Annotated in this window: 50 protein-coding genes and 3 pseudogenes (1 of these 53 cut by a window edge); 36 read left to right on the top strand and 17 right to left on the bottom strand. The window is 62.4% G+C overall.

Annotation, left to right across the window (positions count from 1 at the left end):
- Nucleotides 1-42: 42 nt before the first annotated feature.
- Genes RWJ89_RS14505 through RWJ89_RS14495 form a run of 3 tightly spaced genes read left to right on the top strand, consistent with a single transcriptional unit; the run spans nt 43 to nt 2389 of the window.
- Nucleotides 43-1704 carry a urocanate hydratase gene (locus RWJ89_RS14505; protein ID WP_168283949.1) on the top strand — a complete coding sequence of 554 codons (1662 nt, stop codon included), beginning with the start codon at nt 43-45 and terminating at the stop codon, nt 1702-1704.
- A gap of 53 nt (nt 1705-1757) precedes the next feature.
- Nucleotides 1758-2000 carry an AbrB/MazE/SpoVT family DNA-binding domain-containing protein gene (locus tag RWJ89_RS14500; protein WP_020052605.1) on the top strand — a complete coding sequence of 81 codons (243 nt, stop codon included), beginning with the start codon at nt 1758-1760 and terminating at the stop codon, nt 1998-2000.
- Nucleotides 1997-2389 (top strand): type II toxin-antitoxin system VapC family toxin, encoded by a 393-nt coding sequence (locus tag RWJ89_RS14495; RefSeq protein ID WP_131662944.1) that lies wholly within the window; start codon nt 1997-1999, stop codon nt 2387-2389. Before RWJ89_RS14500 ends, RWJ89_RS14495 begins: the two co-directional genes overlap by 4 nt.
- 27 nt (nt 2390-2416) lie before the next feature.
- Here RWJ89_RS14495 and RWJ89_RS14490 read toward each other — a convergent pair whose 3' ends face one another.
- Together RWJ89_RS14490 and RWJ89_RS14485 are read right to left on the bottom strand one after the other, a co-directional pair.
- Nucleotides 2417-2803: a VOC family protein gene (locus tag RWJ89_RS14490; RefSeq protein WP_168283951.1), complete on the bottom strand. Its 387-nt coding sequence runs from the start codon at nt 2801-2803 to the stop codon at nt 2417-2419.
- Nucleotides 2800-4050, bottom strand: a complete 1251-nt coding sequence (locus RWJ89_RS14485) for an MFS transporter (protein WP_131662942.1) — start codon at nt 4048-4050, stop codon at nt 2800-2802. Before RWJ89_RS14485 ends, RWJ89_RS14490 begins: the two co-directional genes overlap by 4 nt.
- A gap of 91 nt (nt 4051-4141) precedes the next feature.
- Between RWJ89_RS14485 and RWJ89_RS14480 the strand changes: the two genes are divergently transcribed.
- Nucleotides 4142-5020, top strand: coding sequence for a LysR family transcriptional regulator (locus RWJ89_RS14480; protein WP_131662941.1), 879 nt, complete (start codon nt 4142-4144; stop codon nt 5018-5020).
- A gap of 1 nt (nt 5021) precedes the next feature.
- On the opposite strand, the gene RWJ89_RS14475 is transcribed toward RWJ89_RS14480, so the two are convergent.
- The gene (locus RWJ89_RS14475) at nt 5022-5927 is read right to left on the bottom strand and encodes a LysR family transcriptional regulator (RefSeq protein WP_131662940.1); all 906 of its coding nucleotides are present in this window, start codon (nt 5925-5927) and stop codon (nt 5022-5024) included.
- A gap of 128 nt (nt 5928-6055) precedes the next feature.
- On the opposite strand from RWJ89_RS14475, the gene RWJ89_RS14470 reads away from it, so the two are divergent.
- From RWJ89_RS14470 to coaBC, 3 genes are all read left to right on the top strand, one after another.
- Nucleotides 6056-6820 carry an SDR family oxidoreductase gene (locus RWJ89_RS14470; protein ID WP_222011026.1) on the top strand — a complete coding sequence of 255 codons (765 nt, stop codon included), beginning with the start codon at nt 6056-6058 and terminating at the stop codon, nt 6818-6820.
- Nucleotides 6821-6954: 134 nt separating this feature from the next.
- Nucleotides 6955-7704 (top strand): SDR family oxidoreductase, encoded by a 750-nt coding sequence (locus RWJ89_RS14465; protein ID WP_222060454.1) that lies wholly within the window; start codon nt 6955-6957, stop codon nt 7702-7704.
- Between the two features lie 129 nt (nt 7705-7833).
- Nucleotides 7834-9039: a bifunctional phosphopantothenoylcysteine decarboxylase/phosphopantothenate--cysteine ligase CoaBC gene (coaBC, locus tag RWJ89_RS14460; protein ID WP_222060455.1), complete on the top strand. Its 1206-nt coding sequence runs from the start codon at nt 7834-7836 to the stop codon at nt 9037-9039.
- Between the two features lie 30 nt (nt 9040-9069).
- Here coaBC and RWJ89_RS14455 read toward each other — a convergent pair whose 3' ends face one another.
- Nucleotides 9070-9882: a class II glutamine amidotransferase gene (locus RWJ89_RS14455; RefSeq protein ID WP_131662936.1), complete on the bottom strand. Its 813-nt coding sequence runs from the start codon at nt 9880-9882 to the stop codon at nt 9070-9072.
- 524 nt (nt 9883-10406) lie between these two features.
- Here RWJ89_RS14455 and RWJ89_RS14450 point away from each other — a divergent pair.
- The 4 genes from RWJ89_RS14450 to RWJ89_RS14435 all read left to right on the top strand — a co-directional run bounded on the left by RWJ89_RS14450 (nt 10407) and on the right by RWJ89_RS14435 (nt 14448).
- Nucleotides 10407-11084, top strand: coding sequence for a FadR/GntR family transcriptional regulator (locus RWJ89_RS14450; protein WP_020052595.1), 678 nt, complete (start codon nt 10407-10409; stop codon nt 11082-11084).
- The gene (locus RWJ89_RS14445; RefSeq protein ID WP_131662934.1) at nt 11081-12373 is read left to right on the top strand and encodes a CynX/NimT family MFS transporter; all 1293 of its coding nucleotides are present in this window, start codon (nt 11081-11083) and stop codon (nt 12371-12373) included. The genes RWJ89_RS14450 and RWJ89_RS14445 overlap by 4 nt, the downstream gene beginning before the upstream one ends.
- Nucleotides 12374-12474: 101 nt before the next feature.
- Nucleotides 12475-14007 (top strand): S10 family peptidase, encoded by a 1533-nt coding sequence (locus RWJ89_RS14440; RefSeq protein ID WP_131662933.1) that lies wholly within the window; start codon nt 12475-12477, stop codon nt 14005-14007.
- A gap of 39 nt (nt 14008-14046) precedes the next feature.
- Nucleotides 14047-14448 (top strand): GFA family protein, encoded by a 402-nt coding sequence (locus RWJ89_RS14435; RefSeq protein ID WP_168283960.1) that lies wholly within the window; start codon nt 14047-14049, stop codon nt 14446-14448.
- A 26-nt stretch (nt 14449-14474) separates the two neighbouring features.
- On the opposite strand, the pseudogene RWJ89_RS14430 reads toward RWJ89_RS14435, so the two are convergent.
- Nucleotides 14475-15055, bottom strand: a pseudogene (locus RWJ89_RS14430) (Lrp/AsnC family transcriptional regulator).
- A 27-nt stretch (nt 15056-15082) separates the two neighbouring features.
- Between RWJ89_RS14430 and RWJ89_RS14425 the strand changes: the two are divergent.
- On the top strand, nt 15083-15469 hold the full coding sequence (locus RWJ89_RS14425) for a RidA family protein (protein WP_131662930.1): 387 nt from the start codon (nt 15083-15085) through the stop codon (nt 15467-15469).
- Between the two features lie 47 nt (nt 15470-15516).
- Here the strand turns inward: RWJ89_RS14425 and RWJ89_RS14420 are convergent, their stop codons facing one another.
- Nucleotides 15517-16224: a glutathione S-transferase family protein gene (locus RWJ89_RS14420; RefSeq protein ID WP_131662929.1), complete on the bottom strand. Its 708-nt coding sequence runs from the start codon at nt 16222-16224 to the stop codon at nt 15517-15519.
- Nucleotides 16225-16338: 114 nt separating this feature from the next.
- Here RWJ89_RS14420 and RWJ89_RS14415 point away from each other — a divergent pair, with 114 nt between their 5' ends.
- The 4 genes from RWJ89_RS14415 to RWJ89_RS14400 all read left to right on the top strand — a co-directional run bounded on the left by RWJ89_RS14415 (nt 16339) and on the right by RWJ89_RS14400 (nt 24630).
- Nucleotides 16339-17229 (top strand): LysR family transcriptional regulator, encoded by an 891-nt coding sequence (locus RWJ89_RS14415; RefSeq protein WP_131662928.1) that lies wholly within the window; start codon nt 16339-16341, stop codon nt 17227-17229.
- Nucleotides 17230-17927: 698 nt separating this feature from the next.
- Nucleotides 17928-21470, top strand: coding sequence for a DUF5801 repeats-in-toxin domain-containing protein (locus RWJ89_RS14410; protein WP_316031062.1), 3543 nt, complete (start codon nt 17928-17930; stop codon nt 21468-21470).
- A gap of 80 nt (nt 21471-21550) precedes the next feature.
- A complete protein-coding gene (locus tag RWJ89_RS14405; protein WP_222060457.1) occupies nt 21551-23275 on the top strand; it encodes a type I secretion system permease/ATPase in 1725 nt (574 codons plus the stop codon).
- A 20-nt stretch (nt 23276-23295) separates the two neighbouring features.
- Entirely contained in the window at nt 23296-24630 is a 1335-nt protein-coding gene (locus tag RWJ89_RS14400; protein WP_017962959.1) for an HlyD family type I secretion periplasmic adaptor subunit, read from the top strand.
- A 114-nt stretch (nt 24631-24744) separates the two neighbouring features.
- Here RWJ89_RS14400 and RWJ89_RS14395 read toward each other — a convergent pair whose 3' ends face one another.
- Nucleotides 24745-26328: a peptide chain release factor 3 gene (locus RWJ89_RS14395; RefSeq protein ID WP_222020867.1), complete on the bottom strand. Its 1584-nt coding sequence runs from the start codon at nt 26326-26328 to the stop codon at nt 24745-24747.
- 91 nt (nt 26329-26419) lie between these two features.
- On the opposite strand from RWJ89_RS14395, the gene dut reads away from it, so the two are divergent.
- A complete protein-coding gene (dut, locus tag RWJ89_RS14390) occupies nt 26420-26890 on the top strand; it encodes a dUTP diphosphatase (RefSeq protein WP_222060458.1) in 471 nt (156 codons plus the stop codon).
- A complete protein-coding gene (locus RWJ89_RS14385) occupies nt 26890-27789 on the top strand; it encodes a GNAT family N-acetyltransferase (protein ID WP_222060459.1) in 900 nt (299 codons plus the stop codon). Before dut ends, RWJ89_RS14385 begins: the two co-directional genes overlap by 1 nt.
- A gap of 4 nt (nt 27790-27793) precedes the next feature.
- On the opposite strand, the gene RWJ89_RS14380 is transcribed toward RWJ89_RS14385, so the two are convergent.
- Complete coding sequence (locus RWJ89_RS14380) at nt 27794-28258, bottom strand: Lrp/AsnC family transcriptional regulator (protein ID WP_020052584.1); 465 nt, start codon at nt 28256-28258, stop codon at nt 27794-27796.
- Nucleotides 28259-28357: 99 nt separating this feature from the next.
- Here RWJ89_RS14380 and RWJ89_RS14375 point away from each other — a divergent pair, with 99 nt between their 5' ends.
- Complete coding sequence (locus RWJ89_RS14375) at nt 28358-29272, top strand: DMT family transporter (RefSeq protein WP_316031061.1); 915 nt, start codon at nt 28358-28360, stop codon at nt 29270-29272.
- A 90-nt stretch (nt 29273-29362) separates the two neighbouring features.
- Here the strand turns inward: RWJ89_RS14375 and RWJ89_RS14370 are convergent, their stop codons facing one another.
- Entirely contained in the window at nt 29363-29881 is a 519-nt protein-coding gene (locus RWJ89_RS14370; protein ID WP_222060461.1) for a Dps family protein, read from the bottom strand.
- A gap of 276 nt (nt 29882-30157) precedes the next feature.
- Between RWJ89_RS14370 and RWJ89_RS14365 the strand changes: the two are divergent.
- A pseudogene (locus RWJ89_RS14365) lies at nt 30158-30766 on the top strand (LysE family translocator); the annotation flags it as partial.
- A 152-nt stretch (nt 30767-30918) separates the two neighbouring features.
- Nucleotides 30919-31881 (top strand): cysteine synthase A, encoded by a 963-nt coding sequence (gene cysK, locus RWJ89_RS14360; RefSeq protein WP_020052580.1) that lies wholly within the window; start codon nt 30919-30921, stop codon nt 31879-31881.
- A 481-nt stretch (nt 31882-32362) separates the two neighbouring features.
- Here the strand turns inward: cysK and RWJ89_RS14355 are convergent, their stop codons facing one another.
- From RWJ89_RS14355 to rsmI, 7 genes and pseudogenes are all read right to left on the bottom strand, one after another.
- Nucleotides 32363-33337 (bottom strand): hypothetical protein, encoded by a 975-nt coding sequence (locus RWJ89_RS14355; RefSeq protein WP_312889090.1) that lies wholly within the window; start codon nt 33335-33337, stop codon nt 32363-32365.
- Between the two features lie 123 nt (nt 33338-33460).
- Nucleotides 33461-33757, bottom strand: a pseudogene (locus RWJ89_RS14350) (magnesium chelatase domain-containing protein); the annotation flags it as partial.
- 11 nt (nt 33758-33768) lie between these two features.
- Nucleotides 33769-35301, bottom strand: coding sequence for a YifB family Mg chelatase-like AAA ATPase (locus tag RWJ89_RS14345; RefSeq protein ID WP_221998517.1), 1533 nt, complete (start codon nt 35299-35301; stop codon nt 33769-33771).
- 216 nt (nt 35302-35517) lie between these two features.
- Nucleotides 35518-36480, bottom strand: coding sequence for a glutathione synthase (gene gshB, locus RWJ89_RS14340; RefSeq protein ID WP_221998507.1), 963 nt, complete (start codon nt 36478-36480; stop codon nt 35518-35520).
- An 85-nt stretch (nt 36481-36565) separates the two neighbouring features.
- On the bottom strand, nt 36566-37069 hold the full coding sequence (locus RWJ89_RS14335) for a cupin domain-containing protein (protein ID WP_132610889.1): 504 nt from the start codon (nt 37067-37069) through the stop codon (nt 36566-36568).
- 114 nt (nt 37070-37183) lie between these two features.
- The gene (locus RWJ89_RS14330; RefSeq protein ID WP_168283970.1) at nt 37184-37552 is read right to left on the bottom strand and encodes a YraN family protein; all 369 of its coding nucleotides are present in this window, start codon (nt 37550-37552) and stop codon (nt 37184-37186) included.
- A complete protein-coding gene (gene rsmI / locus RWJ89_RS14325) occupies nt 37542-38459 on the bottom strand; it encodes a 16S rRNA (cytidine(1402)-2'-O)-methyltransferase (protein ID WP_168283971.1) in 918 nt (305 codons plus the stop codon). Before rsmI ends, RWJ89_RS14330 begins: the two co-directional genes overlap by 11 nt.
- 259 nt (nt 38460-38718) lie before the next feature.
- Here rsmI and dnaN point away from each other — a divergent pair, with 259 nt between their 5' ends.
- The 8 genes from dnaN (at nt 38719) to RWJ89_RS14285 (ending at nt 44660) form a co-directional block, all read left to right on the top strand.
- On the top strand, nt 38719-39837 hold the full coding sequence (gene dnaN / locus RWJ89_RS14320) for a DNA polymerase III subunit beta (RefSeq protein ID WP_077977319.1): 1119 nt from the start codon (nt 38719-38721) through the stop codon (nt 39835-39837).
- 54 nt (nt 39838-39891) lie between these two features.
- Nucleotides 39892-40803: a DUF72 domain-containing protein gene (locus RWJ89_RS14315; protein ID WP_221998501.1), complete on the top strand. Its 912-nt coding sequence runs from the start codon at nt 39892-39894 to the stop codon at nt 40801-40803.
- A gap of 95 nt (nt 40804-40898) precedes the next feature.
- Nucleotides 40899-41498 carry a phospholipid N-methyltransferase PmtA gene (pmtA, locus tag RWJ89_RS14310; protein ID WP_131661987.1) on the top strand — a complete coding sequence of 200 codons (600 nt, stop codon included), beginning with the start codon at nt 40899-40901 and terminating at the stop codon, nt 41496-41498.
- A gap of 1 nt (nt 41499) precedes the next feature.
- Nucleotides 41500-42081, top strand: coding sequence for a histidine phosphatase family protein (locus RWJ89_RS14305; RefSeq protein WP_131661988.1), 582 nt, complete (start codon nt 41500-41502; stop codon nt 42079-42081).
- A gap of 6 nt (nt 42082-42087) precedes the next feature.
- The gene (pyrF, locus tag RWJ89_RS14300; RefSeq protein WP_221998499.1) at nt 42088-42795 is read left to right on the top strand and encodes an orotidine-5'-phosphate decarboxylase; all 708 of its coding nucleotides are present in this window, start codon (nt 42088-42090) and stop codon (nt 42793-42795) included.
- Nucleotides 42796-42824: 29 nt separating this feature from the next.
- Nucleotides 42825-43112, top strand: a complete 288-nt coding sequence (locus RWJ89_RS14295) for a DUF1330 domain-containing protein (RefSeq protein WP_316031060.1) — start codon at nt 42825-42827, stop codon at nt 43110-43112.
- 112 nt (nt 43113-43224) lie between these two features.
- The gene (locus tag RWJ89_RS14290; protein WP_168283976.1) at nt 43225-44205 is read left to right on the top strand and encodes a complex I NDUFA9 subunit family protein; all 981 of its coding nucleotides are present in this window, start codon (nt 43225-43227) and stop codon (nt 44203-44205) included.
- 302 nt (nt 44206-44507) lie between these two features.
- Nucleotides 44508-44660 carry a hypothetical protein gene (locus RWJ89_RS14285; protein ID WP_003544729.1) on the top strand — a complete coding sequence of 51 codons (153 nt, stop codon included), beginning with the start codon at nt 44508-44510 and terminating at the stop codon, nt 44658-44660.
- Nucleotides 44661-44902: 242 nt separating this feature from the next.
- On the opposite strand, the gene RWJ89_RS14280 is transcribed toward RWJ89_RS14285, so the two are convergent.
- Entirely contained in the window at nt 44903-45700 is a 798-nt protein-coding gene (locus RWJ89_RS14280) for an undecaprenyl-diphosphate phosphatase (protein ID WP_168283977.1), read from the bottom strand.
- Between the two features lie 230 nt (nt 45701-45930).
- On the opposite strand from RWJ89_RS14280, the gene RWJ89_RS14275 reads away from it, so the two are divergent.
- The 7 genes from RWJ89_RS14275 to RWJ89_RS14245 form a co-directional block, all read left to right on the top strand.
- Entirely contained in the window at nt 45931-46623 is a 693-nt protein-coding gene (locus RWJ89_RS14275; protein WP_003544722.1) for a glutathione S-transferase family protein, read from the top strand.
- Between the two features lie 12 nt (nt 46624-46635).
- On the top strand, nt 46636-47793 hold the full coding sequence (gene queG, locus RWJ89_RS14270; protein ID WP_168283978.1) for a tRNA epoxyqueuosine(34) reductase QueG: 1158 nt from the start codon (nt 46636-46638) through the stop codon (nt 47791-47793).
- The gene (locus RWJ89_RS14265; RefSeq protein WP_131662921.1) at nt 47793-48665 is read left to right on the top strand and encodes an SDR family oxidoreductase; all 873 of its coding nucleotides are present in this window, start codon (nt 47793-47795) and stop codon (nt 48663-48665) included. The genes queG and RWJ89_RS14265 overlap by 1 nt, the downstream gene beginning before the upstream one ends.
- A gap of 407 nt (nt 48666-49072) precedes the next feature.
- Nucleotides 49073-49435, top strand: a complete 363-nt coding sequence (locus RWJ89_RS14260; RefSeq protein WP_018069989.1) for a septal ring lytic transglycosylase RlpA family protein — start codon at nt 49073-49075, stop codon at nt 49433-49435.
- Nucleotides 49436-49579: 144 nt separating this feature from the next.
- Entirely contained in the window at nt 49580-50869 is a 1290-nt protein-coding gene (locus RWJ89_RS14255; protein WP_168283979.1) for an RsmB/NOP family class I SAM-dependent RNA methyltransferase, read from the top strand.
- A 239-nt stretch (nt 50870-51108) separates the two neighbouring features.
- Nucleotides 51109-52386, top strand: coding sequence for an imelysin family protein (locus RWJ89_RS14250; RefSeq protein WP_222060494.1), 1278 nt, complete (start codon nt 51109-51111; stop codon nt 52384-52386).
- A gap of 47 nt (nt 52387-52433) precedes the next feature.
- On the top strand, nt 52434-54013 hold the 5' portion of the coding sequence (locus RWJ89_RS14245) for a di-heme oxidoreductase family protein (RefSeq protein ID WP_206116858.1). Its footprint extends 178 nt past the window's final position; only the first 1580 of its 1758 coding nucleotides appear in the window; its start codon is at nt 52434-52436; the stop codon falls past the right edge of the window.

Raw genomic sequence — 54013 nt, 5'->3', positions numbered from 1 at the left:
AGGGGAGAAGGGAAAAACAGAGAACCAAACGAGGAACCCACGATGCCGAAGGCCAATCCACGTCATCCGAAATTTCCGATTCCCGGCGGGCCGGAACTGCGCGCCAAGGGCTGGCGGCAGGAGGCGCTGCTGCGGCTGCTCGAAAACGTGCTCTCCGTCGGCGAGGATCCCGACAACCTGATCGTCTATGCCGCGCTCGGCAAGGCCGCCCGCAACTGGGCGGCGCACAGAGGCATCGTCAAGGCGCTGACCGAGATGGAAGAGGACCAGACGCTGCTCATCCAGTCCGGCAAGCCGATCGGGCTCGTTCGAACGCATGCCAAGGCGCCGCTCGTCATCATGGCGAACTGCAATATCGTCGGGCAATGGGCAAAAGCCGAAGTGTTCTACGAGCTGCAGCGCAAGGGACTGATCTGCTGGGGCGGGCTGACGGCCGGCGCCTGGCAATATATCGGCAGCCAGGGCGTCATCCAGGGTACGTATGAGATCTTCATGCGCATCGCCGAGCGGCGCTTCGGCGGCGATCTCCTCGGCCGGTTCGTGCTGACGGCCGGCCTCGGCGGCATGGGTGGGGCGCAGCCGCTCGCCGGCCGCATGGCAGGCGCTGCGATCCTGTGCGTCGACATCGATCCGGAGCGAGCCCGCAAGCGCCAGCAGATCGGTTATCTCCAGGAAATCGCACCCGATCTCGATACCGCCCTTCAGATGATCGATGCGGCGGTGAAGGACAAGCGGCCGCTTTCCGTCGGCCTCGTCGGCAATGCGGCGGAGGTTTATCCGGAGATCGCCCGGCGCGGCATCGTGCCTGATATCGTCACCGACCAGACCTCGGCGCATGACCTCGTCTATGGCTATGTGCCGAAGGGCATGAACCTCGATCAGGTCAAGGGCCTGCGTGACGACGGCCAGGGCCAGTTGATGGCGGCAAGCCGGGCCTCGATCGTCGAGCATGTGACGGCGATGCTGGAGTTCCAGAAGCGCGGCTCGGAAGTCTTCGACAACGGCAACCTGATCCGCACCCAGGCCAAAGAGGGCGGCGTTGCCAATGCCTTCGACATTCCGATCTTCACCGAAGCCTATCTCAGGCCGCTGTTTGCCCGGGCGATCGGTCCGTTCCGCTGGATGGCTCTGTCAGGCGAGGAGAGCGATATTGCCCGCATCGACGACCTGCTGCTCGAGATGTTTCCCGACAACAAGATCATTACCAATTGGATCCGGCTGGCGCGTGAACATGTGCCCTTCGAAGGGCTGCCGGCCCGCATCGCCTGGCTCGGCCATGGCGAACGCACGGCACTCGCCCGCCGCGTCAATGCGCTAGTTGCGAGCGGCGAACTCAAAGGCCCGGTCGCCTTCTCCCGCGACCATCTCGATGCCGGCGCCATGGCGCATCCGAATATCATGACCGAGCGGATGAAGGACGGCTCCGACGCGATCGCCGACTGGCCGCTGATCGATGCGATGATGCTCTGCTCGTCGATGGCCGATCTCGTCGTCGTCCATTCCGGCGGCGGCGGCTATGCCGGCTACATGACGAGCTGCGGCGTCACCGTCGTCGCCGACGGCACGGACGCCGCTGACGAGCGGCTCGACCATGCGCTGACCAACGATACGGCGCTTGGCGTCATGCGTTACGCCGATGCCGGTTATGAGGAGGCGCTGGACGAAGTGGCGAAGAAGGACGTGCCGTATATCCGACTTGGTTGAAATGGATCGTGAGTTGATATATATCATTGTCATATCCCATTGAGGATCGTGACATGGAAACAGCAAAAATCTTCTGGTCAGGGCGTTCCCAAGCCGTCCGATTGCCAAAGGAATTCCGCTTCGATGGCGATAGCGTTGCCATTCGCCGCCAGGGCCGTGCAATCATTCTTGAGCCGATTTCCGGTGATTGGGAATGGCTTGCAGACGTGACCGGTCCGGTTGATCCCGACTTTGCGACCGCGGCGGAAGAGCAACCTGCTGGGCAGGAGCGACCCGAACTCGACTTCTTCAAATGAAGTATCTGCTCGATGCAAATGCCGCCATTGCCCTGATGAAGGGCAATGAGCGCTTCGTCGCCGAGCTGCGCAAACACAGACCGCAAGATTTCGGAGTCCCGGCAATCGTCGCGCATGAACTCTTCTACGGCGCTTACAAAAGCCTCCGCACCGATGAGAACCTGGCGCGGATCGACGCGTTGCAATTCAACATCCTGGAGTTCGACCGAGACGACGCGCGCAAGGCGGGGGAAATCCGCGCGGCGCTGCAGGCATCGGGAACGCCGATCGGACCTTATGACGTCCTGATTGCCGGGCAGGCCGCTGCCCGCGGCCTCATCCTGATCACCCGCAATCTGCGAGAGTTCGAACGCGCGGCGGATTTACAAACCGAGAATTGGGAAGGTTAGCTTCGATCCGGTCGTCGGGGCAGCGCGTCAGGCGATCAGATTGGAGACTTCGATGAGATTGCCGTCGGGGTCCCTGAAATAAACCGAGCGCAAACGCCCGGTCGCACCGGTGCGTTCGACCGGGCCTTCTTCGATTGTAACGCCCGCGGCCTCTAGATCAGCGATGACGTCGGCAAGCGGCGTCTCGGCGATGAAGCAGAGGTCGCCGGAGCCGGGCGTGGGATGTTTCGCCTTGGGATCGAATTCGTGGCCGGTCTGGTGCAGGTTGATCTTCTGGCGGCCGAATTTCAGCGCCTTGCGACCTTCCGCGAAGGTTTCGACCGACATGCCGAGGATGCGGGAATAGAAATCGCAGGTGATGGCGATATCGTCGACGGTCAGCACGAGATGGTCGAGGCGGTCTATGCGGATCATGCTTTTCTCCTCGCGAATTGCTGGGCAAAACAGGCGGAAGCGAAGGCCAGCGCCAGCATGGCAAGGGTGAAGATAACCACGGCCGCCCAGCCTTCAACCGCGAAGAACCAGCCGCCCGCCGAACCCATGAGGCTGGAGCCGACATAATAGGCGAGCATATAGAGCGACGAGGCGTGGCCCTTGGTGCCATGCGCCAGCTTGCCGACAAGGCCGCTGGCGATGGAATGGCTCATGAAGAAGCCGGTCGTCAGCACTGTTATACCGAGGATGATGGCCGGGAGAGAGGCTGCAAGCGTCAGCGCGCTGCCGGCCGCGGTGAGCGCCAGACCGAAGAGAAGCACGGAAAAGTGCCCGATCCGGTCTCCTAGCAGGCCGCCGATCGAAGAGGCGCCGATGCCGAAGAGATAGACGGTGAAGATCAGCCCGAGTTCGGTCTGGTTGAGGTCGTAAGGCGGCGCCACCAGGCGGAAACCGGCATAGTTATAGATCGTCACGAAGGAGCCCATCGCCAGGAAGGCGATAGCGAAGAGTAAGGGCAGCGCCGGATTTTTGAGATGGCCGAGCCAGGCCCTGAGATGAAAGCGCGGATCGAAGCCCGGCCGGCGGATGAAGTTGCGTGACGGCGGCAAGAGGGCGATGAAGCCGATCGCGGCGGCAAGGCCGATGGCGCCGATGAGAAAAAGCGCCGGACGCCAGGTGAGATATTCGGCGAAGATACCGGTCAGCACACGGCCGGACATGCCGCCGAAGGCCGTGCCGCCGACATAAAAGCCCATGGTGGCGCCAAGACCGCGCGGATCGATTTCCTCGGCGAGATAGGCCATGGCGACAGCAGGCACGCCGCCGAGGACGAGGCCTTGGAGAGCGCGGATGACGAGCAGCAGATGCCAGTTCGGGGCAAAGGCGGTGGCAATGGTCAGCAACGCCGCCCCAACCAGCGATATCGACATCAGGCTGCGGCGGCCAAGACCTTCCGAAACCGCGGCGGCACAGACGATCGCGACCGCCAGGAAGCCGGTGGAGAGTGAGAGCGACAGCGAGCTTTCGGCCGGACTGACGGAGAATTGCTGCGAGAAGATCGGCAGCAGCGGCTGCACGCAATAGAGCAGCGAGAAGGTGGAGAAGCCGGACAGGAAGAGCGCCAGGCTGGCGCGGCGATAGGCGCCGGTGCCACGGGTCAGGTAGTGTTTTTGCCCTGGGATCGCGCTTGTCTCGGCGGTCTTCACGGCATGCGCTGACGTCGGCATATCTTCATCCTTCCGACCTTCGATCTAGTCAACGCCACTCCATTTGTCCAATATATGACACTGACGATTCCGATAGGTTTTGGAGATGGCGATGGAGTTGCGGCATTTGAGATATTTTCTCGCGGTGGCGGAAGAAGGCAATTTCACCCGTGCCGCCGGCAAGCTCGGCATCGGGCAACCGCCGCTCAGCCAGCAGATCCGCGATCTGGAGAGTGAAGTGGGTGCGGCGCTGTTTCACCGCGTGCCGCACGGCGCCGAATTGACGGCAGCGGGTACGGCCTTCCTCGGCGAGGCAAAGGCTTCGCTGGCGGCCGCGGAAAAGGCGAAGCTTGCTGCGCAAAGCGCCAATCGCGGCGAGACCGGCCGTCTGTCGCTCGGTTTCACCGCTTCCTCCGCCTTCAATCCCGTCGTCAGCACGACGATCCGGCGCTTTCGCGCATACTGGCCGGAGGTGCAGCTGTCGCTGACGGAAATGAATACGCTGGCGCTGATGCAGAAGCTCGAACGCGGAGAGCTCGACGCCACCTTCATGCGCCCCAGCCTTGACGATCCCGCCGGTATTCGGCTGCGGCGGCTGCCGGATGAGCCGATGGTGATTGCCCTGCCCGCCAGCCATCCGCTGGCAAAACATCGCAGCCTGCCGCTTGCGGCGCTGGCGGACGAACCCTTCATCCTCTTTCCCCGGCTCGTCGGCTTGAGCCTCTACGACGATGTCGTGCTCGCCTGCCGCAAGGCGGGATTCGAGCTGACCGTGGCGCAGGAGGCGCCGCAGATTTCCTCCGTCGTCAATCTGGTGGCGGCCGATCTTGGCGTCTCGATCGTGCCGGCTTCGATTTCGCAGATCAAGCTCGAAGGCGTGGCCTACCGGCCGATCGAAGGGCCGCCGGCCGTGGCGCGCCTGGCGCTGGCAGTCCTGAAAACACACCGCTCGCCGGTCACCGAGAACCTGATCAGCCTCCTGAGTACATGAGTTAACCCGCTGGATCCCAATAGGGCGGATCGCCGAAGCTCTTCTTCAGATGATCGGCGATGGCGCGAAGCTTGGCGGAGGGATTTCGGCCTTCGGGATGGGCCATGTAGATGAATTCGGCCTCCGGCCTATGGCCGACGTCGATTTCGGCAAGCCGGCCCTCGCGGATGGCCGGGCCGGCGATGAAGGCAGGCAGCAGCGCGATACCGAGACCGGCAATCGCGGCGTCGCGGAGCATATCGCCATTGTTGATGCCGAGCGCCAGTTTCGCGCGGACGACGATCGCACCGTCGGGCGTCTGGAAGCGCCAGTCGGCAACGCCGCGATTGGTGTAGAAGATGCCGCGGTGGCTGTTGAGATCGGAAAGCGACGACGGCATTCCCTGGCAAGCGAGATAATCCGGCGAGGCGCAGAGAAGGCGGCGGCTATGCGCGAGCTTCCAGGCGACCAGCCGGCTATCGGCGATCGGACCATTGCGGATGATGGCATCATAACCGTCCGAGGCGGCATCGACGCGTCGGTCATCGATATCGAGGGTCAGTTCGATCTCGGGATGCTCGGCTAGAAAGGGATAGAGCGCCGGGCCGAGATGCATGCGGCCGAAGGTGACGGGAGCGGCGATGCGGATCGGGCCGGACAGCGTTCCGCGCCGCTCGGCCATATCGGCCGCGGCCTCCTCGATCTCGCGCACGATGCGCGCGGCGCGCTCCAGGAAGACCGTGCCATCCTCCGTCAAAGTGAGCCTGCGCGTCGTTCGGTGCAGCAGCATGCCGCCGAGCGACTTCTCCAGTTCCGCCAGCCTTTCGCTGACGACGGATTTCGACAGCCGCAGGCGCCGGGCCGCTTCACTGACCGAGCCCGCCTCGACCACGGCGACGAACGCCGCAATGCCTTCGATCCTGATCATCGTTCGGATTTTCCGAATTCGAGTTCCCCGATCTGGAGACTAATCCGAACGAAAGGAAAATGCCATCTTCCCTTCATCGAAAGGGGCGGCAGGGGCCGCCTCACCTCAAAACACCAGGAGATGGAACCTTGAACCGCTTGAATAACAAGGTCGCGATCGTCACCGGCGCAAGCTCCGGCATCGGCCGCGCCACGGCAAAGCTCTTTGCCGCCGAAGGCGCCAAGGTCGTCGTCGGCGCCCGCCGCCAGGGCGAACTCGACCGCCTCGTCGCGGAGATCAAGGCAGAGGGCGGCGAGGCCATCGCCATTGCCGGCGACGTGCGCTCGGAAGACTATCACAAGGCGCTGGTCGCCGCCGCCGTGACGAATTACGGCAAGCTCGACATCGCCTTCAACAATGCCGGCACGCTTGGCGAAGCCGGTGCGAGCACCGCTGTTTCGGAAGCAGGCTTCAGCGAGGCGCTGGCGATCAATCTGACGGCCTCCTTCCTCGCCGCCAAGCACCAGATCGGCGCAATGGTGAAAAATGGCGGCGGTTCGGTGATCTTCACCTCGACCTTCGTCGGCTACAGCTTCGCCTTTCCGGGTGTCGCCGCCTATGCCGCCAGCAAATCCGGCCTGATCGGCCTGACGCAGGCGCTTGCCGCCGAATTCGGCCAGCAGGGCGTGCGCGTCAATGCCATCCTGCCGGGTGCTGTTGACACCGACATGTATCGGGACATGAACGACACGCCTGAGAAGCAGGCCTTCGTCACCAATCTGCATGCGCTGAAGCGTGTCGCAACACCCGAAGAACTCGCCCGCTCGGTCCTCTACCTCGCCTCCGACGATGCGAGCTTCGTCACCGGCACGGCATCGCTGGTCGACGGCGGCGCCTCGATCACCCGCACCTGAGACGGCGCGGCGCGATTATCCGCTGCGGGTTGATGATCCTTCAACGCGCCGGCTTATCGCGCCGCTTTTTTCAGAGCATTCTCGCATTGAACAAGAACGGGCCACGCCCCAACATTCGGTCAAAGGAACTCATCATGTCACGCCTGCAGAACAAGACAGCTCTCATCACCGGCGGCACTAGCGGCATCGGTCTCGAAACCGCCCGCCAGTTCATCGCCGAGGGCGCCCGCGTCATCGTTACCGGCAGCAGCGCGGCAAGCGTCGAGGCGGCCCGCGCCGAACTTGGCGGCAAAGCCACCGTCATCCAGGCCGATGCCGGCAATGCGGCCGGCCAGAAGGCCGTCGCCGATAGTGTGAGAGAGGCTTTCGGAACGCTCGACATCCTCTTCGTCAACGCCGGGGTTGCCGAATTCGGGCCGCTGGAACAGTGGAGCGAAGCCGCCTTCGACAAGTCGGTTGATATCAACGTCAAGGGACCGTTTTTCCTGATTCAGTCGCTGCTGCCGATTTTTTCGAAGCAGGCCGCGATCGTGCTCAACACCTCGATCAACGCCCATATCGGCATGCCGAACTCCAGCGTCTACTCGCTGACGAAGGGCGCGCTGCTGACGCTTGCCAAGACACTGTCGGGCGAACTGATCGGCCGCGGCATCCGCGTCAACGCCGTCAGCCCCGGTCCGATCGCCACGCCGCTTTACAGCAAGCTCGGCGCTTCGGAAGCTCAATCCAAGGCGATGGCAGAGCAGGTCCAGGCCCAGATCCCCGTCGGTCGCTTCGGAAATCCGAGTGAAGTCGCCAAGACGATCGTCTTCCTCGCCTCCGATGAGGCTGCCTATATCGTCGGCAGCGAACTCATCATCGACGGCGGGATGAGCAACCTCTGACCCCACGAGCGCGGCGGAGACCAACTGCCGCGCTGCTTGCCGGCTTCGGCATGTCGTCGGCGCGATTGCATGTTCTCCGCCAAAGGCTTAGGGTCGAGAACGGTCAGAAAAGGCAACGGGAAGAAGGCCATGGCTCTCAGCGGCAAACGCATCCTCCTCATCATCTCGGGCGGCATCGCGGCCTATAAGAGCCTGGACCTGATCCGCCGGCTGCGCGAGCGCGGCGCGAACGTGCGCCCAGTCATGACCAAAGGCGCGCAGGAATTCGTCACGCCGCTTGCCGTCGGCGCGCTGTCGGCGGATCACGTCTTCCTCGATCTGTTTTCACGACAGGACGAACAGGATGTCGGTCATATCCGGCTGGCGCGCGACTGCGACCTTGTGCTGATCGCCCCTGCCACCGCCGATCTGATGGCGAAGATGGCGAACGGGCTTGCCGACGATCTCGCTTCGACCGTGCTCCTGGTGACGAACAGGCCGGTGCTGGCGGCACCGGCGATGAACCCCGCCATGTGGACGCATCCGGCGACGCGGCGGAATGCGGCAATGCTGAGAGCCGACGGCATCCGCTTCATCGGGCCGACGGCCGGCGAGATGGCGGAAAACCGGGAGGCCGGGCTTGGCCGGATGGCGGAACCGCTTGACATTGTCGCTGCGGCCGAAACCATGCTCGACGACGGAGAAAAGCCGCTCAAGGGACGCAAGGCGATCGTCACGTCAGGACCGACGCATGAGCCGATCGATCCGGTGCGCTATATCGCCAACCGCTCCTCCGGCCGGCAGGGGCATGCGATTGCCGCAGCCCTGGCAAAGCTCGGGGCGGAGGTGACGCTGGTATCGGGACCGGTGACGATCGCCGACCCCGTCGGCGTTAGCACCGTGCATGTCGAGCGGGCCGAGGAAATGCGTGATGCCGTGCTTGCGGCGCTGCCGGCCGACATCGCGGTGATGGTCGCGGCGGTGGCGGACTGGCGCGTCGCCTCGGCGGCTGACCAGAAGCTGAAGAAACATCCGGGCGAATCCATCCCGACGCTGGCGCTGACCGAGAATCCCGACATCCTAAAGACTGTCGGCCATCACACGATGCGGCCGAAGCTGGTGATCGGCTTTGCCGCCGAGACGCAGGACGTCGAAAGCAATGCGAAGGCGAAACTCGAAAGGAAAGGCGCCGACATGATCGTCGCCAACGACGTTTCTCCAGCGACCGGCATCATGGGCGGCAGCCGCAACAGCGTCAAACTCGTTCGCCGCGACGGGGTCGAGCAATGGCCCGACCTGGCGAAGGAAGAGGTCGCCGAACGACTCGCGGCACTGATCGCCAAGCAGTTCAGCTAATCGCGAGCGGCTCAGCTAGCGTCGAGCGGCTCAGGCAGGGATAGCGACGCGCAGCGGCTTGGAGGCGCTCCGCTTCTCCGGCCGGAAATCGGCGACGTCGATGCCGTCTTTGCCGACGGTGACGGCGCTGCCATCCGGAATTTCGGCCCAGGCATCGACATCGTCGTTCAACGGTTCCGACACAAGGCAATAGCCCGCGCCGACGGGAGACGCATAGAGCGTCGGCGCCTTGCGGTCTGTGGCATAACGGATCGCATAGAGCGTGCAGCCATCGGAGAAGGCGGCGGTAAAACGCAGCAGGATCGAGCCGATGACACTTTCGGCCAGGTCCTCGATCGCACCGATCATTTCCGCCATCGCGGCGACCGGCGCCTCGCGCAGGCCGAACTGCAGCGCCAGCAGGAACATCAGTTCGGAATCGGTCGTGCCGCCGCGGGCATTGAACAACTCGTCGTCGAGCATCGCCTCCATCGGCCGGCGCAGGCGCTCGAAGCCGGAGATCTGGCCGTTATGCATGAAGGACCAGGTGCCATGGGTGAAGGGGTGGCAGTTGTCGCGGCGCGTGCCGCCGCCTGTGGCAGCGCGGACATGGGCGAGGAAGAGCGGCGAACGGATCTGCCGCGCCAGGCTCTTCAGATTGCAATCCGACCATGCGGGCAGGATATCACGGTAGCGGCCGGGTTCGGGCCTGTCGCCATACCAGGCGATGCCGAAGCCATCGCCATTCGTCGCCGTCTTGGCGCGGGTGGCGCAATGCGACTGCTCGATCAGGGAATGGGCGGGCGAAGATACCAGTTCCTCGAGATAGAGAGGATCTCCGCGATAGGCTGCCCAGCGACACATGGCTTTCTTGCTCCGGAACCCGCCGCCGCGCCGGCGGGAATGCTGAAATTGTCGAACGACGCAGCTAACAACAGATTAACGCGCGGCCGGTTTGCAAGCCAAACATGACGGTTTCTTGACGTTTAGCCTCTTCAAATTCGGCAAATAACTGTGTTCTCTCGTGAACACCCGTATTCCTCTAATCAGTGCATGCGTGCATTTTTGCTTGCATCTCGAAAGAATCGGCCTAACTTTAAGCCATCAGCAACAGAACGAAAGGAAGGTGATCCAATGTCTAATGAGATTTCGGACCTCGTAACGGGCATGGAAGAGGTGACGAAGGCGAGGCAGCCCTCGCTCTAATCCCCGCCTTCCTGGGGCTGCCTAGACAGTCCAGGCCAGTTTGAGGCCAAACTCATGGAAAGGGTCGCCGAGGCGGCCCTTTTTTATTGTCTTGATGTCTTCATTGTCTTGATGCCAGGCGTTGACGGAAGATCGAAATCTCACTACTCATAAAGTCATCTGATGACTTTATGAGTAGTGAGATGCGAGCGCTCAGCAAGACCAATCTCGCCGATGAGGCGATCGAGGCGATCCGCGGCGACATTCTCGGCAAACGCTGGGCGGTCGGCGAGAAATTGCCGAATGAAGCCTCGCTGTCGGCCATGCTGTCCATCAGCCGCGGCACGGTGCGCGAGGCGGTGCGGGTCCTCGTCTCCCAGGGTTATCTCGAAACAAGGCAGGGTTCGGGCACCTATGTCCGCGCGACCAGCGATGCCGGCCGGCCGCTGACGATGGCGCGGCGCGCCAGCCTGCGCGACCAGTTCGAGGCGCGCCTGGCGCTCGACGTCGAGGCCGCGCGGCTGACGGCGATCCGCAAGACGCCGGAGACGGTTGCCGGGCTTCGCAGGCTGCTTGCCGAACGCGGCAATTACGACGGCGGCAACCAAGCCGCCTTCATCGAACGCGACCTTGCCTTTCACAAGGCCATCATCGCCGCTTCGGGCAACCGGGCGATGATCGAGATCTACGATTTCTTCTCGGCCTCGATCGCCGACACCATCGCGGCGACGCTCGGCAAGGACATTCCGGAACCCGATATGCAGGCGCATGCCGATATCGTCGACGCCATCGAAACCGGCGATCCCGACAAGGCGGATGCGGCGGTGCGGCGCTTCATGGCGCCGGTTCTTGCCGCGCTCGAGCGGATGATCCTGTCATGAACACGCCTGCCAACCATGCCGTCAGCACGCTTGAGGCGGCCGACGAACTGCTGATCGATGCCGAGGCCGGCAGCCTTCCGCCGCCGCTGGCAACGCTGGTGCGGGGAGTTGCGGATCGTTTTCTGCTGGGCGCCAGCCTGGTGCTGATCGCCTTCAACCTGCGCCCGGTCTTCTCCAGCGCCTCGGCGCTGCTGCCGGAAATCCGCTCGGAGCTCGGCCTGAGCGCGCTGGGCGCCAGCCTGCTGACGACGCTTCCGGTCGTCTGCCTCGGCGCCTTCTCGCCGCTTGCGCCGCGTCTTGCCCAGCGCTTCGGCACGGAACGCACGCTGCTCGGCGTTCTCCTGCTTCTGGCGCTCGGTACTGGTTTGCGCGGGCTTTCCTCCATACCGCTGCTCTTCATCGGCACGGCCCTTGCCGGCGCCTGCATCGCCGTCGGCAACGTGCTGCTGCCGGGGCTGGTGAAGCGGGATTTTGCCGGGCGCGCCGCGCTGATGACCGGCTTCTATACGATGGCGCTTTGCGCCGGGGCGGCCAGTGCCGCCGGGCTGACGCTGCCGATCGAGCACGCACTCGGCGGCTCTCTCGAGGGTGCGCTCGCCGCCTGGGCTCTGCCCGCCCTCATCGTTAGCCTGCTCTGGCTGCCTGAGGTTCTGCGCAGCGGCAGACAGGCAAGGCGAAATGGCTTCCACGTCAAAGGCCTCTGGCGCGACCGGCTCGCCTGGCAGGTCACGCTGTTCATGGGGCTGCAATCCGCGCTTGCCTATTGCGTCTTCGGCTGGCTGGTTCCGATCTTACGCGAACGCGGGCTCGACGGCGTCACCGCCGGAGCGATCGTTTCGCTGTCGGTGATGGTGCAGGCGGCATCCTGCCTGATCGTGCCGCATATCGCCGTGCGCGGCCGGGACCAGCGGCTGATCAATGCGAGCCTCTGCGGCGTTGCCGTCACCGCCCTGCTCGGCTTGCTTTTCGCGCCGCTTTCGACGGTCTGGCTGTGGGCGGTGCTGCAGGGCATCGGCCAGGGCGGGCTGATTGCGGCGGCGATGACGACGATCGTGCTGCGCTCGCGCGATCCCGATGTCGCCGCCCATCTTTCCGGCATGGCGCAATGCGTCGGTTATCTGCTCGCCGCCATCGGCCCGCTCATCGTCGGCCTCATCCGCGGCTGGACCGGCAGCTTTTCCTGGTGCGCCGCCCTCTTCGTCGCGCTCGGGCTCGGCGCGGCGGTCAACGGCTGGAAGGCCGGCCGGGCGGTGGAAATCAACGTCCATGCGGTCGAACGGAACGGCTGAGCCCTTCGCTCACCTATCCATCACCATCTCTTGATGCCGGTCGTCGGCCGCCGATGCTACGCTATCTCAGCCTCTCATTTCCCAACGCCGGAGGAGATATCTTGCGCATACGAACCCTGTTTCTGCTCGCCGCGTTCATGGCGTCGCTGGCACCTGCCCTTTCCCATGCGCAGGAAAGCGATCCACCGAGGGCGAATGACCAGAGCGTCGCGCGAGACGGCGTGCTGAGACTGCTGCCGGCCGACTCCGTCACCGAGCACGCGTTGACGATCGGCGGCCGGAAGATTGCCTATACCGCCACTGCCGGCACGCTTGATCTCTTCGGCCAGGATGGGGCGCAGACCGGCGCGATCTTCTACACCGCCTATGTCGCAAGGGATGGCGGGCAGAACCGGCCTCTGACCTTTGCCTTCAACGGCGGGCCGGGCGCCGCGTCCGCCTTCCTGCATCTCGGGCTGGTCGGGCCGAAAGTGCTCGACTTCGGGCCGGATGGACGCGACGGCGCCAATGCGAAACTGATCGATAACCCGCAAAGCTGGCTCGATTTCACCGATCTCGTGCTGATCGATCCGATCGGCACCGGCTGGAGCCGGACGGCGAAGGCGGACGACGCCACCAGTTATTATAACGTCAGTGCCGACGCCCAGAGCATCGCCAAGGCGATCGCGCTCTATGTCGCGCACAACAACCGTTCCAACTCGCCTAAATATCTTCTCGGCGAAAGTTATGGCGGCTTTCGCGCCGCCAAGGTCGCCTCGGCACTGCAGGAAAGCCAGGGCATCATCGTCGCCGGTGCGGTGATGCTTTCCCCCTTGCTCGAGGGTCAGCTGATGTTCAATGCCGATCAGTTTCCGCTCGGTGCAGCGCTGGAGCTGCCGTCGCTCGCCGCAGCCGAACTCGACCGGCATAACGCCTTTGACGAAGAGAAGCAGAAGGCAGCCGAGACCTTCGCGCTCGGGGACTATCTGACAACGCTCGCCGGGCCGCCGCCGACGGGTGCCGAGGCCGCCGCCTTCTATGGCAGGATCGCTCGGCTGACGGGCATTCCCGAGGATATCGTCACCCGCAATCGCGGCTTCCTCGGCAGCTCCTACGTCAAACATTCAGATGAGGGCAGCGGCGAGGTGATGAGCTCTTACGACGCCTCCTTTGCAGCACCCGATCCATATCCGGAATCGGATTACGATCGCGGCGACGACGCCATCCTCGACGGTTTCACCCGCGCCTATGGCGGGGCTTTCGCCGACTATGCCCGCAACGAACTCGGTTTCAGGACCGAGATGACCTATTCGCTGCTCGATGGCGATATCAGCCGGCGCTGGGAATGGGGCGGCGGGCGCGGCGGCGGATCGCGCTTCCAGGCCAGCGCCACCGACGACATCCGGCAGCTGCTCGCGGCGAACCCGGCCTTCCATCTGCTGATCGCACATGGCTACAGCGATTTGGTGACGCCTTATGGCGTCAGCCGCTACGTGGTCGACCATCTGCCGCCCTCGCTCGCCGGCGGCCGTGTCGGACTGAAGCTTTATCGCGGCGGCCATATGTTCTATACAAGAGCTGAACAGCGGGCCGCTTTCACGGCCGATGCAAAGGCCTTCTACGCCACACATTTGGCCGCTCAGCCGGCGGACTAAACCGCTGTACATTGCGCGACATGCTTTGGGGACTTGCCGATGCATATTACCGGAGGATGCCACTGCGGCGCGATACGCTATCAGGCGGAGATCGATCCGGAGCGGGTCTCGATCTGCCATTGCACCGATTGCCAGCGGCTGACGGGCGCGGCCTATCGCATCACCGCGCCGGCGCGGCCGGGAAGTTTCACGCTCACGTCAGGTGACCCAAGAGCCTATGCAAAATATGGCGACAGCGGTGGTCTCAGCCGGCAATTCTTCTGCCCGAATTGCGGATCGCCGCTCTACCGCACGGACCGCGAAGGCGGCGCGATCGGCATCCGCGTCGGCAGCATCGACCAGCGGCGGGAACTGGCGCCGAAGAAACAGATATGGTGCCGCTCAGCCCTGCCCGGGGTGGAGAATATCGAAACGATTCCGCGCTTCGAGGGCGAGGATTAGGCTGGCGTCAGCTTAACATCCCGCCTTTATTCCGGCCGAGGCATGTCCGGCCAGCGATCGGTCACGCCGGCCTGTACCGGACGCTCGAGATAGGTGGATAGGGCGATATAGCTGCGGGTGCCGGTGACGCCGGGAACGGCGTGGATCTGGGCGAGAAAAGCTTCCAAGGCCTGCGGGCTGGCGGTGCGGACCTTGAAGAGAACGCTGGCGTCGCCGGCGACCGAATGCATCTCCTCGACCTCGGGAAACTGCAGGACCTGCATCAGCCGCTCGCTCTTGCCCCAGCCCGCCGCCTCCACATGCACGAAGGCAAGCAGCGGCTTGCCGAGGGCTGCGCCATCCAGCGCGGCATGCACGCCCTTGATGGCGCCGGATTGTCTCAGTCGGCGCACACGCTCATGCACGGCCGGCGCCGAGAGGCCGACCACTTCGCCAAGCCTGGCATAGCTCTGGCTGCTGTCGGCGGCGAGCGCGGCTAATATCCTTCGGTCGAAGGCATCGATGACCGGCTGCTGGGGCCGTCTCTGCCGAAGATCGTCTGTATTTTTCGCCATTCCGCAAATCCCCTTTCTGCCGAAGAATAATCGCCGATACTGCCATTATTCAACAGAGTATTCGGAACGGGAGAAATTTCATGGAGATGATCGCGCGCAATCCGGCAAGCGGGGTCTATCCGGCCAGCCCTGATTACATCCATGCGGTGGAGATCAAGTTTCCATCCAGGCTGCTCTTCGTCAGCGGCACGATGGGCCTCGATCAAGAGGGAATGGCAGCCGCCGATCTGGAAGGCCAGTTGGACCTCATCTGGTCCAATCTGCGCGCCATCCTCACATCCGCTGATATGACGGTGGACAATATCGTGCGGCTGACGAGCTATCTCCGCGACGGCGCCTTTGTGGAAGCGAACCAGAATGCCCGTCTTCGGGCGCTTGGCGGCCGCGCTGTGCCGACCACGGCGATCATCGTCGAAACGCTGCGTGACGACTGGCTGGTCGAGATCGAGATCATCGCTGCCGGCTGACCGGCACATTGGCCATCGCACCCCGAGGGGTGCGATGGCTGTGACGATCAGGCCGCCTGTCTCAACCGGCCAAGCGCCTCGGCCAGATCGACCTCGCCGCGGAAACCGCCGCTGCTTTTCGCCTCCTGCCGATGCTCGATCGCATGGGCAAAACGCACGGCCGGCTCCTGCTGCATGCGCTCATAGAGGCGATGCAGACCAGGAAACTGCCGGCGGTCGACCACCTTGTGAAAATCGTTCCAGCGGGCGATGCCGACGAAATAGGCGTCCGCCAGGCTTGGGCCATTGCCGAGAAGCCATTCGCGGCCATCGAGCAGACGCTCCAGCGTATGATGTGCCTTTTCGACCGCGGCGATGCCATAGGCCGTGAGGGCCTGCTTCTGCTGCGGCTCCAGCGGATGCTCGATCGCGTACCAGAGCGGGCCGAAGGCCTGGAAGAAGGTGGTATTGAGAAAGGCCAGCATCTGGTTCAGCCGATCGAAATCCGCCGAGCCCTGCACAAAACCCAGACCGCTACCGATCGTGCGGGCGCCGATATGGTGCAAGATCGCTATGCTTTCGCTGATCGTCCTGCCATCTTCGAGCAGCAGCGACGGCGTTTCGCCGACCGCGTTGATCCGCTTATATTCTTCGGTGGAGACTATTTCCGGCATCTCGACGCGGCAGAGCCGATAAGGCAGGCCGGACCATTCCAGCGCGACGATCGAGCCGAAGGAGCAGCCCTCCGGGACGCCGTAAAACAATATGGGTGACATCAATCGTTCCTTTCAGAATTGAACCCGTTTGGACGAGATCAATGTGGAGATGTGGACGATCATGCGACAGAGGCTATAATTGCATCGCAATGTCCACATATCTGGAAGCTGACGATGGCGCTTTTCAACCTCAACGACCTCCATCTTTTCGTGCAGGCCGTCGACAGCGGCAGCTTTACGGCCGCTGCAAGGCATCTCGGCATTCCGAAATCGACGGTGAGCAAGCGGGTTGCCGAGCTGGAGGCACGGCTTGGCGTCCGGCTGATCCAGCGCACGTCGCGAAGCTTCGCGCTGACCGAGCTCGGCCGGGAATTCTTTCAGCATGCCCAGGCCTCGATCATCGAAGCGGAGATGGCCGAGGGCATCGTGCGGCGGCATCTGGCCGAACCCGCCGGCAGCGTTCGCCTGACCGCCTCGGTACCGACGGCGCAGTTTACCTTGACGGAGCATCTGCCGGCGCTGGCGGCGCGCTATCCGAAGCTCCGGCTCTCCGTGCATGTGACGGACCGTTTCGTTGATATCGTCCAGGAAGGGTTCGACATCGCGCTGCGCAGCCATCGCGGGCCACTGCCGGATTCGGCGCTGGTGCAGCGGAAGCTCGCCAGCCATCCTTTCTTCATTCTCGCTTCGCCGGATTATGTGAATGCCCATGGGCAACCGCGCCGGCCGGAGGATCTGGCACAGCACGCGACGATCATGACCAGCCTGACGGAGGACCAGTGGCGGCTTTATTCGGGCGGCGACGAGGTTCTCGTCGGGCTGCATTCCGTCATGGCCGCGGATGAGCCCTATGTCCTGATGGAAATGGCCATGTCGGGGCTCGGCATTACCTGCCTGCCGACATCCGTCTGCCGCAAGGCGCTGGCGGACGGGCGGCTGGTGCGGGTGCTGCCGGAATGGACGGCCGGCAGCATCGAGACGACGATCCTGATGCCGCATCGGCGTGGCCAGCTGCCGGCAGTGCGCGCCGTGGTCGACTTCCTGGCGGAGCGGTTTGGCGGATAACGCTCCGCCCATGCGCAGCAGACGGAGAAACGCGACATTTCGAAGGAGACAGGCCGTATTCGGCCATCAGCCGCACTTCGAGCTGCAGGGCACCAACGATCGCCGGCGAGGCGTCTTCCGGCGAGACTGCAAGTCGTCGCTCGCTCGTGCTTCAAATCCCACTTTCGCCTCTTCCTATCCCAACCATCGCCTCGTTTGTTCGACTATTCGCCCCGCCCCGGGTCTCCCACCAGCACTCAGTAAAACATGAAATGCGATGTATTCCTCTACGAACAAATAGAAGGGTCCAATGTAGTTTGATACAGCTTCGGTCTGTAGCTCAAACTGGCTAAGTGCATATTAGGTTAATTTGCAGTATAGATAGAGTTGGGGAGAGATTCGCGTCACGGACGCGATAGGTCGATATAGTATTCAACGGCCTTTTCTGAATTTTACCAACTCTGTCTTGCACATTTGCGTAATTAACTTCAGAGTTGTTATTATTCAGCTATGCGTATGGACTTTAGTCTTAGCGTAGTTACGGACTTTAGTCCTAATACCTTCCAACTGAGAATGGACCAGCGCTCTCGATCGGCGAATCAATAGTCGTCATTGAGCGCCTTAAAATCAATGCGCAAGGAGGTAGACTAAGCGGGTGCATTCCGGCATCCGGACTTGGTCCCTTCTCTCAATGCGATTGAAACCGAGGGAGAAACTCCATGGCACTCGACATCACGACCCAGGACATCATCATCGACGAGACCACCGGTCTGACCGACGACGATATCAACCCTGCCACACCGCCGCACAACGCCAATACCACGCTGCAATATTTGTTAGGCCTTGACGTTACCGGCGGGCTGACCTCACCGGAGGTCGCCTACCAGAGCAATTTCGTCGTGGCCTCGGCGAGCGCCGGGGAAACCATCACCTCGGTCGTTCTCACCCAGAACGCCTCCGGGACTCCGTTTTCCACCACGGTCGGCATCAACAGCGGCATTCGCACCGTTGACGGCAATTACGTCTGGCTGTTCCAAGATCCGACACGTCCAAACGTGGTGATCGGCGTCATCGGTACCTCTAACCCGCTCACCGAGCCCGTTGAAACCGGGCCGCTCGCCTTCTCGCTGGCGCTGATCGGCAGTGGCGCCGCTGCGGACCTGTACACGGTCCAGTACGTGCCGTTGTTCCATACGGATGCGACCAATGCCGACGACCGCATCGATCTGACGAACAAGGTGTTTGCGTCGGTCAGTGGAACCTCGGTGGTCAATTTCAGCCAGCTTGGCGACGCACCGTCCGGACATAACAACTGGTATATTCTCGACGCCGACGCAGCCAGCCCCCAGAAGATCCTCGTCACAGCTCACGACAATGGCGTGCAGGCGGAAGTCAACGTCAGCACCCAAGGCCTGGGTGTCGCATCGCAAGACGTGCGCTTCGGCCGCGAGCTCCAGATTGACCTGATCACCGGCGGCACCCAGAGCGCCGGCAAGGATTTCACCAACACGCCAACCGCGCCCGACTACGGCTCCCACCTCGAGAACGTCTCCACCGCCGGCTTCTCGATCTCGCAGTCGACGCCGACCAGCACCGTCGCCGACATCGAGATCCACGCCTATAACAATGATGACAACGTAGAAGGCGCTGCCTTCCCCACTGACGACAACGATGCCGAGATCAACATCACCGGCGTGACGTTCAAGCTGAACGGTGTGACAAAAACAGCCGCTGAGCTCGGCATCACGGTCAATCTGGCCGGCACTGGACTGATCCTCGAGGATGTCGGCGAGGGCGTGACGATCGACTTCACGACCGCAGGCGGAGCTGGCGGAACCTTCGATCGCTTCACCATCAAAAATATCGACACCGAGAAGGACTTTTTCGATGTCAAAGAGGTGCATTATGGTGGTGAGGTAAGCAACGCCTACAATGAGGAGGTTGGCTCCTTCATCAACTTCGACGATGACGGGCCAAGCATTACCGCAACCGGCAGCCCGCCCGAATTGACGGTCGATGAGACAGTCCTGGCAACCAATGACAGCGGCGACTTCGCGACCTTCTTCACCTCGAATGCGGGGGCCGACGGCGGTGCCATCACCTATGCGCTCGGCATCAGCCAGGTCACCAATGTCAGCGGCCTCACCGACACCGCAACCGGCCAGTCCGTGCTGCTCTTCGTCGAAGGCGGCAATGTCGTTGGCCGCGCCGGAGCCGGAGGCCCGGTCGTCTTCACCGTCAGCGTCACCGCTGCTGGCCTCGTCAGCCTCGACCAGGCACGGGCCGTGGTCCATGCCGATGCCAGCGACCCCGACGACAGCATCACCCTGGCTGCCGCCGACCTCGTCACCCTGACCGCGACCATCACCGACGGCGACGGCGATCAAGCGGCAGCCACGCACAATATCGGCCAGAACCTCAACTTCGAGGATGACGGGCCGACGATCACGGCAACCGGCACCCCGCCGCAACTGACGGTCGACGAGACCGTCCTGGCCACCAATGCCAGCGACAGCTTCGCGACCTCCTTCACCTCGAATGCCGGCGCGGACGGCGGCGCCGTCGCCTATGCGCTCGGCATCAGCCAGATCACCAATGTCAGCGGCCTCACCGACACCGAAACCGGCCAGTCCGTGCTGCTCTTCCTCGAAGGCGGCAATGTCGTCGGCCGCGCCGGAGCCGGTGGACCGGTCGTCTTCACCGTCAGCGTCACCGCTGCCGGTCTCGTCAGCCTCGACCAGGCGCGGGCGGTCGTCCATGCCGACGCAACCAACCCGGATGACAGCAGGACCCTGGCGGCCGCCGACCTCGTCACGCTGACGGCGACCATCACCGACGGCGACGGCGATCAGGCCGCGGCCACCCGCAATATCGGCCAGAACCTCAACTTCGAGGATGACGGGCCGACGATCACCAAGCCGTTCGACGGCAACCCAGGTCTCGCCGGCATTCAACACGAGACCCTGGCCAACGCGCTCAACGCCCAGGCCAGCGGCGACTTCGGCTACAATATCGGAGCGGATGTCCACCCGGCAGCTTTTTACACCGGTGGTGGATCCGACTTTGTCGACCAGGACGGCGTCACCGGCGGCGTCCAGATCGGACTGACCGGCACGATTACCGGCGGTGGCGGCGGCAATCTCGTCACCTCGAACGTGACGCTGGCGTCGGAGAGCCTCACCTCGACGACGTTCAACTTCACCTTCACCTACGACAAGGATCCGGCAGCCGGCGTCCAGGCGGGCACGGCGGGCGGCACCCTCGTCATCGACAAGGCCGCCGACACCTATACCGTCAACCTGACCGACCCGCTCGAAGGCTTCAGCTTCGACATTCTCCACACCAGTCAGCTCTTGTCCAAAGAGCCCACGGGCAATACGGGCCATCCGCAGATCGTGGTGGAACGCTTGCAGGCGGATGACCCGAACACGCCTGATGATGAAGACTTCTACGTACAGTTCACGGGCAACGCGATCGACAGATCCCACCCATTCAGCTTGACGATCGATGGCGAGGGGTCATCCGCTGACTCCACGTTTACCGTGGGCGGTCACGAGATGGTCAGCAACACCAATGAAACATGGGTGTCTGCGACGCAGAACACCAACGGTGTTGCCGGCGACACGATCCAGAAGGACGAACTGCTGACGCTGCGGTTCTTCAACAGCAATGTCGGCATCGCCAACGAGGCCACGACCCCGACGGCGACCGCCGGCACGATGGCCATCAAGTTCGACGGCATCGGCAATAGCGAGGACCTGATGCTGATCCTCAATCTGATCGACAAAAACGGCGCAGACAATATCGCCGGCACCGCGGACGACAACACGACGATCACCCGAGCCATGTATGTGTCGAATGACGACATCTACAAGACAGGCCAGGTCCCGACCGCCTACAGCAGCGAGTTCACGCTCGATCAAAATGACGGCCTCGTGATCGTCGAGCAGAACGACTACAACGCCGCCGGCGAAGACTACGTGCTGCAGGGCGCGCAGATCATGCAGTCGGGCAACGGGATCACCGGCAACAATACGGCGATCGACCTGGTGAAGGCGACCGGCGCCAATGGCGGCAGCAATGCGATCGGCGGTCTGGTGAACTTCGACGCCACCGATAACGACGTGCTGAAGATCACCGACATCGGCTTCACCTCGACCGTGACCGAGACGCCGAACGCCAACCTCGACTTCGCCTTCCAGGTGGAGGACGCCGATGGCGATCAGACAGCGATGCAGCACATCCTTGTTGACGTCGCCTGACATACGACCAGCGGGGCAGCGAAAGCTGCCCCCGTTCTGCCATTGCATGACGTGTCATCTCGAGTACCAGAGCTGGAAAGATGAAAACCAAACAGCCGCCCCCGGCGCTTCAGGTGGTGATGAAAGAAGCCAGGCGGGCGATCCGACCGCTTATCTGGTTCAGCGGCGGCATCAATGTGCTGATGCTGACCGGGGCACTTTACATGCTGCAGGTCTACCACCGCGTCTTGTCCAGCCACAGTCTGGAGACGTTGGCAATGCTGTCGCTGATGGCGGCGGGCGCACTTGCGGCTATGGCGGGGCTGGAGGTGGTGCGCGGCCGCCTTCTGGCAACCGTCGGATCGTGGATGAACGCGCGTCTGGCACCGGTTCTGCTGACGGCATCGGTGGAATATGCCGCCTCAGCGCCCGGCCAGGTCAACGCCCGTCCGCTGCGCGACCTCGATCAAGTCCGAAATTTCTTCACCAGCCCAAGCATCTTCCCGATCCTTGACGCGCCTTGGGCGCCGCTGTTTTTCGCCGCCATATTCTTCATGCATCCGTGGCTGGGCTGGTTGGCGCTTTGCGGCGGGGCGGTGCTCTTTGCGCTGGCCTTGCTCAACGAATGGCTGACCCGCAAGCCATTGATCGAGGCGGCAGGCGCACAGTCGCGCGCCTATGTCCAGGCTGAGGCCGCAATCCGCAATGCCGAGGTCGTCCAGGCGATGGGGATGTTGAAGCCCTTGATGGAGGGCTGGAAAACGCAGCAGGACGAGGCAAACAGGGGCCAGGTGCTTGCCGCCAACCGCGGCGGCATCATCTCCGCCATCGCCCGCTGTCACCGGCTGGCCCTGCAGATGGGGATACTCGGCCTTGGGGCCTATCTCGTCCTGCGCAACGAGGCTTCACCCGGCATCATGGTCGCCGCCTCCATCCTCATGGGTCGCGCGTTGTCGCCTGTCGAACAGGCGATCGGCACGTGGAAGGCGACGGTCGGCGCGCGTGCCGCTTACAAGCGTCTCGCCGCAGTCGCCGGCCAGCACCCGGAGGCCACACCGGTTCTGCCACTCCCACGACCGAAAGGCAGGTTTGAGGCCGACAATATTGTGCTTGCCCGACAGGGCGGCGAGCCTATCCTGAAAGGGATCGACTTCCACCTCGAGCCGGGTGAATCGATGGCGCTGATCGGCCAGAGCGCGGCCGGCAAGACGAGTCTGGCGCGAATACTGGCCGGTGCCTGGCGTCCATCCGGAGGCCGTGCATTACTTGATGGCATGGACGTTGCCCAATGGGCGGCAGAAGACCGTGGTCACTATGTCGGTTACCTGCCGCAGGACATTGAGCTCTTCGCAGGTACTGTCTCGGAAAACATCTGCCGCTTCGCAAAGCTCAGCCCAATGGTCTTCGACAAGGTGGTCAAGGCCGCACGGCTGGCGGGAGTTCACGAACTAATCAAAGGATTGCCGAAGGGTTACCTCACCGAGATCGGCGAATCCGGCGCGGTCCTGTCAGGCGGACAGCGCCAACGCATCGGGTTGGCGCGAGCACTCTACGGCAACCCGGCCCTCATTATCCTGGACGAGCCCAATTCCAACCTCGACCGCGAGGGTGAGGAGGCATTGATCGCCGCCCTCAGCACGGTCAAGGCGACAGGCACGACTGTCATCCTGATCGCGCACCGACCGAACATCATGGAGACGGTTGACAAGATATTGATCCTCAACCGGGGCCAACAGGACCTCTTCGGTCCACGCGACTATGTCTTCAATGAGCTCGCCGCGCGCGCCCGCAAGGTTAGCCAGATTCCGACCATAGTGGCGAAATAAGCCAGGAAAAGAAAACAGACATGCAGGATATGAAGGTCGTTCCGCTACCCGTTTCGCCGCCCGCCGCACCGGTCCCCCTGCGTCTCACCGGCGTGACGTTCACCGGCTTCGCGATCATGTTCCTGTTCTTCGGCATGGCGGGGGGCTGGGCGACGCTTGCACCATTGGATAGCGCCGCCGTGGCACCGGGCGTGATCAAGGTTGCCGGCGACCGCAAGCTCATCCAGCACCTCGAGGGCGGCATCATCGCAGAGCTGCACGCCGCCAACGGTGATATCGTCAAGGCGGGCAAGGTCCTCATCCAGCTCGACAACACACCGGCAAAGGCGAGGCTTGACCTGATCCAGAACCGGATAGCAACGCGTGAGTCGCTTGCCGCTCGTCTCAGGGCTGAGCGTGACGGCAAGGCCGAGATCGAGTTTGATCCGGCATTGCTCGCAAACCGCGACAAAGCCGCAAAGGACGCGGTGGCCTCACAGCGTGACGTGTTCGCCGCGAAGCACGACAACCTGAAGGACGAGCGGGAAATTCTCAGCCAGCGCCGTCACCAGACCGAGGAAGAGATAACGGGACTGGAGGGGCTTATCGTCACCGAGGACAAGCAGATCGAAGCACTCGAGGGCGAAACCAAAGACCTTGAAAGCCTGATCAAGCGTGGGCTGGTCACGCGCGAGCGGAACCTGATGCTCAGACGGCAACAGCGGGAGATCGAGGGGGAGCGCGCCACCAACGTTGCGGCCATCGCTCGCGCCAAAAGCGCCATGGCCGAGATCGACATGCAGATCTTGAACCTCGGCACGGTGCGGCTCAACGAGGCTGTCGAAGAGTTGAGCAAGGTCGAGGCGGAGTTGTTCGACCTCAGACAGGAGGAGCGTTCCGCCAAGGACGTGCTTGCCCGTACCAATGTCGTCGCCCCCGTTGACGGCATCGTCATGGACCTGAAGGTCCACACGGCGGGTGGTGTCGTAAAACCCGGCGAGACACTGATGACCGTTGTGCCGCTCGGACAGCAACTCGTGGTCGAGGCCATGGTCAGGCCGGAGGACGTCGAAACGATCGCCCCCGGACAGCTCGCGCGCGTCAGTTTCCCGGCCTTCGCCCGCTACAGCCTCCCGCCGCTCGACGGCGTCGTGGAGGTCGTGTCGGCTGACCGGATGACGGAGGAGCGTAGCGGTGCACCTTATTTCGCCGCGACCGTGGTGATCGACAAGAGCGAACTCGCCAAGCTGGAGGGCCGCAAGCTGATGCCCGGCATGTCGAGCGAAACGATGATCCGGACGGGTGCTCGCACCGTGCTTTCATATCTGGCTGAGCCGATCGCCCAGAACTTCCGCCGAGCGATGCGGGAAAAATAGCCGCAGGACCCCAACGGCTTTTTCGCTGCCTGACTGGGCTCGATGACGCGCAAATGTCAATGCCGCAGCGACCGCTTACCAGCGAGCCTCACCACAGCATTCGGGGCTTTAGTATCACGCCGCCTTGGCGGCGTGATATTCCTTGATCGCGACCATCTTGATTGCCGGATGGCGCTCTGACTCGTAACGCAGCGAGAAGCCGTCCTGGGCGAGGAAGACCGGGTCGCCGTCGAGATCGCGGGCGATATCGCCGCGCTTGACGGTGAGGAATTTTTCGAGATCGGCCGGCTGATCGGACGAGATCCAGCGGCAGACGGAGAAACGCGACATTTCGAAGGAGACCGGCAGGCCGTATTCGGCCATCAGCCGCTCCTTCAGGACGTCGAGCTGCAGGGCGCCGACGACGCCGACGATGGCCGGCGAGCCGTCTTCCGGCGAAAACAGCTGGACGACGCCTTCTTCGGCCATCTGCTGCAGGGCTTCCTTCAGCTTCTTCGCCTTCATCGCGTCTTCCAGACGCACGCGGCGCAGGATCTCCGGCGAGAAGTTCGGCACGCCCTGGAAGACCAGCGATTCACCCTCGGTCAGCGTATCGCCGATCCGGAGCGTGCCGTGGTTGGGAATGCCGACGACGTCGCCGGCATAGGCGGTGTCGGCGAGCTGGCGCTGCGAGGCGAAGAAGAATTGCGGCGCCGTCAGGCCGAGCTGCTTGCCGGTGCGGGCAAGCCTTGCCTTCATGCCGCGCTCGAGCTTGCCGGAGCAGATGCGGGCAAAGGCGATGCGGTCGCGGTGGTTGGGGTCCATGTTGGCCTGGATCTTGAAGACGAAGGCCGTCATCTTGTCGTCGGTCGCATGCACGGTCCTGGTATCGGCGATCTGGTCACGCGGCGGCGGCGCAAAATCGCCGAGAGCGTTGATGAGGTCGCGAACGCCGTAATTGCGCAGCGCCGAGCCGAAAAAGACAGGCGTCATATGGCCTTCCAGGAAGGCCTGACGGTCGAACGGACGGCAGGCCTCGATCGCCAGCTCCGTCTCCTCGACGAAGACCTGGCGCTCGTTTTCCGGCAGCCTGCCGGCCACGCTTTGCGGGCCATTGACCGGCGTTCCCTCGATTTCGGTATCCGAACCGCGCACCGTGTTGGCGGCGATATTATAGGATCCGCAAAAGGTCTTCGAGCGGCCGATCGGCCAGGTGATCGGCGCCGTATCCAGCGCCAGCTTCTCTTCCACCTCGTCGAGGATCTCGAAGGGATCGCGGCTTTCGCGGTCCATCTTGTTGATGAAGGTGATGATCGGGATATCGCGCATGCGGCAGACTTCGAAGAGCTTCAGCGTGCGCGGCTCGATGCCTTTGGCGGCATCGATGACCATGACGGCGGCGTCGACGGCCGTCAGCGTGCGATAGGTGTCGTCGGCGAAATCCTCGTGACCCGGCGTATCGAGGATGTTGAAGACATTATCGTTATATTCGAAGGTCATCACCGAGGTGACGACGGAGATGCCGCGTTCGCGCTCGATCTTCATCCAGTCGGAACGCGTCTGCATGCGATCCTTCTTCGCCTTGACTTCGCCGGCAAGCTGAATGGCGCCGCCGAACAGCAGCAGCTTTTCGGTGAGCGTCGTCTTGCCCGCGTCCGGGTGGGCGATAATAGCGAATGTGCGGCGGCGGGAGACCGCCTCGGCGAGACTTTCGGCCATGCTTGTAAATCCTGTGGAATTGCCGCGTATCTAGCGATTAAAGCCCGGCAATGCAATTGACCTGAGGCCTTCGGGCGCAAAGTAATGGGCCATGACCATTCATCACGATACGCGCCCGACGCTGAACCTGATCCGCTTAGCCAATGGCGAAGGCCTCGACCTGCCCGCCTATGAAAGCAAGGGAGCGGCCGGCATGGACCTGCGCGCTGCCGTCGACGAAGCAGCACCTCTGACGCTTCTGCCCGGCAAACGGGCGCTGGTGCCGACCGGCTTCATCTTCGAGATTCCCGAAGGTTTCGAGGGACAGGTGCGGCCACGCTCCGGCCTGGCCTTCAAAAACGGTGTCACCTGCCTGAATACGCCGGGCACCGTCGACAGCGACTATCGCGGCGAAGTGAAGGTACTGCTCATCAATCTCGGCGAGGAACCCTTTATCATTTCGCGCGGCATGCGTATTGCCCAGATGGTGATCGCGCCGGTAACCCAGGCGCGGGTGGCGGAGATCACTGCGGCCAGCGAGACGGCACGCGGCGCAGGCGGCTTCGGCTCCACCGGCGTCTGATGGCAGAGCGCCTCGACAGCGCTGGCCTGACCTTCCGGCAGGACTATTTCGGCGACCCTGCCGGCTGGACGGCGCTGGTCTGCCTGCTCAAGGATATTTTCGGGATCGGTATCTGGCCGCTGCAACAGCTTGGCGGACCCGACCCCACCAGCATGCCCTTCGGCTGGTTTGATGCCAAAGGCGAACTTGTGGCCAATATTTCAGCCTTTGCGTTGCCCTTCGTCCTCAATGGCAGGATCGTCCATGCCGCCGGGCTGCAATCGGGCGCGGTGCGGCCGCCATGGCGTGGCCGCGGGCTCTATCGCGACGTCACGGTGAAAGCGCTCGACTGGTGCGAGAAGCAAGGTTTTGAAGCCGTCATCCTCTATACCGACAAGCCGTCGCTCTACGAAGCCTACGGTTTCCGCGCGATACCGCTGCACCGATACGAGGGAGCAGCACCCGCCCCTTCAGCTTCCGCCGCACCCGCCCGGGCGCTTTTACCGACAAACGCAGATGACCTTGCCTTGCTGCAATCGCTGCTGAAAGGCCGAAGCCCGGTTTCGACGTCGCTGGCGGTCACAGTCAATGCGGCGATGTTTCTGATCAACACCCAGCTCGATCCCGATGTCCGGATCAACCTCCTGGAAGACAAACAGGCGGTGATCGCCTGGAAGATCGATGAGGCGGGCCGCTTCAGCCTTCTCGACGTCGTGGCGGCGGAGATACCACCGCTTGCAGTAATCCTCGGCGGGCTGGAGATCGCGCCGGCTTCCGTCGAGGTGCTTTTCCGTCCCGACAAGCTCGGCTGGGAGGGTACTCCACAACAGCTGGAAAGCGGCACGAGGCTGATGATGCGCGGGCTTGGCGACGCCGCCCCGGATTTTCCAGCGATGCTGTCGCCGATGGCGGCGTTCTAACCCCCTATTTCCGGCGCGAAAGCGGCGGCAGGCGGCGCTTGACGGGTGAGGCTTTGATCATCGCGGTGTTGGTCTCCGCCCTTTCGGCGACCCGGTCGAGGATGCCGTCGAGGTCCGCCATCGAGCGGATGACCAGGCGGGCAATGAAGCAATCCTCGCCCGTCACCTTGTCGCATTCGATGATTTCGGGAATTTCCTGGATGATGCGCTCGACGATGTGCAGCTGTCCTGGCAGCGGACGCACGCGCACGATGGCCTGCAGGGGATAACCGACGGCGGCGGGATCGAGATCGATGGTGAAGGCCTTGATGACGCCGCGCTCCTCCAGCCGGCGCAGGCGCTCGGCGGCACTCGGCGAGGACAGGCCGACCTGCTGGGCCAGCTCCTTCAGCGAGATCCGCGCATTGCCGGCCAGCGCCTCCAGAATGGCCTGATCGATTTCGTCGAGCGACTGCACATCATTAGCCACGACGATCTCTTTTCCTCTTATGATTAGGCGATACCGATAATTCTCCTTCTTATCTTTATATAAAATCGCCTCTCGCCGCAATATTCTTACGTCATCGAAATGGAGGCAATCATGAGCAGCGATATCAAAAGAGGCACGGCGGAAATGACGGCAGCGATGCTGATCTCGGGGACGATCGGCTGGTTCGTCGTCATGTCGGGCCAGCCGGTCAGCGGCGTGGTCTTCTGGCGCTGCCTGTTCGGCGCGCTCACTTTGCTCGTCATCTGCGGCGCTCTCGGGCTGCTGCGGCCCGGCATCATCACGCTGCGCGCCTTCGGAATCGCGATTTTCGGCGGCATCGCCATCGTCTTGAACTGGCTGCTGCTCTTTGCCTCCTATTCGCATGCGACGATCTCGATCGCGACGACTGTCTATAACACCCAGCCTTTTATGCTGCTCGTGCTCGGCGCGCTCTTTCTCGGCGAGAAGATCACCGCGACCAAGCTGTTCTGGCTGGCGCTCGCCTTCGCCGGCATGGTGGCGATCGTCCAGGCAAAACCCGGTGCGGGCGGCGCTGCATTCGACGGCTACGGCCCCGGTATCCTGATGGCGCTGGGCGCTGCCTTCTTCTATGCGCTTGCAGCCCTTGCCGCGAAATGGCTGAAGGGCACGCCGCCGCATCTGATCGCGCTCATCCAGGTCGCAACCGGCATGCTGATGCTGGCGCCGATGACGGATTTTTCCCATCCGCCGGGGGATGTCGGCGGCTGGGCGATCCTGGTGGCCGTCGGCGTCGTTCATACCGGGCTGATGTATGTGCTGCTCTACGGCGCGATCCAGAGGCTGCCGACGCATCTCACAGGCGCTCTGTCCTTCATCTATCCGATCGCGGCGATCCTCGTCGACCGGCTGGCCTTCGGCCATGCACTGCAGCCGATGCAGATATTGGGTGCGGCGATCATTCTCCTTGCCGCCGCCGGCATGAATCTCGGCTGGACGCCGCGGTGGCTGCGGCCGCGGGCGCTGGAGAGCTGAGAACCGGACACCTGTCCCGGGCATGGCAAGCATGCCTGGGCATGGCAAGCACGCCTGGGCATGGCAAGCATGCCCGGGGATATGCCGATATTATTTCTGGCCGCGCGTGGTTTCGAACAGGAACCAGGTGCGGCGCTCGGCCTCGTCGATCCAGTTCTCGATCAGGCTGGCGCTCGCGACGTCATTATGCTCGTCGCAGAGGTCATGCACCTCGCGCAGCAGCGAAACGAGGTGAGCATTGTCCTCGCGCAGTTCCGACAACATGTCCTCGGGCGTGACGAAATCCGCGTCGTTGTCCGAAATGCGCTGCTGGCGAGCGATCTGGCCGATGGAGCGCAATGTCGTGCCGCCGATCTTACGGGCACGCTCGGCAATGTCGTCGGTCATGGCGAAGATCTGCTCTGCCTGTTCGTCGAGCAGCAGATGATAGTCGCGAAAATGCGGCCCGGACATGTGCCAGTGGAAATTCTTGGTCTTGAGATAGAGAGCAAAGACATCGGCAAGCAGCGCGGTCAGTGCTGCCGAAATATCGGTGATGGCATTGGTCGGCAGATCCGAAGGCGTCTTCAGGGGCGCAAGTCTGGTCTTCTCGGCCTGTGTGGGGGACATCCGTTTTCTCCTTGGGGTGACGAAGCGATATGGGGGACCTGATAGGGCGACGATGACATGTTGATGAAGACGGCCGTGACGATGAGTGCCCAGCGGAGTTCTTCACCGCAACAAATACGGGAGGCTCGCAGTTCTTCAAGGTCGTGGGCAGCCGGCTAGCAAGCATTCTTGCCGGCCTGGCGAAGCATTCTTGCTGGTGATGCATCCATCAACGCCGGCGGATTGATGGTTGCAGACACCGGATAGAAAACAGGGGGGAAAAGAAGGGAGCGCGCCATGAGCCTTGCCGCTTTGCTGACCTATGCCGGAGCGCTGTTCATCGCCGCGGCCATTCCGGGACCGGGGATTACTGCGATCGTCGCACGGGCGCTCGGCTCGAATTTCCGCGAGACCTTCTTCATGGGCCTCGGCCTGGTGCTCGGCGACATGACCTATCTGACAGCGGTCATTCTCGGCCTTGCCTTCGTGGCGCAGACCTTCACCGAGGTGTTCATATCAATCAAGATCGCCAGCGCCCTCTATCTCGGCTACATCGCCTGGAAACTCTGGACGGCAGGATTGTTGCCGCAGGATATCGCGGCGCGCAAATCCACCAATATCGGCCTATCCTTCCTCTCTGGCCTGCTGGTGACGCTCGGCAATCCGAAGACGATGCTCTTCTATGTCGCCCTGGTGCCGACGCTGATCGATATCGGCAATATCGGCTTGCCAGACTATGCAATGCTGCTGACCACCACCTTCGTGGTGCTGATAGTCGTGCTCGTGCCCTATATGCTGCTTGCCTCGCGGGCCCGCACGATGCTGAAGCAGCCGCGGGCCTTGCAGGCGCTGAACCGGGTTGCATCAGGCATCCTCGCCGGCACGGCCGCCTTCATCGCCACGCGGCCGCCTGAAATAAACATTCGGCAAGAACCGGTTTTCAAAGGTTATTTTCTCCGAGGACCGTCTCCCCGGGATGAACACGGGCTGGCCTAGACCGGCCTTTGATCCTATTCTCCTCCTCGATTTCAGAGACAGGATTTCAAAGGGAGGCACCCATGTCGCACAAGCCCGGCCGCGGCCGCATCTATTCCTCGATCACCGAGACCATCGGCGACACGCCGCTCGTGCGCTTCGACAAGCTGGCGCGGGAAAAGGGCGTCGTGGCGAACCTGATCGGCAAGCTCGAATTCTTCAACCCGATCGCCTCCGTCAAGGACCGCATCGGTGTCGCGATGATCGAAAGCCTCGAAGCCCAGGGCAAAATCACCCCCGGCAAGACGGTGCTGATCGAGCCGACCTCCGGCAACACCGGCATCGCGCTCGCCTTTGCCGCCGCCGCAAAGGGTTATCGGCTGATCCTCACCATGCCGGAAACGATGTCGGTCGAGCGCCGCAAGATGCTGGCGCTGCTCGGCGCCGAGCTGGTGCTGACTGAGGGACCGAAGGGCATGAAGGGCGCCATCGCCAAGGCCGAAGAACTGGCGTCATCACTTGACGATGCCGTCATTCCGCAGCAGTTCGAAAATCCGGCCAATCCCGAGATCCACCGCAAGACGACGGCCGAGGAAATCTGGAACGATACCGACGGCACGGTCGATATCGTCGTCTCCGGCATCGGCACCGGCGGCACGATCACCGGCGTCGGCCAGGTGCTGAAGAGCCGCAAGCCCGAGATCAAGATCATCGCCGTCGAGCCCGCCGATTCGCCGATCCTGTCGGGCGGCAATCCCGGCCCGCACAAGATCCAGGGCATCGGCGCCGGCTTCGCGCCGAAGATCCTCGATACCGGCATCTATGACGAGGTCGTCACCGTGACCAACGACGAGGCCTTTGAACAGGCGCGCCTGGTCGCCAGGCTCGAAGGCGTGCCGGTCGGCATCTCCTCGGGTGCGGCACTGACAGCCGCAATCAAGGTCGGCGTCCGTCCCGAGAACGCCGGCAAGAACATCGTCATCATCATTCCTTCCTTCGCGGAGCGTTATCTTTCGACGGCGCTGTTTGAGGGGCTTGGGAGCTGAGGCTGGGCTTTGACCGGGGGTTTCCCGGACGTTCATCTTCGCAGAGTCTAGGGGCGCTTTGGCGCCCCTATTTGCTACGCCGCAGCCGTCAGTCTCTCTCGCCGGCGATGCGGTAGGTGACCGCTTCTGTCATGGGCCTTGGAGGCGGGTGGCTTATTGTCACGTCGTGCATCGAGCAAAACCACATCCGTATTATCCTCCAAACCAAGCCTGTTGAGGATGGCCTTCACCCTCACCAGCTCGGACGCGGTGAAGTAGATGATAGCCTTGATTGCATACCTCGCATCGCTCGCCGCTTGGTAAATCTCGGCCTGCTCATCCGCGTTTTGGCCTCCCCGATCATGGAGGGGTCACCGGAGGGTTCTCGATGAAATCGTCCCGCTGAAGGCCCCGCACGGAGTGACCGATGCTTACGAAGTAAGCAGTAATCGGTCACTATCACTAACACCGGGTCCCACATTCAAGGGGCCGCCTATTTGGACTACGTGCCAGCTACAGGGTTCTTTTCCCAATACGTCGGCAGATAGGACAGGAACAGTTCGTCCAATGCACGGCAGCGATATTTGAACCATTTTCGGGAGCGCTTTCCCCGGAAACCTTTCCAGCGATGCTGTTCCCAAAGCAATTTCTCAATCCTCAGCAAGGTAATCCAAAGGTATAGCAGGCAGTGGGCAAGCGTCGCCCTCGACGCCTCACCTACGTCTCCGAGCATCGCGAGCGGTCGAGAGTTTCCAGCAAAATCTTCTGGATGAGCTGCAACAATGTGAGCAACAAAATTCACATGAACGAAGTTGGAAAGCCACTGATACATATCCTTTCTGACTTCGTTCGGCGTCTGATCGATTGGGATGGAAAGCGGATCGTCGTCTTCCAGCAGCGAAACGGCAGCCCTAATTTTCGATGGAGATAGATGGCTTCTCCAGTGTTTGTAGCTCTCGTTAGGGTCTTCAAAGGATTTTATGATTTCTCGATACGTCGCTTCACTTGCCAAGACCATAATCAGCAAGTCCGCAGTCTCTATCACTCCTCTCAAGGTTGCTCGGGCCTGCCCTTCGAATCCATGAAGAACCAGTAGACGAAAGGCCTGCATGGATTGGGCTAGGTTAGAGGCCAAAACATAGAAAACCGCATTAGGAGATGGCTGGACTGGTAATTGGGCTTCTGGCCATATCACTCGGCTTCGATGATGTGCATTCTTCAGCCCAAAGTGTGACAGGTCGCAGACCTGCAACAGCGCCAAATCATATAGGAGGCACAGGGGCTGTAGCGCTTGTTCAGCGGAATGATAGACGGTTCTACGATTCTGCCATATCGCTCCGAGGAAACCCGATATCTCATCTTCAATTGATTTTGCACTCTCGTCTGGGGATTCTCGTTGGCTCCTTTGTAAATCAGGGTGACTTGCTGCCGTGGCTTCGCATGCCGCTTTGAGCAGTTCATATTCCTCGGGTTCCACGCTGAATCTCCGCATACAAATCATCTCGCCGCGAAACGACCGGTGGCGGCGACCCACATCCATAAACTCTGAACGCTCCAATCGATAGATCGGCGACCTGCACGTCCTGGGCTAACTAACCACGAGCGCATTGGCGCCGATCGCAGCCGGCAGCGCGCCTGATATGGCGGCGATCGTTCCGTCGAGGTTGAGCTCGCCGACGACGACAAAATCCGACAGCGCATCGGCGGGAATGGCGCCGAGGGCAGCCATCAGGGCAAGGGCGATCGGCAGGTCGAAATGCGAGCCTTCCTTCGGCAGGTCGGCAGGCGCCAGATTGACCGTCACCCGCTTCGCCGGCGGCGCCAGGCCGGAGGCGTGGAGGGCCGCCTGCACGCGCTCGCGGCTTTCGGCAACCGCCTTGTCAAACAGTCCGACAATTGCCCCTTTTCTTACGCCGCCGCTGTCAGCCTTTCGCCGGCGATGCGGTAGGAGATCGCTTCGGCGAGATGAATGCGGCCAACGGTCGGCTTGCCGTCGAGATCGGCCAGTGTGCGGGCGACTTTCAGCACGCGGTGGTAACCGCGAGCGGAGAATTTCATCTTTTCGGCGGCGTCGCGCAGCAGCTGCAGGCCGCTAGCGTCAGGCTCGGCGAATTTCTCGATCATCGAGGTGGAGCAGCGGGCATTGGTGCCGATGCCCTTTGCGCCGGTGCTTTCGAAGCGCTCCTGCTGGATTTCGCGGGCGCGGGCGACGCGGCGGGCGACATCAGCGCTGGATTCGGCGGCCATCGGCCGGATCAGATCGGCGGCGGAGACGGCAGGCACGTCGATGCGGATATCGATGCGGTCCATCAGCGGGCCGGAGATGCGGGCCTGATAATCGCTCATGCAGCGCGGGCCGCGGGCGCAGGTATGGCCCGGCTCGCCGGCCATGCCGCAGCGGCAGGGGTTCATCGCCGCGATCAGCTGGAATTTGGCCGGATAGGAGACGCGGTGATTGGCGCGCGCAATGACGCATTCGCCGCCCTCGAGCGGCTGGCGCAGCGCATCCAGCGCCTGCGGCGTGAATTCGGGAAACTCGTCGAGGAAGAGCACGCCGTGATGGGCAAGCGAGGCTTCGCCCGGCCGGGCGCGTATCCCGCCGCCGACGAGGGCTGCCATGGTGGCGGAATGATGCGGGGTGCGGAAGGGCCGGCGATCGGAAAGCTTGCCGCCGGAGAGTTGGCCGGCGATGGAATGGACCATCGACACCTCCAGCAGCTCGGCGGCCGAAAGCGGCGGCAGGATCGATGGCAGCCTCGCCGCCAGCATCGACTTGCCGGAGCCTGGAGGACCGACCATCAAGAGGTTATGGCCGCCGGCGGCCGCCACTTCGAGCGCGCGCTTGGCGCTTTCCTGGCCCTTGATCTCGACAAGGTCCGGCAGGTTTGCGGCATTGGCGCGGATCGACGCTTCCGGCCTGGACAGGACCTGAGTGCCGCGGAAATGATTGGCAAGGGCGATCAGGCTGCGGGGGGCGAGAATATCGACCTCGGCGCCTGCCCAGGCGGCTTCGGCGCCGCTTTCGGCCGGGCAGATCAGCCCCTTGCCGAGCGCATTGGCGCCGATCGCGGCCGGCAGCGCGCCTGATATGGCGGCGATCGTTCCGTCGAGATTGAGTTCGCCGACGACGACAAAATCCGACAGCGCATCGGCGGGAATGGCGCCGAGGGCGGCCATCAGGGCAAGCGCGATCGGCAGATCGAAATGCGAGCCTTCCTTCGGCAGATCGGCCGGCGCCAGATTGACCGTCACGCGCTTGGCCGGCAGCGCCAGGCCGGAGGCGTGGAGGGCGGCCTGCACGCGCTCGCGGCTTTCGGCCACCGCCTTGTCGGGCAGGCCGACGATCTGCATGCCGACCTTTCCGGGAGCGACCATGACCTGGACCTCGACCGGCACACCTTCGATGCCCTGAAATGCAACCGTACTGACACGCGCGACCATCAACCCATCCCCTTGCCGCAAACTTTTATATACCGCCCTCCAGCCTCTATTCGATGCATGTCGTGTTCCCAAAACCGCTGCACAGTTTTGGGCGACAGGCATTAAGGCCAGCGGTTGCAATCTGGCATGGACGCAGGAATAAAACAAGAACAATCAAAGAACGTAGTCAGGCATCCACTGTGACCTTGGTTGTGCTCGGTCCCGGGACCAGAACGGTCATGGGCGGCAGGCTCCGCCGCGCTTGCGCTCGATCGCGTCCCAAAGCAGGCTCGCGATATCGGCGCCGCCGAATTTCTTGACCTCGCGGATGCCGGTGGGCGAGGTGACGTTGATCTCGGTCATGTAATCGCCGATCACATCGATGCCGACGAGCAGGAAGCCGCGTTCCCTCAGCGCCGGACCGATGCGGGCGCAGATTTCCTGTTCGCGCGGCGTCAGTTCGGTCGCCTCGGCGCGGCCACCGACATGCATGTTGGAGCGGCTGTCGTGTTCGGCCGGAACCCGGTTGATGGCGCCGGCGAATTCGCCGTCGACCAGGATGATGCGTTTGTCGCCCTTGCGCACGTCGGGCAGATATTGCTGAGCAATGAAGGGCTCGCGGAAAAGCTGGCCGAACATTTCCAGCAGCGAGGAGAGATTGCGGTCGTCGCGGGTCGAATGGAAGACGCCGGCGCCGCCATTGCCGTAAAGCGGCTTCAGGATGATATCGCCCATTTCATCGCGGAAGCGGCGGATCTCGGCGGCATCCTTGGTGATCAGCGTCTTCGGCATCAGGTCGGAGAATTCGGTGACGAAGATCTTCTCCGGCGAATTGCGCACCCAGGCCGGATCGTTGACGACGAGCGTCTTCGGGTGGATGCGCTCGAGCAGATGCGTCGAGGTGATATAGGCCATGTCGAAGGGCGGGTCCTGGCGCAGCAGCACGACATCCATGGTGGAGAGATCGACGCGCTCGGGCGCGCCAAGCTCGAAGTGATCGCCCTTGACGTCGCGCAGCACCATCGGCTCGACGCTGGCATAGAGCTTGCCGTCGCGAAAGCTCAGGCGCTCGGGGGTATAGTGGAAGAGCTTGTAGCCGCGCACTTGGGCTTCCAGGCTCATCGCGAAGGTGGAATCGCCTGCGATATTGATGCCGGCGACATGGTCCATCTGGACCGCTACATTGGTGATCTTGGCCATTTCCATCCCTCGCTGAATGCCGGACAGATGTAGGTCGGCCAGATATCAAACGCAACGGTCAATCAAGGGCTTCCGGTCGCAGTTTTCAGGCAGCGATGCCCTGGTTGCCGTTGTTGCGCAGCATGTTGCGGAGACGGTAAGCGATCGCCAAGGGCTTCGGGAAGGGCTTGCGCAGGAAGGCGACCTTGCGGACGTAATTGTCGACCCGCCAGCTTGCCCAGGTTCCTCCAGCGAAAAAGGCGACGTCGCCGGCGCAGAGCGTTCGTTCGGTGCCGTCCTCGGCCGTGATATGGACCTCGCCTTCGAGGATCATCACCGTCTCGTCCCAGCCGAAATACCAGCGGAATTCGCCCGCCGTGCAATCCCAGATCGCCGTCAGCGAGGCCTCGTCATGGCCGCGCGAATGTTCGGCGGTGCGGGCCTGCGGATTGCCGCTGACGATCCAGTCCGGATTGATCGGCGTGGATTTCAGCGGCAGCAGATCGCTCGAGTGCGCGACGAAGGACTTTCCGGCCGGCTTCGCCACCGCATAAGGCACCGAGCGCGCGGCCATGGCGACCGCACTTGCAAACATCAGCTTCCAGGCCATGAAACAACCCCCAATTGTTATCCCCACCGAGTCGATAGCAGAGAGTCGTAAGGACCTGGTTCAAGTGGGGACTAAAAGTTTAACGATCCGGAAATCCGATGGGGCGAAGGGAGGTCAGAAAGCATCAATAAAATGCCGCGGCAGCCGGCCCGGCATGATCGCGACGATATCATAACGCTGGGAAAGGCGGGTCTGATCCCTCTGGCGGGCGAGCCAGAGATCGCTTGCCGCCCGTATGCGCTTCTGCGCGATGACAGAGACGGCATCGACCGCCGCGGCCTCGCCATGGCGGGCCTTGACCTCGACGAAGACGGCGAGATCGCCCTTGCGGGCGATGATGTCGATCTCGCCAAGCTTGGTGCGGTGGCGCAGAGCCAGGATGCGATAACCCTTCAGCATCAGGAAGGCGGCCGCGATATATTCCGACATGCGGCCCCGGCGCAGCGCCTTCCTTCTGATCGTGGTGAGATCATTATCGCCCATCGGCGTTCTTGATCTCCAGCAGGCGCTGATAGAGCACCTTGCGCGGCAGGCCGGTGAGGCGGGCGGCCTCGGTCGCGGCGCTGGCCGTCGGCATGGTCTTCGACAGGTCGGCCAGCATGGCTTCGACATCGGCCTCATCCGTCTCGGCCGGCTCCGGCGGACCGATCACCAGGACGATCTCGCCCTTGACGTTTTCCACCTGCTGATAATGGGCTGCGAGGTCGGCAAGCGAGCCGCGACGGAACTCTTCATAGGTCTTGGTCAGCTCGCGGCAAACGGAGGCGGGCCGAGCGCCGCCCAGCACATCGGCGGCGGCCAGAAGCGTTGCGCCGATGCGATGCGGCGATTCAAAGAAGATCAGCGTCGCGGGAGCCTTAGCAAGTTCACCGAGACGGTCGCGGCGGGCCTTGTCCTTGGCCGGCAGGAAACCGGCGAAAAGAAACGCATCGTTCGGCAGGCCGGAGCCGACAAGGGCTGCGAGCGGCGCCGACGCCCCGGGAATGGGAATGACGCGGTAACCTGCCGCTATCGCCTGCTGTGCCAGCCGATAGCCGGGATCGGAGACCAGCGGCGTGCCGGCATCGGAAACCAGCGCCACCGAGCGGCCGGCTTCGAGCGCCTGCAGCAGCCTTGGCCCGGCCTCATCGGCATTGTGCTCGTGATAGGCGAAGGGGCGGTTCTGGATGCCGTAGCGGTCGAGCAGCACGCGGGTGACGCGCGTATCCTCGCAGGCAAGCACGTCGGCGCCGGCCAGCGTTTCGAGCGCCCGCAGGGTGATGTCGCCGAGATTGCCGATCGGGGTGGCGACGAGATAGAGCGCCGGCTCCAGCGGCCGCGCCGGCACCGCCATATTGTGCAGGCGGAAGCTTCGCCGGCTGGCGGCGTCCGCTGTGGTTTCCTCATTCATGCCATTTGCTTTCGTCCCGCCAGCTCGTCGCCAGCATCGAACCCTTATGGGCGAGCCGCACCGCTTCGGCAAGGGTTCGGATTTCTGTGAGCATTGCTCTGGAAAACCGCAAATGCAGGGGTGCCGGCGTCCATGCCTCTTGCAAAGCAATGCTGAAGTCTGCCATTTTGCCCGTCCACTCCCCCGGCCTCAAGCCGGGACAGCATTCTTCGGGTGCTCGACGCGCCCGGACAGTCACGGTCGAAAGCGGTAGCATCCCATGCGTATTACTATTGAGCGGTCAAACCTGTTGAAATCGCTGAACCACGTCCACCGCGTGGTCGAACGTCGCAACACGATCCCGATCCTGTCCAACGTATTGCTGAAGGCCGACGGCCAGAAGCTCGACATGAAGGCGACCGACCTCGACCTCGAAATCACCGAGGCGACCCCTGCTAACGTCGAGCAGCCCGGCGCCACCACCGTTCCCGCCCATCTTCTCTACGATATCGTGCGCAAGCTTTCCGACGGCTCGGAAGTGCTGCTTGCCACCAGCACCGATGGCGGTTCGATGACCGTGCAGTCCGGCCGCTCGAAATTCTCGCTGCAGTGCCTGCCGGAATCGGACTTTCCGGATCTCACGGCCGGCACCTTCACGCATTCCTTCAAGCTGAAGGCGACCGATCTGAAGATGCTGATCGACCGCACGCAGTTTGCGATCTCGACGGAAGAGACGCGTTATTATCTGAACGGCATCTTCTTCCACACGATCGAGAGCAACGGCCAGCTGAAACTCAGGGCGGTTGCGACCGACGGCCACCGGCTGGCGCGCGCCGATGTCGATGCGCCCTCCGGCTCCGAGGGCATGCCCGGCATCATCATTCCGCGCAAGACGGTCGGCGAACTGCAGAAGCTGGTCGACAATCCCGAGGTGATGGTGACCGTCGAGGTGTCCGACGCCAAGATCCGGCTGACGATCGGTTCGATCGTCATGACCTCGAAACTGATCGACGGCACCTTCCCGGATTATCAGCGCGTCATCCCGACTGGCAATGACAAGGAAATGCGCGTCGACTGCACGAGTTTCGCACAGGCCGTCGACCGCGTCTCGACCATCTCCTCCGAGCGCGGCCGCGCCGTCAAGCTGGCGCTTTCCGAGGGGCAGCTGATGCTGACCGTCAACAATCCAGACTCCGGCAGCGCGACGGAAGAAGTCGCCGTCGGCTACGACACGGATGCGATGGAAATCGGCTTCAACGCCAAATACTTGCTCGACATCACCGCCCAGCTTTCCGGCGAGGAAGCGATCTTCCTGCTTGCCGATGCCGGCTCGCCGACGCTGATCCGCGACACGGCGGGCGACGATGCGCTCTACGTGCTGATGCCGATGCGCGTCTGACCGGAACGAAGGCCGCCCATTGCCGTTTTTCCTCCTGTCAAAATGGAGGATCCCATGACCAAAAAGACGGCAGCGGTGCGCATCGGCATATCCGGCTGGACCTATGCGCCCTGGCGCGGCCAATTCTATCCGAAGGACCTGCCGCAGAAGCAGGAACTTTCCTATGCCGCCCGGCACTTCCGGTCGATCGAGATTAACGGCACCTTCTACGGATTGCAGCGGCCCGAAAGCTTCGGCCGCTGGCGCGACGAGACGCCGGAGGATTTCGTCTTCGCGGTCAAGGGACCGCGCTTCATCACCCATATGCTGCGGCTGCAGGATATCCAGACGGCGCTCGCCAATTTTCTCGCCTCCGGCGTTTTGCGGCTCGGTCCCAAGCTCGGACCGATCCTCTGGCAATTCCCGCCGAACATGGTCTTCGACCCATCCCTTTTTGAAAGCTTTTTGTCGCTGCTGCCGCACACCCGCGACGCGGCAATAGCGCTGGCGAAACGGCACGACGGGCATATTAAGGGACCGGCCTGGCTTACATGCGATGGGCATCAGCCGATCCGGCATGCGCTGGAGATCCGCCACGAGAGCTTCCGCTCCCCCGCCTTCATCGAGATGCTCAGGCGGCACAAGGTCGCTCTCGTCTGCGCCGATACAGTGAAATGGCCGCTGCTAATGGATATCACCGCCGATTTCATCTACTGCCGCCTGCATGGCTCGGAAAAGCTCTATGTCAGCGGCTATGAGGACGAAGCGCTCGACATCTGGGCGCAACGTATCCGCGCCTGGGCCACTGGCGGGGAACCTGACGATGCGACACGGGTACTTGCCCCTGTCCCGGCGCGCGCCAAGGGCCGCGACGTCTATCTCTATTTCGACAATACCGATGTGAAGCTGCGCGCGCCTGTTGATGCCGATCATTTGAGCCAAAGGCTTGCCGATCTCATGCCCGGTTCAGCGCCGAAAGCCGCATGAACTGTTGACGCCGATGTCCCTGTTGCGAAAATCCTTGTCCCTTAAGCGACAAGCGGCATATTAAGGCATTCGATCAACATGCGGATGGGTGGAGAATGAGCTTACGGGTCAAGGTGAAGGAACGGTTCGGGAAGAGGTTCGACGACGAGATCCGCTTCTTCAGGGGCATGATGCAGGGGCCGAAGACGGTGGGCTCGATCGTGCCGACGTCCTCGATCACCGCCAAGCGCATGGCAAGCGTCGTCGATATCCATTCCGGGCTGCCGGTGCTCGAACTCGGACCCGGCACGGGCGCCATCACCAAAGCCATTCTCGGCCGCGGCGTCCGTGCGGAAAATCTGGTTGCAATCGAATATTCGACGGATTTCCACAAGCATCTGCAGCGGACCTATCCTGGCGCACACTTCATCAACGGCGATGCTTTCGATCTTCAGACCACTCTTGGCAGTTTCAGCGGTCTCACCTTCGATTCCGTCGTCTCGGGCATTCCGCTTCTGAATTTCCCGATGGCGAAGCGGATCTCGCTGCTGGAAAGCCTGCTCGATCGACTGCCGGCCGGCCGGCCGATGGTGCAGATTTCCTATGGCGCGATCTCGCCGATCGCCGCCAATCCCGACCGCTACCATATCCAGCATTTCGACTTCGTCATGCGCAATATTCCGCCGGCGCAGCTCTGGATCTATAAGCGCGGCTGAGATGTTCGGGATCTACATCACCCATCCGCAGGTCAGGATCGACGCCAACGTGCCCGTGCCGAAATGGGGGCTTTCCGATGTCGGCGCGGCGCGCGCCCGCAAAGCAGCCGACAGCGGCTGGGCGAAGCAATTGCAGCGCATCGTCTCCAGCGACGAGACGAAGGCGATCGAAACGGCCGAAATCCTGGCGGAAGCTTCCGGCGTGACCGTCGAGATCGTCCGTGCCATGCACGAAAACGACCGCTCGGCCACCGGCTTCCTGCCGCCGCCGCAATTCGAAGAAGCAGCAAACCGGTTTTTTGCCCATCCGGAACAGAGCTTCAAAGGCTGGGAGCGCGCCGTCGATGCGCAGGCCCGCATCGTCGAAGCCGTGAACGCCGTTCTTGCCACGCATGATGCGACGGCGCCGATCGCCTTTGTCGGCCATGGCGGCGTCGGCACGCTGCTCAAATGCCATCTGGCGGGCCGGCCGATCTCCCGCGACCGCGACCAGCCGGGCGGCGGCGGCAATCTCTATGCTTTCGGCCTTGCGGATCGCCGCTTATCATGCGACTGGACACCCATCGAAGACTGGCAGGGGTGACCTCAGATGGACGCACGCGAGCGGTTGATCGTCGGCCTGGATGTTCCAACGATCGGCGAGGCGGAAAGACTGGTTTCCACGCTCGGCGACGACATTCTCTTCTACAAGATCGGCTATCAGCTGGTCTTTGCCGGCGGCCTGGAATTCGCCCGCGATCTTGCCGCTAGCGGCAAGAAGATCTTTCTCGACATGAAGCTGCTCGACATCGATAACACCGTGGCCTCCGGCGTCGAGAACATCGCCAAGATGGGCATGTCGATGCTGACGCTGCATGCTTATCCGAAGGCGATGAAGGCGGCGGTCGAGGCCGCGACCGGCTCCGGCCTCTGCCTGCTCGGCGTCACCGTGCTGACCTCGATGGATGCCGATGACCTTGCCGAGGCCGGCTACAGCCAGGATCCGCACAGCCTGGTGCTGCGCCGCGCCGGACAGGCGCGGGCAGCCGGCATGGGCGGTATCGTCTGCTCGGCGGAGGAAGCGGCTGGGGTGCGCGAGATCGTCGGACCCGACATGGCGATCGTCACCCCCGGCATTCGCCCCGATGGCAGCGACAAGGGCGACCAGAAGCGGGTGATGACGCCTTTCGACGCACTGAAGGCGGGGGCGACGCATCTCGTCGTCGGCCGGCCTGTCGTCAAGGCGCCGGATCCCCGAGATGCCGCCCGCGCGATCCTCAGCGAAATGGTGAGCGCGCTCTGGCCGGCAAATCGCTAACCAGATTCAACGACAATAGGGAGAAGACTATGGCTAGAGGATACTGGATCGCCCGCGTCGACGTTCGCGATGCCGAGCGCTACAAGGATTACGTGACGGCGGCCAAGCCGGCCTTCGAAAAATATGGCGCGAATTTTCTGGCGCGCGGCGGTGCCTTCACCGAACTCGAGGGCAAGGCGCGCGTCCGCAACGTGGTGATCGAATTTCCCTCGATGCAGCATGCGGTCGACTGCTATAATTCGCCGGAATACCAGATCGCCGCGAAAATCCGCCAGGAAGTCGCGGATGCGGAAATGGTCGTCGTCGAGGGCGTCTAGAGCGCGGTCATATCCTAAAAAACTGACGGCGTGATGGGCCTTCCCGTCGCGCCGGGATTCGGCTAAGACGGAGCCAATCAAGCATTCCGCAAAGCCTTTCGAGGAGCCTGCCATGACCCTTGCCAACCTGCCGCCGCTCGTCACCGTGTTCGGAGGGTCCGGCTTCGTGGGCAGGCACGTGGTTCGGGCGCTGGCCAAGCGCGGCTATAACATCCGCGTCGCCGTGCGCCGTCCCGATCTCGCCTTCTTCCTGCAGCCGCTCGGCAATGTCGGCCAGATCTCCTTCGTGCAGGCGAACCTGCGCTATCGCAGCTCGATCGACCGCGCCGTCGACGGTGCGAGCCACGTCGTCAACTGCGTCGGCATTCTGCACGAGACCGGCCGCAACACCTTCGACGCCGTGCAGGAATTCGGCGGTCGTGCGATTGCCGAGGCGGCGCGCGGCGCAGGTGCGACGCTGACGCATATTTCGGCGATCGGCGCCGACGCGAAGTCCGATTCGGACTATGGCCGCACCAAGGGCCGCGCCGAAACGGCCATCCTCTCGGTCAAGCCCGATGCAGTGATCTTCCGTCCGTCGATCGTCTTCGGACCGGAGGACAGCTTCTTCAACAAGTTTGCCGAGATGGCGCGCATGTCGCCGATCCTGCCGCTCGTCGGCGGCGGCAAGACGAAATTCCAGCCTGTCTATGTCGAGGATGTCGCCGAGGCCGTCGCCCGCGCCGTCGACGGCAAGGTCGCCGGCGGCAAGGTCTATGAGCTTGGCGGGCCTGAGGTGCTGAGCTTCCGCGAATGTATCGAGACGATGCTGAAGGTAACGTGCCGCAAGAACCGGCTGGTATCCCTGCCCTTCGGCATCGCTTCGATGATCGGCAGCATCGCTTCGCTGGTCCCCTTCATAACGCCGCCGATCACGCCGGATCAGGTGCGCCTGCTGAAGCGCGACAACATCGTGTCCCGGGAAGCCGAGGCGGAAGGCCGCACGCTGAAGGGCCTCGGCATTGCGCCCACCATGGTGGCATCGGTGCTCGGCTCCTATCTCGTGCACTATCGTCCGCACGGCCAGTACACCGGCACCGGCAAGGCCGCCTAAGACTTTTCCAGACGATGAGGCTTTTCCAGCCGATGAAACTTGGCCGTCTGCGGATGCCGCGGGCGGCCTTTTGGCCTTGCCGTGTCCTGCAAAGCCCGGCGCAAGTTTGAAGTGTTCTGGTGCTCGGCATATTCAGCGGCGTTGCATAAAAGACGCATCGGAATTTTTGTGGAATTAACGCCAAATTTAGCAGGAACGTTTATTGCTATTTGTCATTCCACTGACTACCAAACCCGCGCGTCTTCCAACGGACTCAACGCCTGCGAAAAGCGTGCGGCAATCACTGTGAAAGGCATTTCTCGATGGGCAAGTCAATCGCGCTCCTGTTTGCGTGTGCGGCGCTGGTTATCCTTGCAGGCTCTTTCGTTGCGCCCGGTTCGGTCGCGGCAGTAAAGGGCGATTGCTCGCCGGCCTACGGCGTCGATCCTTGCTCGACGGCTTCGATCATCCATTGACGAAAGGCCGGCCCTGCGCCGGCATTCTGCTCCCAGCAAGCAGTCATCGGAACGCCTGAAATAGCGCGTTCACAATGAACGCTCAACCCTGCCTGCTTCAAGCGGCGGCGGGCTCTTATCCTCTCAATATCGCCTATCTGAAAGATTGGCGGCTTCTGCCGGCAACAGAGTGTCTGTTCGGAGTCCGACGGGGCATTTGCATTCGCGCCGGGAGTTGCGCGAATGCAATGCAGGACGATGTCTCAGGCAATCAAGCCGGTCGCGGCCATGCCGAGCAGCAAAACACCGAGAATGATGCGGTAGATTGCAAACAGCGTAAACCGGTTGCTCCTGATATAGGCCAGCAGCCATTTGACGGCGATGAAGGCGACGATCGTGGACACGACGAAGGCAATGCCGAGCGCCGTCCAGTCTTCACCTGCCGCTCCGCCATCCCTGAACGTCTTCAGCAATTCATAGCCGCTTGCGGCGTACATTGTGGGAATGCCGACGAGAAAGGCGAATTCGGTCGCCGCAGCGCGGTTGCCCGTGCCTGCCAGCATGGCAACGAAGATCGTGGCGCCGGAGCGCGAGGTTCCCGGGAAGACGCCGGCAACGATCTGGGCGATGCCGACCAGGATGGCGACAAGCCAGGTGATCTCTTTATGGGGCGGCCTGCGGGCGGCGGCCCACTCGGCAAAGATCATCCAGATACCGCCGATGATGAGCGCCCAGGCAATCGGTGTTGCGGTCTCCGGCAGTTCAAAGCCGAGCCTCTTGACGACAAGTCCGAGAATGGCGGTGATGAGAAAGGCAGCGATCAGCTTGGCGGCATAATCACGATTGATCGGGTCGCGCCAGCCGAGCACCAGATCCACCAGACGACGCCAGTAAATGATGGTGACGGCGAGGATGGCGCCTGCCTGAATGACGATGTTGAACATGTCCGACCGGTGGCCGAGCCATTGCTCCGCAATGATGAGATGGCCGGTGCTCGAGATCGGCAGAAACTCGGTGATCCCCTCTATGATACCGAGAATGATAGCACTTATATAATCCATACATTGTCTCCGGTTTAAAGTTCGGCCGGGCCTGAACGCTTGGGTCGATCAGGCCGCCGTTTCTAATCATTCGTTAGACCGTGTTTCGCCATTGTCAGATGGCGTAAAATCCGATTCGCTTGTATTGGCGGGGCCAAGCTCCTATAGCTTCAACCAATGAGTCATGACTAGGGCGCTATAATCGAGCTGCCACACAGTCCTGTAACAGCAATCACAAAGCCCGAGTATCGATGCCCACGCTTTATCATCATCCCATGTCATCCGCATCTCGCTTCGTCCGGCTGATCCTGGCGGAATACGGCTATCAGGCGGATCTGATCGAGGAGCAGACATGGGAGAAACGCCGGGATTTCCTGGCGCTCAATCCGGCCGGCACGCTGCCGGTTTATGTCGACGACAGCATGCGCGCGCTCTGCGGCGCGAGCGTTATTTCCGAATATCTGGACGAAACGCATGGCGTCTTGAAGCGCGACCGGCGGCTGCTCGCCGAAGACCCTTTCCAGCGAGCGGAAATCCGCCGGCTGACCGAATGGTTCATGCAGAAGATGGAAAACGACGTGACCAAACCGCTCGCGCGCGAGCGTGTCTATAAGTTGCAGATGACCGCCGATCAGGGCGGCGGAGCACCGGATTCGAAGGTTTTGCGCACGGCACGCGCGAATATCCGCCAGCATATGCGCTATCTCACCTGGCTTGCCGGCTCGCGTCAGTGGCTGGCGGGTGAGCGGATGAGCTATGCCGACCTTGCCGCCGCGGCCTCGATCTCGATCCTCGATTATCTCGGCGAGATCGAGTGGGCGGATTCGCCCGTCGTCAAGGACTGGTACCAGCGGCTGAAGTCGCGTCCCTCCTTCCGGCCGATGCTGACCGAGCGCGTACGCGGCCTGACACCGGTTTCACACTATGCCGATCTGGATTTCTGACGAGGGCTCTTCATGCCCGAACCTGACAATGATGACAAAGAGCGCCGCCGCCGCGACAATTTGACCGAGTTTGTCCGGGCGGAATCTGCCGCCAAGGGCTTCGATCTCTGCCGCATCACGCGCCCGGATGCGATCCCTGAAGCCAAGGAGCGTCTCGGCCAGTTCATCGATGCCGGGCGCCACGGGACGATGGGCTGGATGGCGGAGACGCGCGACCGGCGCGGCGATCCCCGCACGCTCTGGAGCGAGGTGCGCTCCGTCGTCGTCTTCGGCCTCAATTACGCCCCGGATGAAGATCCCCGCGCTATCCTCGACAAGCCGGACAAGGCAGCGATTTCGGTCTATGCCCGCAACCGCGATTATCACGACGTCATCAAGGGCCGGCTGAAGGAGATCGCCACGCGCTTCGCGGCGCGGGCGGGCGCCGATGTGAAGGTCTTCGTCGATACGGCGCCGGTGATGGAGAAACCGCTGGCGGAGGCAGCCGGGCTCGGCTGGCAGGGCAAACACACCAATCTCGTCAGCCGCGTTCATGGCTCCTGGCTGTTCCTCGGCACGATGTTCACCACCGCCGATCTTGCCGTCGACGCGTCGGAGACCGATCATTGCGGCTCCTGCCGAGCCTGCCTCGACATCTGTCCGACGGCTGCCTTTCCGGCGCCTTACCAGATCGATGCGCGGCGCTGCATCTCCTATCTGACCATCGAGCACAAGGGGCCGATCGATGCCGATTTGCGCGGGCTGATCGGCAATCGCATCTATGGCTGCGACGACTGTCTTGCCGTCTGTCCCTGGAACAAGTTCGCAAGTTCCGCCTCCGAGATGAAGCTCAAGGCGCGGGAAGATCTGAAGGAGCCGTCGATCGCCTTTCTGCTGACGCTCGACGATGCCGCCTTCCGCGCCTTTTTCAGCGGCTCGCCGGTGAAGCGGATCGGCCGCGACCGCTTTATCCGCAACGTGCTGATCGCCGCCGGCAATTCCGGCGACAAGGCGCTCATTGGGCAATGTCGCGGGCTTTCGGAGGATCCCTCGCCCGTGGTACGCGGCATGGCGGTCTGGGCGCTTTCACGGCTGATGGAGGCTGGCGAATTTGCGGCCTTTGCCGCACAAAGGGCAGACGAGAGAGATGACGACGTCCTGAACGAATGGCGATTGGCGGGAGTGGGCTGATGCATGTGATGATCTTTGGCTGCGGTTATTCCGGCACGGCAATCGCCAAGGCCTTTACCGGCGACGGCGTGCGGGTTTCCGGCACCACGCGCTCGCCTGACAAAGTGGAAGTCCTCCGCGAATACGGCATCGAAGCATTCCTTTTCGACGGACAGAGCATGGAAGAGGAACTGCGCCAGGCTTTGGAAGGCGTCACTCATCTGGTGCAGTCGATTGCCCCTGGAAAGGCCGACCCGTTGCTACGGCTGCTCGGTAAAGACGGCGCACGTCTGCTGCCGAAGCTCGAATGGATCGGCTACCTCTCCACCGTCGGCGTCTATGGCGATCACCAGGGCGCCTGGGTGGACGAGGAAACGCCGTGCCTGCCGGTTTCCGGGCGGTCGACCGAGCGGCTCGAGGCGGAAGAGGGCTGGTTGGCTATGGGCCGGGAGCGCAGCGTGCCGGCGGCGGTGCTTCGCCTTTCCGGCATCTATGGGCCGGGTCGCAACGCCTTCTGCAATCTGGACAAGGGCACGGCGCGACGGCTGATCAAGAAGGACCAGGTGTTCAACCGCATCCGCGTCGAGGATATTGGTGCGGCGACACGTTTCCTGTCGGAGCGCGGCCTCGGCGGCATCTATAATGTCACCGACGACCGGCCCGGCCCGCCGCAGGATGTGATCGTCGAGGCAGCCCGCCTGATGGGCGTCGAACCGCCGCCGGAACAGGCGTTCGAGACCGCGGAACTGACGCCGATGGCGCGCACTTTCTACGGCGAGAACAAGCGGGTTTCGAATGCGAAACTGAAGGCTGCCGGCTTCGAATTCTCCTTCCCGAACTATCCTATGTCGCTTGCGCAATTGTGGCAGGATGGCCGCTGGCGTGGGGAGTAGAACTCAGTCCTGTTTGCGACGGATACGCTCACCCAAAATGAGTAGGAAATTCCTACTTTCCCGCTTTGGCCGGACAATTTTCGCCGCATCTTATGGTTAACGGCCTTTGAATTTGCCCAAATGTGGCAGTAAATATGGCGAAATCGAAAAAATATTTTCGCGATTTTCGTGAACGCGATGGCGTTAACCATCCCTTCGGAAAATTCGTTCGGATTTTGGCTGATTCTATTAGCTTTTTTCCACGTTTGGCGACGGCGCGCATTCCTGAAATCTCGTCATCACACTCACGAATGTTGCAGATTGTAATATTCCGTGAATTGCTGCGGCACTTTTTCGCCACTTTTTCACAGATTTAAGCCCCGCCACCCTGCAAGGGCGTGAGTTCAATAGTTGAGGGATACTCTGTTGTGAAGAAAATACGTCGTTCTATTATCGCCGCTGTAACTATTGCAGCCTGTTCTTCCATGCTTCCGGCGGAAGGTTTTGCTGGCAATGGCTGTGGCGGTGCTTCATGGTACGCACTTCGCTCCAAAACTGCTTCCGGGGAACGTATGAATCCAGCCATCTTGACTGCCGCACATCGTTCACTTGCTTTCGGCACCAAGGTGAAGGTCACCAACCGCAACAATGGCCGCACCGTCGTCGTTCGTATCAACGATCGTGGTCCGTTCATCCGTGGTCGTGTGATCGACCTGTCGCGCGCCGCCGCCCAGAATATCGGCATGGTGAGCTCCGGCACTGCGAAGGTCTGCTACCAGGTCGTCAGCTGAGGTCAGCACTGACTGCGCCGGAAGCGGCGCTTGCTCTTGCCGTCAATCGCGGTTACCACCCGGTTGAGACTTGTGAACAATCCGCTGCGTGACACTCGCGTTTGCGCTGATCGTTCCCACGCCACGGCAACAGGAGACATGTGAATGCGTCTGGGCGGCCGCCTCGAAGGGGCGATTTCTGTGCTCGCGGACATCGATGCCCGCAAGCGGCCCGTCGCCGACGCGCTGAAGGACTGGGGCCTCGCGCACCGCTTCGCCGGTTCCGGCGATCGTGCTGCGATCGGCAACATCGTCTATGACGCACTGCGCATGCGGCTTTCCCACGCCTGGCTGATGGATGACGACAGTGCTGCGGCCATTGCCCATGCCGTCATGTTCCGCCAATGGGGTTTCACGCCTGACAGTCTTGCCACTGAGCTGGCGGATGACAAGTTTGCGCCGGCGCCGCTTTCAGCCGACGCCGTCTCTGCCTTTCAAAGCCGCTCGCTCGACGATGCGCCGCCGCATATTCGCGGCGATATTCCCGAATGGGTGCAATCCTCCTTCGAACAGGCCTTCGGCGCCGGCTGGCTCGCCGAGGCACAGGCACTCGCCGCCCGCCCGACGCTCGATCTGCGCGCCAACCTGCTCAAAGCCTCCCGCGACAAGGTCGTCAGGGCGCTCGAAAGAGCCAACGCGCATGCAGCGAAGATCGCCCGCTACGGCATCCGGATTGCCGCTGGCGAAGGCGCCTCGCGTCTTCCCAACGTGACAGCCGAGCTTTCGTTCCAGAAAGGCTGGTTCGAAGTTCAGGACGAGGGATCGCAGATCGTCGCCGACCTGGTGCTCGCCCATGATGGCGAACAGGTTCTCGACTATTGCGCCGGCGGCGGCGGTAAGACGCTCGCCATGGCGGCGGCCATGCAGAACAAGGGACAGGTTCACGCCTATGACGCCGACCGCAAACGACTGGCGCCGATCATTGAGCGGCTGAAGCGGGCGGGCACACGCAATGTCCAGGTGCATGACGACGCCAGGGCGCTCTCCGCCCTTGCCGGACGCTGCGACAAGGTGCTGGTCGACGCGCCCTGCACCGGCACCGGCACGTGGCGCCGCCGCCCCGATACGAAGTGGCGGCTGACGGCGAAGAACCTCGACGAGCGCACCGCCCAGCAGCAGGACGCGCTGGCGCAGGCGAGCGGCTTCGTCAAATCAGGCGGCGATCTGATCTATGTCACCTGCTCGGTCCTGCCCCAGGAAAACGAGGAACAGGCGCGCCGCTTCACGGCTGACAATCCTGATTTTCAGATCGTCAGTGCCCTGCCCGCCTGGGAAGCCCTGTTCGGCAAGGATGCCCCGCGTCCGCATTCTTCCGACGGCCTGACGGTGACTCTGACGCCCGCCTCCACCGACACGGACGGCTTCTTCTTCTGCCGCATGCAGCGCAAGGGCTGAGGCGGTTTAGCGGCCGTCGACAACGCATCGTGATGCCGCGGCGGAATAAGGCTGCGCTGAGCGCGTGAGATGGCGTGGTTGCCGCCGGTTTTTCAAGTAGATGCCGTTCGACGACGGCAGCGCGGGCACCGGCTCTGCATCCTTAAAACCATTCCAAACTAGAGCGTTTGACACAAGTTTGCTTTTGCGCGAAGAGACGGAGCCCGATTAGACGGAAAATCCCGTCACAGGAGAGGATCATGACGCTCAACCGCAAATTCCGCGCAGCCGTGCTGGCGATCGCCCCCGCAGCCCTGCTCGCCCTTCCCGTGCATGCCGAGACCGATGCCGCCGCCGTGGTGAAACACTATGCCGACGTGGCGCATGCGAAATACGAGGATTCGCTGACGACGGCCAAGGCGCTCGACGCTGCGATCGACGCCTTCCTGAAGGCGCCGACCGATGCGACGCTCAAGGCCGCCAGGGACGCCTGGATCAAGGCGCGCGTCCCCTACCAGCAGACGGAAGTCTATCGCTTCGGCAATCCGATCGTCGACGACTGGGAAGGCAAGGTCAATGCATGGCCGCTCGATGAAGGCCTGATCGACTATGTCGACGCCTCCTACGGCACCGAGAGCGACGAAAATTCTCTCTATGTGGCAAATGTCATCGCCAACAAGACGATCAAGATCGACGGCAAGGATGTCGACGCCTCCAAGCTGACGCCAGAATTCCTCTCCGGTACGCTCGCCGAGGCAGGCGGCATCGAAGCCAATGTCGCGACCGGCTATCATGCCATCGAATTCCTGCTCTGGGGTCAGGATCTGAACGGCACGGGCCCTGGCGCCGGCGACCGCCCGGCAACCGATTACGACCTCAAGAACTGCACGCACGGCAATTGCGACCGCCGCGCCGAATATCTGAAGTCCGCCTCCACCCTGCTGGTTTCCGACCTGCAGGAAATGACCGACAACTGGAAGCCGGATGGCGCTGCGACGAAGAATGTCGAAGCCGATCCGAAGGCAGGCCTTGTGGCGATCCTGACGGGCATGGGTTCGCTTTCCTACGGCGAGCTTGCCGGCGAGCGCATGAAGCTCGGCCTGCTGCTGCACGATCCGGAAGAAGAGCATGATTGCTTCTCGGACAATACCTACAACTCGCATCTCAACGACGCGATCGGCATTGCTGCCGCCTATACCGGCAATTATACCCGCGTCGACGGCACCAAGCTCAGCGGCCCGTCGCTGCACGATCTGGTGGCCGCCAAGGACAAGGCGCTCGATGCCGAAGTGGAAGGCAAGCTCAACAAGACGCTCGATGCGATGAATGCCATGGCAAAGCGCGGCGAGACGGTCGAAAAGTACGATCAGATGATCGGCGAAGGCAACAAGGACGGCAACGCCGTTGTCCAGGCCGCCATCGACGGGCTGATCGACCAGACGAAATCGGTGCAGCGCGTTATTGCCGCACTCGATCTCGGCACGGTTCAGCTTGAAGGTTCCGACAGCTTGGATAATCCTAACGCCGTCTTCCAATAAGCAAAAAGGCGGGCCGCTTCGAAAGCCGGAGCGGCCCGGACCCTGAAATGCCATCTATTGCCTCCCTCATTCCTGTGTCCTCAGGGCTTTGCCCGAGGGATGTCACAGGAATCCAGCCACGGCGCGTCCGCGCCGTGAATGACTCGGTCAAAGGGGAGTCTTCCGCGCCCAAGGACTTGGGCGCACTGGATTCCTGTGACGAGCACAGGAATGAGGGAGCAGAGAGGGAAGCGCGCGCGGGCACCGTTGAGTTTGCCGCTCGGGATCATCGCCTCTTATCAAAACTTCGCCTATCCATCCGCATCGCCGCCTTCGCAGCTCTTGCAGCCGCGCCCGTCAGCATCGCCGCCGGTTTCGATCTGCCGCGGAAACGTATCGATCTCTCCGAGGCCGATCTGAAACGCGTCGCCGCCGTCACCCGGCCGACGGCGGATTTTTCCAAGGCCGAACAATACGAAGCCATGCAGGCGGGTGCGACGACCTCGATCGACTCTGTCACCGAGGACAGCTTCTCGCATATTTCGGCCAATATCCCCTTCGAGGAAGAGCAGAATTTCAAGCTCGGCAACGCGCTCTTCCGCAAGCTCTGGGTTTCCGCTCCCTCCTCGACACAGGCCTCCGATGGTCTCGGGCCGCTGTTCAACGCCCGCTCCTGCATGAGCTGCCACGTCAATGATGGCCGCGGCAGACCGCCGGAGGGAGGTCCGAGCGCCACCTCGATGTTGCTGCGGCTTTCCGGTACGGCCAGGACGCCGGAGGAAGAAAAAGCGGTTGCGCGTGCCGATGTCGTCAATTTTCCCGATCCGGTCTACGGCCATCAGCTGCAGGACCTCGCCGTTCCCGGCCTTGCCGCTGAAGGCAAGATGGCGATCAGCTACCGCGAAGAGAGGGTGACGCTCGGCGACGGCGAGATCGTGTCGCTGCGCCGGCCGAGTTATGCGGTGACAAACCTTGGTTATGGACCGCTCGATCCGGCGACGACGATTTCGCCGCGTGTCGCCTCGGCGATGATCGGCCTCGGACTGATCGAGGCCATTCCCGAGGCCGATATCCTTGCCCATGCCGATCCTGACGATGCCAACGGCGACAGCATCTCGGGGAAAGCTGCGGTCGTGCGCGACCACCGCAGCGGCAAGATCACGCTCGGTCGTTTTGGCTGGAAGGCGCAGAACGCCACGGTGCGCGACCAGAGTGCCGATGCTTTCGCCAATGATATCGGCATCTCGACGCCCGATCACCCGGACGCGCAGGGCGATTGCACCAAGGCGGAAGAGAAATGCCTTGATATGCCGACCGGCGTGCAGAAACGGCTGGGCGCAGAAGAAGCGCCAGGTCCGATTCTCGACCTCGTCACCTTCTATTCCGGAAATCTTGCCGTTCCGGCACGGCGCAAGGCAAGCTTCCCCGAGACGCTGCGGGGCAAGCGCGTGTTTTACGAAAGCGGCTGCATTTCCTGCCACGTGCCGAAATTCGTCACCCGGCGGGATACGCAAGAAAAAGCGCAGTCGTTCCAGCTGATCTGGCCCTATTCCGACTTTCTTCTGCACGACATGGGCGACGGGCTTGCCGACGGGCAGCAGGTCGGCCTTGCAAGCGGACGTGAATGGCGCACGCCGCCGCTATGGGG

It is taken from the genome of Rhizobium sp. 10PS4, assembly GCF_032464805.1.
Lineage (GTDB): Bacteria > Pseudomonadota > Alphaproteobacteria > Rhizobiales > Rhizobiaceae > Rhizobium > Rhizobium laguerreae.
Note: the sequence above shows the minus strand (reverse complement) of the source record. Positions and strands in the feature narration are given on the sequence as shown.

Bases quoted from the DNA above. Each gene is read 5' to 3' on its own strand.
- RWJ89_RS14335 (WP_132610889.1), bottom strand. From the start codon at position 37,069: ATGGCCTGGAAGCTGATGTTTGCAAGTGCGGTCGCCATGGCCGCGCGC.
- RWJ89_RS14480 (WP_131662941.1), top strand. From the start codon at position 4,142: ATGGAGTTGCGGCATTTGAGATATTTTCTCGCGGTGGCGGAAGAAGGC.
- dut (WP_222060458.1), top strand. From the start codon at position 26,420: ATGACCATTCATCACGATACGCGCCCGACGCTGAACCTGATCCGCTTA.
- RWJ89_RS14305 (WP_131661988.1), top strand. From the start codon at position 41,500: ATGTTCGGGATCTACATCACCCATCCGCAGGTCAGGATCGACGCCAAC.
- RWJ89_RS14330 (WP_168283970.1), bottom strand. From the start codon at position 37,552: ATGGGCGATAATGATCTCACCACGATCAGAAGGAAGGCGCTGCGCCGG.
- RWJ89_RS14490 (WP_168283951.1), bottom strand. From the start codon at position 2,803: ATGATCCGCATAGACCGCCTCGACCATCTCGTGCTGACCGTCGACGAT.
- RWJ89_RS14385 (WP_222060459.1), top strand. From the start codon at position 26,890: ATGGCAGAGCGCCTCGACAGCGCTGGCCTGACCTTCCGGCAGGACTAT.
- queG (WP_168283978.1), top strand. From the start codon at position 46,636: ATGCCCGAACCTGACAATGATGACAAAGAGCGCCGCCGCCGCGACAAT.
- RWJ89_RS14410 (WP_316031062.1), top strand. From the start codon at position 17,928: ATGGCACTCGACATCACGACCCAGGACATCATCATCGACGAGACCACC.
- RWJ89_RS14345 (WP_221998517.1), bottom strand. From the start codon at position 35,301: ATGGTCGCGCGTGTCAGTACGGTTGCATTTCAGGGCATCGAAGGTGTG.
- RWJ89_RS14280 (WP_168283977.1), bottom strand. From the start codon at position 45,700: ATGGATTATATAAGTGCTATCATTCTCGGTATCATAGAGGGGATCACC.
- RWJ89_RS14315 (WP_221998501.1), top strand. From the start codon at position 39,892: ATGACCAAAAAGACGGCAGCGGTGCGCATCGGCATATCCGGCTGGACC.
- RWJ89_RS14295 (WP_316031060.1), top strand. From the start codon at position 42,825: ATGGCTAGAGGATACTGGATCGCCCGCGTCGACGTTCGCGATGCCGAG.
- RWJ89_RS14500 (WP_020052605.1), top strand. From the start codon at position 1,758: ATGGAAACAGCAAAAATCTTCTGGTCAGGGCGTTCCCAAGCCGTCCGA.
- rsmI (WP_168283971.1), bottom strand. From the start codon at position 38,459: ATGAATGAGGAAACCACAGCGGACGCCGCCAGCCGGCGAAGCTTCCGC.
- RWJ89_RS14405 (WP_222060457.1), top strand. From the start codon at position 21,551: ATGAAAACCAAACAGCCGCCCCCGGCGCTTCAGGTGGTGATGAAAGAA.
- pmtA (WP_131661987.1), top strand. From the start codon at position 40,899: ATGAGCTTACGGGTCAAGGTGAAGGAACGGTTCGGGAAGAGGTTCGAC.
- RWJ89_RS14445 (WP_131662934.1), top strand. From the start codon at position 11,081: ATGAACACGCCTGCCAACCATGCCGTCAGCACGCTTGAGGCGGCCGAC.
- RWJ89_RS14400 (WP_017962959.1), top strand. From the start codon at position 23,296: ATGCAGGATATGAAGGTCGTTCCGCTACCCGTTTCGCCGCCCGCCGCA.
- RWJ89_RS14450 (WP_020052595.1), top strand. From the start codon at position 10,407: ATGCGAGCGCTCAGCAAGACCAATCTCGCCGATGAGGCGATCGAGGCG.
- RWJ89_RS14455 (WP_131662936.1), bottom strand. From the start codon at position 9,882: ATGTGTCGCTGGGCAGCCTATCGCGGAGATCCTCTCTATCTCGAGGAA.
- coaBC (WP_222060455.1), top strand. From the start codon at position 7,834: ATGGCTCTCAGCGGCAAACGCATCCTCCTCATCATCTCGGGCGGCATC.
- RWJ89_RS14275 (WP_003544722.1), top strand. From the start codon at position 45,931: ATGCCCACGCTTTATCATCATCCCATGTCATCCGCATCTCGCTTCGTC.
- RWJ89_RS14255 (WP_168283979.1), top strand. From the start codon at position 49,580: ATGCGTCTGGGCGGCCGCCTCGAAGGGGCGATTTCTGTGCTCGCGGAC.
- pyrF (WP_221998499.1), top strand. From the start codon at position 42,088: ATGGACGCACGCGAGCGGTTGATCGTCGGCCTGGATGTTCCAACGATC.
- RWJ89_RS14415 (WP_131662928.1), top strand. From the start codon at position 16,339: ATGGCGCTTTTCAACCTCAACGACCTCCATCTTTTCGTGCAGGCCGTC.
- RWJ89_RS14375 (WP_316031061.1), top strand. From the start codon at position 28,358: ATGGAGGCAATCATGAGCAGCGATATCAAAAGAGGCACGGCGGAAATG.
- dnaN (WP_077977319.1), top strand. From the start codon at position 38,719: ATGCGTATTACTATTGAGCGGTCAAACCTGTTGAAATCGCTGAACCAC.
- RWJ89_RS14485 (WP_131662942.1), bottom strand. From the start codon at position 4,050: ATGCCGACGTCAGCGCATGCCGTGAAGACCGCCGAGACAAGCGCGATC.
- RWJ89_RS14285 (WP_003544729.1), top strand. From the start codon at position 44,508: ATGGGCAAGTCAATCGCGCTCCTGTTTGCGTGTGCGGCGCTGGTTATC.
- RWJ89_RS14265 (WP_131662921.1), top strand. From the start codon at position 47,793: ATGCATGTGATGATCTTTGGCTGCGGTTATTCCGGCACGGCAATCGCC.
- RWJ89_RS14475 (WP_131662940.1), bottom strand. From the start codon at position 5,927: ATGATCAGGATCGAAGGCATTGCGGCGTTCGTCGCCGTGGTCGAGGCG.
- RWJ89_RS14395 (WP_222020867.1), bottom strand. From the start codon at position 26,328: ATGGCCGAAAGTCTCGCCGAGGCGGTCTCCCGCCGCCGCACATTCGCT.
- RWJ89_RS14495 (WP_131662944.1), top strand. From the start codon at position 1,997: ATGAAGTATCTGCTCGATGCAAATGCCGCCATTGCCCTGATGAAGGGC.
- RWJ89_RS14425 (WP_131662930.1), top strand. From the start codon at position 15,083: ATGGAGATGATCGCGCGCAATCCGGCAAGCGGGGTCTATCCGGCCAGC.
- RWJ89_RS14465 (WP_222060454.1), top strand. From the start codon at position 6,955: ATGTCACGCCTGCAGAACAAGACAGCTCTCATCACCGGCGGCACTAGC.
- RWJ89_RS14290 (WP_168283976.1), top strand. From the start codon at position 43,225: ATGACCCTTGCCAACCTGCCGCCGCTCGTCACCGTGTTCGGAGGGTCC.
- RWJ89_RS14250 (WP_222060494.1), top strand. From the start codon at position 51,109: ATGACGCTCAACCGCAAATTCCGCGCAGCCGTGCTGGCGATCGCCCCC.
- RWJ89_RS14370 (WP_222060461.1), bottom strand. From the start codon at position 29,881: ATGTCCCCCACACAGGCCGAGAAGACCAGACTTGCGCCCCTGAAGACG.
- RWJ89_RS14505 (WP_168283949.1), top strand. From the start codon at position 43: ATGCCGAAGGCCAATCCACGTCATCCGAAATTTCCGATTCCCGGCGGG.
- gshB (WP_221998507.1), bottom strand. From the start codon at position 36,480: ATGGCCAAGATCACCAATGTAGCGGTCCAGATGGACCATGTCGCCGGC.
- RWJ89_RS14435 (WP_168283960.1), top strand. From the start codon at position 14,047: ATGCATATTACCGGAGGATGCCACTGCGGCGCGATACGCTATCAGGCG.
- RWJ89_RS14420 (WP_131662929.1), bottom strand. From the start codon at position 16,224: ATGTCACCCATATTGTTTTACGGCGTCCCGGAGGGCTGCTCCTTCGGC.
- cysK (WP_020052580.1), top strand. From the start codon at position 30,919: ATGTCGCACAAGCCCGGCCGCGGCCGCATCTATTCCTCGATCACCGAG.